Origin of the sequence: uncultured Fibrobacter sp. (genome assembly GCF_946062555.1) — a bacterium.
Taxonomy (GTDB): domain Bacteria; phylum Fibrobacterota; class Fibrobacteria; order Fibrobacterales; family Fibrobacteraceae; genus Fibrobacter.
In genome coordinates, this window is the sequence record NZ_CAMGVQ010000027.1 from 1 (window position 1) to 49282 (window position 49282).

A 49282-nucleotide genomic window follows, 5' to 3' on the forward strand; every position below is an offset into this window, starting at 1 on the left:
CTGAAAGTCGCTGCACTGAAAGTGCAGGGTTTTAACCATTTTTTGGACAATAAATACTCGAAGGCCCGCCGTTCAGTTTTCCGTCGCGATCCGTATCAATCATGTTGCCGCTCGCATAGATACTCTGGTTCTTGTCTACCTGGAACCACGGGTTACTTCCCTTCGGGCCATAGACAAAGTAATTGTTCACGATATCGTGATTGAAGTGCGTGCTCGTATGTGTCGTGTAGCCTGCCTCGAAGTTGTAGAGGATGTTGTTCACGAACACGTCATTAATCTTGTCGAGCGGGTTTCGGTTGTGCGTGTTCACGAAGGCATTGTAGTACCAAGCCCAAGTTCCGTCCACCGATTCGATATGCGCACCGAACTGTTGCCCGATGGGGTTTGCAATCAGCGAGTTCTGCACCGTTACGCCCGTCACGCGGTAGCTTGCATTGTCCGAAGAACCGCCGAAGTTATTCCATGGCGCAAGTTCCACCGAGCAGTGGTCCACGATTACGTTCTTCGCATCGTAAAGGTTCAGCGCGTCATCCTTCTCGGACGCGGTATTTTCGCCCGGACGGATTCGCAGGTAGCGGATAATGATATTACTCTGCTTGCCGGTACTGAGCTTGCCGCCGTGAATGGCGATTCCCTCGCCCGGAGCCGTCTGCCCCGCGATGGTAATGTTACTCTTGATGGAAACTGCCGTCTTGATATTGATGATGCCACCCACGTCAAAGACCACAATGCGGTTGCCCTGGCTTACCGCATCGCGGAAAGAACCCGCACCGTCATCGTTCAGGTTCGTCACGTGGTAAACGCTGCCGCCACGACCACCCGTGACCTGCGCGCCAAAACCCAGCGCCTCCGGAAAAGCCAGCGGCTCGGCACCTGCCCCGATAAAACCAAACACTGTTAGGCAAAGCGCCGAAACTGCCGTTTTTGTACCAAACATTCCCATAATCGACATCCTTTACGGGTCCGCACCACCGAACCCGACAAGTACAATATATTTTCTTTTTACGTCAAAAGAAAGATTCTTCCCTAATAACGGTTGTCTATGGACAACACACATTTATCTTGCCGTTTCATCAAGATTCTGCATCAATTTGTGGGTCTCAATAAGGATGGCGATGATCTTGCGGTAATGCGAGATATCGTCGAAGGTAAGTGTGCGGTTCTTGCGGTCCTTAAGCCACTTTTGAGCGGGTTGGTAGCCGCCGATGTAGAAATTCCAGGCTAGTTCAGGGACGTTGCCGAAATACTGTGTCTTGTTGATGTAGACTTTTTCCTTTTCAAAACGAATTTCACTTACAACATTGTCGCCTTCGATGTCAAAGGAGGTTGCCTGCGGAGGAATTTCTTCCATCAGGTGCAATTTGCGGAGTTTATTGCCGATGGAGACGATGCGTTCGAAATCTTCCTTGTTTTCGGGATACGGAATTCGCGGAAAATCAATTTTCAGGAATTCCTTGTATTTTTCACGATAGGACGGTGTATGGAGAACGCCGTAGATGTAATCAAAGATTTGTTCAGGAGTTGTAATATGCGAATTGTCATTCTGAGCGTAGTTCCCTGAGCTTGCCGAAGGGAACGGAGTCGAAGAATCTAGGCATGCGTCGATCTTGTGCCAAATTTTTTCGTCTAGGTTGGGCTTGCGAGTTTCACCGAGTTTTTCTTCACCTTCTGTTGGATAAAGGTAGAGAGGGAATAAATCTCCTGCACCAAGTTTCCCCGCACTTGCAATCAAGTTATGATCTCCGATTGTATTTGTGCAAAAAACATATTTCCAATCGCTAGAACATTGTCTCGGAACAACCAAAGCTACATTCGCTTTACGCAGGTGTTGCATTACATTAAATGCAGCTCGTGATACCAATTTTTCATCATAATAGATGTAATAGAAATCTAATACTCTATACTCTGCTTTTTGAATCTTAGAATTATCAAATTTACAGCATTTAATTTTGTCTGTAATTTTATAAGAGGAGGAATCAACAACATTATATAGCTCTATAAAATTCTTTTCTAATTGTTTTCCTGACAAAAGACTACTTATTCTTTCTATAAGACAGTCTTTATCACAATCATAAAACAACAAATCTCTATCAGTTTTTACACCAGAATTTCGGACTTTCATCAAATCGTCAACTTTGAATCCCTTTTCATATTCTTCCTGCACTGAAAAATCTTTAGGTACAAAGAAATACTGTGGTGCTTGCGGAGTGAGTTCATACCAAGGAATATCGCTAAACGATGTTTTAGCAAGAAATGCGTATTTTTCAAAACGTTTACCGAAGAGTTCATAATGGTAAACGCGAGCTAGAGATCCTTCGACTTCGCCCTTACGGGCTTCGCTCAGGATGACACTTTGTTTTTTCTTAACAAAGATGTTGATGCTTACGCCTTGCATGATGTCAAAAACATTTTCGTCTTTGCCACCATCAGGCGTGGTTTCTTTTTTTCTTGTATTTCCATGTAAATCAAGAATGTAAATTTCATCAAATGTTTCCATTAACGCTTTGCGCATTTGACGATGCGTTATTCCGTCAATAAAACTATTGTTTGAAATATATGCAAGAACTCCTTCGCCATTTTTTTCTACATAATAATGTCCGAGACGAATAAATTTGATATAATCATCATCTAGATTTAATTTTTTCTCATTCAGATTTCTCTTATAATCATCCAATAGCCCCTGAATCCAAGCGCTTTTATTGCTACTGCTTACGCTGTACGGTGGATTTCCAATCATCACCATTACGGGTGTATCGCGCTTGACAAGGTTTGCCTCGTTTGCTTCTTGCGCAAGCCATTGGGCAAACAATGTTCCCGTGTCGTGGTCACATTCTTCGAGGGAATTGGTAAGGAATATGCGGAGTCGCTTGTCCTGTTTTGCCTTGTAACCCGTCTGCGCCAGCACCATGTCCAATTTCAAGTGGGCAACGGCGTATGGAGCCATCATGAATTCAAAACCGTTCAGGCGCGGGAGCAGATGTTCTTCCACATAGTTTTGCCAAGCACCTTTCTGGTTCTCCATTCCAGAATATATCTTGCGGACCACTTCGGCAAGGAATGTTCCCGTTCCAGTTGCAGGGTCGAGGATTTGAACTTTATGGTATTCTCGCGTTTCGTATTTCTTGTGGTCTTTGGTGCGGTTGTCCGTGTATAGGTTCGACGTTTGACGAATCGTCACCTTGCTCGTGTCGGCAAGACCATCACTCAAATTGAAGCGGGTTTTCAGAATTTCGTCAACGGCATTGACGATAAAGTGAACAACAGGTTCGGGCGTGTAATAAACACCGCAGGCCTTTTTCTGCTTGGGGTCGTAATAGCGCAGAAAATCTTCGTAGAAGTGAATCATCGGATCGGCTTGACCCGTAGCCTTTCCAAAATTCTTCATGACCTTCGGCATGTCCGTCACTCGGAATGTTTCTGCCAGGTCATCTACAATCCATGCGATGCTTGTGTCGACATCGAATGCGGCGACATTCTGGAAAACCTTGCGCAAGAACGGATTAGTCTTGGGAATGAGCGCGGCTGCTTCTTCTCGACTGAATGTGTCGGGAGTATCGTCATGGAGCCTTGCCGCAAACATTCCGTAGCAGATTGTCTGCGCATAAATATCGGCAAATTGCCGTTCCGTCAAATCGTGGATCAACACCTTCTGGAAAGACTTCCATTGTCCCGCCAGTTCGCCCGTTTTTTCGCTATCGGTTTCAAGTGTTTTTTCGATCACTTCGGCAAGAAGGCGCGCCTTGGCGGCCATCATCTGCGCCAGTTTCGTAGAACTGGTAATCTTCTGCGGCATTGATTCCGCGAGATGAGCCACCATTTCCAAAAACATCGGAATGTTGGCGTCTAATACCGCAATCTTGTTTCCCCTGATTTCTGCGATGCGGATGCTATTGATAAATTCGCTGTTTTCATAAAGATGAAAATCAAGGTAATCCGTGAAAAGGATATGGTCCAGTGAGTTCTTGTAGCGGTTGAACTGTTCCTTGTGCTGGCGGTTTCCATCCAGGTCGCTATCGCCAATGTCCTTTGCCTCTACGAAGGCAACGGGAATCGATGTTGCGCCTTTCCCTTTCGCGATAATGTAGTCCGGAGCTCCGCACTGGATGCGACTGGGTTCGTTGGTGATGGTGAATTTGGGGAGCAAGTCGCCAAGGAGTTTCGCGAGTGCCGGGCGGTAGCTGTGCTCTGTCGCCTTGCCCGTAGAAAATTGCTTGGAAACCTCGTCGATGTATTGTGCGACGGCTTGAATCTTGCTCTTGTCCAAATCGGCCATGGTGGCTCCAGCGTTGCGAGAGCCGTTCCTTATTAAGCCACGATTTCCACAAATAAAAAAGGCGTGGAGTCGCAGTGCCTATCTAGTCTGCGGGCTACCACACCCTTCTACACAACAAGCACAAACGACCCACGCCCCAATAGGGACGTGAGCGTTCGTCTTATCCTCGTGTAGATTGAAAGTGGTAGTTTCAGACTAGAGAATAAGAGACGAATCTCAAAATTTCCGGTCGCTCCGAACCATTCGGTACGGGGCTATTTTCAACTGCAATATAGATTATTGGAATGGCAATTATTGCAAAAACCGACCCTAGGGGGCCGGTTAACGCAAATATAAGGCTTAGCCGAAACAGCCCTACGGGCTACAAGAGACTTTTTATTTCTTCGACAATCTGATTGGGCTCAGAATCGATGTTCACAAACCGGATATTCCGTCTTTGGATCTCGGCCGCATCGCATTTAGATTCCACACCGACACGGCAAATCGCTATATCCCTATAAGGAATGTAGATGGGAATAACTTCACCATTCGCAAACAGCGGCCTTGCTTCTAGGAACATCTTTAACTGAGGAAGATACCCCTTTAAGTACTCAAAAAGTCGTTCGTGACGCTCTATTTCCCATGAGTCACCGTTTGATTTCATTTCAATAGCCATCTTTTCGGCATCTTGGCAAACAGAAACTATTGTTTTACAGACAGGCTCCGCCGAAGCGTCAAACAGATTGTAAACTTTCGACTCGCATACGACACCAGGCAAGCCCAAATAGCACTGAACCGCATTTATATGTTCTGCCTTCGGAAGTTTCTTGAGCAGATTGTACCAGCCCTTCGCATTGTCATATTCAGAGAACTTTTGATAAAGGCAGAACTTGTATAGGGCATAGTTATCGCGAATGAACTTGGAATAATAACCGCCCGTAGCCATTATGATATCCATCGGATGAAGCGGAATATTTTCGCGCATGGCGACACCCACCCGCGATTCACTTTCTAATGAACAATGTCCATAGACACGTTGCATTTCTGACCAGTCCAAATAGCACTTGACATCACCACGTTCAAGGGCCAAATCCTCAATATAAGGCCCACACGATATGAAGAACGTTTCCTCCGTATAGTAGCGTTCACAAAGACGCATGAGAATCCCTTTTAAGGACTCGAATGCCGCCGATTGTCTTTTGGCAAGAAGTTCCTGAACATAAACCCACAGGTAGTTTACATTTTCTTCGATATCAATGTATTCTTCCTTATCCCAAATCGCCTTGGCCTGGTGGTAAAAAGCCTTTTCTTCGGGCAACATGGCACTTTCCGGCGTATGCGGCAAGGATATAGGGACTTTGTCTTTTACAAGACTTTTCCTTATCTTGTAAACCCGATCATCCATTATCGCGAGCAAATCACGATAGGCCTTATGGGCTTTCTTGAATTTTGGGGTTGCCTTTTTCCAAAAAGTATTTTCAAATTCGACTTGTTCTTCTGCGGAGAGTCTATCTGTATAAGGAATTCCGTGTAAATCTATAATTTCATATGTAAACCCTCTTACATTCCACAAATATTCGTATAGCGCATCTGTTTTAACCTTAAGTTCCGAGTCATTCTGAACAAGATCATTAACAACATCTCGGCCATCGTTAAAGTATCGTTCCATATTATTGATGCGTTCTTCCATTGCCAAATCGAACTGATACAAATCAATGACACAATCTGAAATCTGATAAAGAATGGCTGACCAAAGATTTTCAGGAACGCTAAGCAATTCCTTTTTTTCTCAAAGCAATATGCCAAAGAGCCCATGCACCAAACTAGGGATGCCCTATGGCGATAGAAATCTCCAAATCTATTAATGTATCGTTTGTCCATATTGACCAGCCTTGCTTAACCGTTATCGACGCTAGTATTTTTCCGTTCTTCTTTGCGTCTTTCTTTCCACATGAGCATAATGACCATAAACAATAAGCAGAAACAGTAGCAAAAGAAAAATAGCGTTCCAAAGTTTTTATCGAATCTACAGTCGAAAATCGAATTGATGGCGATAGATATTATTATAGCCTCTGCAAATGCACCTAGCGAAGCCGCCAACAGACCAGCAAACATGTCTGTAAAAATATCAGAGAAGAAACGGAGAACATAAGATATTCCGACAAACACAAAGATTGAAACTCCCATATACACACAATCGAAATCAAGGCAGAAATTTTCTACAAACAGCACAGCAATAAGCAGGACTGCCGCCACTATAGCTATAATTCTGCTCTTTTGACTTGCCCGCATCGGCAATTTAAGATTTATGATGTTCCGATCTGACATAAGGCGCCCTTACTGCAAAAATAGGAAAGAACGCAAATTCAGTAATATACTAATCCAAATACCAGACTGTTTCAACAGTATCTCCTGCTTCAATATCATCAGGGGTATAATCAACAGATTGCGAGCCGGAACTTTCTGCTAAATCAGCCACCATGTTATAATCTTCCCGACCAACATAAACGTCAATGCTACGTCTGGAGTAATCGACACTTACGATACCGCCTAGCTTATGTCCGAGCGTCATGGCGATCACCTCGGCTTTTTCGCGGGCATCCTTGACTGCCGATTCGAGAATTTGAAGCTTGACATCGTGAGAATCTTTCCTGATAAAAGATATGTTCACTTCAAGTTCAGGCCACGCGGCCCCCAAAGTCGACATAACCTTTGATGTAAGAACACTATCCAAAGGCAACTCAATAGAGAGACTTTGATTCAAATGATATTCGACAAGCCACCGGACTTCCTTGCTAATCCATTCCCGATGTTTACTTATCGAGAAATCTGATGTCTTAAGAGATTCCTTCGGAATATTCAGTTTTTCAAGAGCATCCCTCAAACCTTTGTTACCTAGGGAGGCCTCGTTATATGCCTTTTCATAGGAATCGTGCTTGGAATCTATCGAAAAAGTGAGTCTCGTGGTGTCCGGAGAGATTTTGACAAAGCCCGTCCCCATAACTCTAATAGTTTTCTGGTTCTGATTCATGATAGCCTCCATTTGGTTATACCACAAATATATATTCACAAACTGTCATAAAATGACAATTTATATTTTTTTCAAATCTCGTTTCAAAAAAAACGAAAATCTCTTGACATTCACCCCTTGTGGAGTTATATTTATTAGTGCACGAACGTTCTAGTGCCCAAAATTTCAAACACTACGGTTTTACGCTTGTCCGTAGCAAAAAAGGAGTAAAAGATGAAACGAATAAACGTCATGAACCGTGAAATCAAAACAATGCTCGTTAACGGCGTCGATTATGTCTGCATTACTGATATTGCTCGGCAAAAGAATCCTGTGGAGCCTAAGGATGTTGTGAAAAATTGGATGAGGTCAAAAAATACAATAGAATACTTAGGTTTATGGGAAATGTTGAACAATCCCGACTTCAAAGGGGTCGAATTCGACCCCTTTTTAAAAGAAGCTGGTAGCCATTCGTTCACTATGAGCCCTTCTCGATGGATTGAAGAAACTGGTGCAATTGGACTCATTTCTAAAAATGGTGTTAACGGCGGGACATTCGCACAATATGATATCGCCGTCAAATTTGCAAGTTGGGTTTCTGTCGAATTCGAATTGTACTTGGTTAAGGAGTTCCAACGCCTCAAGGCTGCGGAACAAGCTCAATTAGGATGGTCACTACGTCGTGAACTCTCAAAAATCAACTACCATATCCATACGGACGCCATCAAGCAGAATTTGATTCCGGCAACACTTACAAAGCAACAGATGAGCATGGTTTACGCAAACGAAGCCGATGTTCTAAATGTTGCTTTATTCGGATTTACGGCTAAGGAATGGCGCGATGCACACGCCGATTTGCAGGGCAATGTCCGCGACTATGCGACGGTAAACCAGCTCATATGCCTTTCGAACATGGAATCGTTGAATTCCGTACTGATTAAGGAAGGCTTGCCGCAGCCAGAACGATTGCAAAAGCTGAACCAGATTGCGATTTCGCAGATGACAGTACTGGAATCTATCGGAGAGAACAAGCTTTTGAAATAAGAAAGAGGGTTGTCGGCTGCTATCCGCAGATTTGTGCGACAGTGTCGCACAAATTCAAAGCACCTCCAGCATCGCTTATCGCCTTGTTTTTTGGCGAAATTGTGTATATTTTTATCATAATTCTGTAAAAATACACATTTTACAGAATTTAGGAAAGAAGCCGGGCTACAAGCCTTTACTTTGTCTCCCCAAAAATGGATTTCAGCTGTTGAAATAAAAAAGCCTAGACTCGTTTGAGCCTAGGCTTTGAGGGGATACGGTATTTCTTTTGTAGTTTACTTGCGCATGACCTTGATGGTTTTGTTCAGCCGAGAGCCGTCGCGGGCCATTCCGCGGACGTTCACTATATAGACGCCCCTACCGAAGGGCTGCAGATCCACCGAAGCGGAACCGTCTGCGGTCAGCACATTCTTGCTGAGCATCGGATTTCTGCCGCTCAAGTCCGTTACACGAATTTGTGCTTTTGCGGGAATGCCGTAGAGGCGCACGATGTTATCCGCAACGGTGTAGTGGAAAATTTTCACAGGAGAGAACGTCGCAATCGAAGTCGTCGAAGAATCCGTTGCAGTCGTATCGCCCGCGACAACAGATGTCGTGTCGTTTTCGTCTTGTCCGCCCTGCGAAGCGTTCACGGCAAGTCCCTGCGTCACGCCGATGTAGCGGCTAAAGGTATCGCCCGCATTGTCCTTGAGCGTAAACTGCACATAGTCCGCACCCGCAAAGCTGTCGGCGAGTTTCACCGTCAACTTGGAACCGTTCACGGTCGCCGTCACGCCGCTCGGGGCAGACACGGTGTAGGTTCCGCCGTCGTAACCGCGGGTAAACTGCGAAAGGTCTATCACCTGGGTTTCGCCCTTCGCGAAGGTGTAGTGCGCGCGGGCCATCCATTCCAAGTAGCGTTCCAGTTCCGTCCAGCCATCGCCCAGGCGATCACTGTTCGCTTCGCTAAAGTCACCGCTCTTCGACTTCGGATTGTACCCGTACATATTTTCCCACCAGTCAGGGAGCCCGTCCAAATCGCTGTCGTAATCATCAGCCCAACTCACGCTCGGGTAAGGCTCCCAGCCCTTGATGTTCGCCGTATCCTTCACGTCGGTTTCGCGGTCGGGAATGCCCGCCATGCCACCCACGGAGCCCTTCATGCTGTAGGTTCCGTTCTTGGTCTCGTTTATCACGCGGGTATCGTGATTGTCAAGTACCGGCATGCGCTGGCCCACATCGCTCAGCACATCCTTGTAGGCGGCCTTCGCGCTCTGGACAGTCGCATACGAGGCAAAGAAGGGCTTGCTGTTCCAGGGTTCCCAATCCAGCACCTGCCCGCCGGAAAGCGAATACTCGCGACCGCAATTATCGTTGGTGCCGTCGCAGGTGAACTTGCCGCCCGCAGCCTCGAGAATATTGTTGTGGTAGTAATATGCCTGCGAGCCCTTGCCCGTACCTTCGAACTGTGCACGCAATGTATAGCCGTGCAAGGTGGTGGCGGCGCCCTCCTTGTAGTAATTGCCCACGAAGTTTACCTCGTGCGCACCGCCATCGGTCACGCGGCTCACCCAGTTATAGACAACGTTGTTAAATATGTCAAGACGACCCGCATAATAGCCGTTCCCGTCGAGGCCACCGCCCAGGCTCCAGTTGCGGCCCGCATTGTGTGCAAGCAGGTTGTGGTGGAAGCTGCCGATATCGCCGCCGATGGTCGCCGCGTACCCGTGCCCCGTTCCCGCTGCATAGTTCTGGTGATCCGCAATGTTCAGCGCTTCCGAAATCAGCGTGCGCTGCAGCGTAAGGTTCTTGCCGCCTCGGCTGCTGAAGGCTTCGTCAATCGTCCAGCTGATGCTCGCATGGTCCAGTATGCTGTGGTCGCCGCCGGTGAGCCCCATGCCGTCGTAAGTGGCACCATAACCCAGGCGCACGCGCATGAAGCGGATGACCATGTCCTTGCCCGTGAACCCGATGGGGGCGCTCTTGATGGTAATACCCTTGCCGGGAGCTGTCTGCCCTGCAATCGTCACGTAATCCTGATTGCAGACTAGGCGCGATTTCAGCTGGATCATTCCCGACACCTTGAACATGATGGTACGCGGGCCAATTTCCGCCGTGCACGCCTCGCGCAGGGAGCCTGCACCGTCGTCGTTCAGGTTCTTCACGTACACTACCTTGCCGCCGCGCCCGCCGACCGCATTGCGACCGTAACCTTCGGCACCCTCGAACGCGACGCGGCCCGGCCTGAACGACCAGACATTCCCTGCCGTAACCGTTCCGTTCGCATCGACCTCATCTACGCGCCAGTAGTATGTCTGGAGCGGAGTCGTACCGCTCACCTTATACGAACTGCCGGATTGTTCACCCTTGTAAACCGCAGTGTTCGAAGGCGTTGCCGCAAGCACAGCCGCCGAATCCGTCCCGAAATAGACGCGATGCTTTACGACCGACTTCGCCGCCGTCCACGAAAGCGTCAGCGCCCCGCTTTCGTGCGGAGCGTGATAATCCAAATCCGCAGGCGAAGGGCCAGTTGCCTGCGCCGCCGCATTGGGCACATTCAGTTCAAAACCGTTCAGGGTAACCGTGCCCGTATTCAGCTTTATCGCGGTCGAGACACCCGTACCGCCTACATTAAAAGTCACGTAGGCAATCGCCGCCTCGCCTGTCGAGAGCGCACGATTCGTGGGCTTGACCGACGCCTGCTTCGAGTTGTTCACATAGACATCGATGCTGTTGCTTACCGCCGTCCCATCGACATTGTTCAGGTACAACAAGAGACTGTGCGTCCCTGCCGCAAGATTCGAGAAGGTGAGCGTAATCGCCCCACCGCCTTCGACCATCACGCCATCGCACACAAGGCGCGCATAGCTCGGGGACTGCACCCCGGCCTTGTACCAGTTGGCCTTGAGGTTCGCGCTTCCGGCGACATTCACCTTCACGCCCGAAAGCGTCGTGTCCTTCGAAGCGACACCCGAAACCACCCAGGGCACGTAATTCGGTTCCGTAACCTCGCTCGAATTGCGGCCGCTCATGTCAAAATCGACCTTGATGACGGGCGATGCGGCAAAGGCAAGCGCCGCCGAGATGCCCAATACGCGAATAGAGTTCAAACATCCCATACAAAACTCCTTTCTGCCCACAAAAATACCCTCGGATTTGCTCCGGGGGTAGGGTAAAAGAAATTTCCAGTTGTCCGCGGACTACGGTGCTGCTACTTCGTGAATGTGGGCTGCATTGCCTTGCGGTTACCTGCACGCAGAGCGTTTACCGCACGGCCGTTCACGTAGAACCGCTTGCCCGTGCGGGCCTTGGATACTTCTGCAGGGGCAACCTTGTGCAGCACGGTCGTACCGGAGTCTGCCCGTATGAACTCAATCTTGTCGATATTCGGGGCACCGTCTTCCGTGAGCGACGCAATTTCCAAGGTGTTTACGCCGGCAGGAATCTTGAGCGTCAATTCCGCATCGTTCCACGTGGTCCATCCGCCAGTCGGCTCCAGGTCCAGCTTTTCCACCAGAACCTTGCCGTTTACCGAAATGCTTACGGGGCGGTTCGCACTCCCGCCATTCGCGAAAGTCAGCTTGACCTTGCGTTCAACGCCTTCGGGCAGGCAAAGCGCAAACGTAATCGAGGAACCCACCGCATTGTCCAGGTTCGCGTAGCCCTTGCCCGAAAAGCCTTCGTGCTTGTCCTCGAAAAGCGCCTGCTTGAACATGGTATTTTCCGCCTCATACTTAAGCGAATCCTTGCCCACGAACTTGAACGCGGCACCAAGATTCACGTCCTTGCCGAGACTTGCCACAACGTATTCCTTGTCGAGCCCGCTAGCATCTCCGCTCCAGCCTGCAAATTCCCAGCCTTCCAGAGGTGTCGCGGTAAACGTGACGTTCGAGCCCTCAGGAATTTCCGTGCCGGCAATATTCTGGGCTATCGTCCCGCCAATTCCGGCATCGAGCGCCACCTTGTAGCTTTTGCCCGACTTGATAAGTTCGATATCGTCGACAGCAATCCACTGGCTAGAAGAACCCGTGGTGCTAAACCCGATGGTTATCTTCCCGTTCGTCACGGTGATGTTTTCCACCACCTTCTTCGTCCAGTTGCCTGCTGCCGCGGCAATAGACACGTTCTGCTCGCTGCTGCCGAAATCCTTCGCGAACATCTTCGCGGAACTCTGCCCGCCACTACTCTGCACGTAGGCGCTCAGGGTGTACTTCCCGTTCGGCACCGTCAATGTCTGCGTGAGCGACTTGCTGTCCGTCAGGTAGAGCCCCCAGCGGCCCGTGCGTTTCTTGGATGTGGAATTGATGTTGTTGGCATCGGCCTTGTCCAGTTTCCAGCCCGTCAAGGTCGTCTGGCTCACGCGATCCGCCTCGAATGTCGGATTCAGGCAATAGTTGTTACCCGCGCCCACGCTCCACGTGCCTTCCTTCACGTCGATGTTCCACTCGCTCAAGGAATGGAACACGGGTTTGCCCGTCTCGAAAGAAATAGGCAGCCACTGGTTGTAACCGAGGCCATTCCCCGCGAAATCGCTCCAGCGATCACCCGCGTTCACCACGAACGAACCCTTCGAGCCCTTCACCATGACAAAAAAACCGGTCTGAGTCACGTGACTAAAGTCGTGTTGCGTTCCTTCAAGTACGAACTCTTCGCTGTAGGGGCCCAGGATGTTTGTCGCCGACATGCAATATGTCTGCGAGGTATTCCAGCCATGCAAATCAGAAGAGCAGAAGTAGTAAACGCCATTCTGCTTGAACATGGCATTCCCTTCGCGGCCACCCACACGGCTCTTGTGGATATTCACCGTTCTGGAACCGTCAATAGCCAAGAAATCCGATTCACGGAGCGGCGCTACGTACAAGTTAGTACGGCCTTTCACGTTAGAAGCAATTACGTACGCCTTGCCGTCGTCATCCTGGAAAAGCGTCTGATCGCCGGTATTGTTGTTCACGAAGAACGTCATCTCGCTTTCGGGCTGCACGCGCGCAAACTTGAACGGCCCCGTAGGGGAATCGCTGGTGGCAAAATACTCGCCGAATTCCCAGCTCGGGCTTGCCCCCTGGCCCGCGAGCACATACTTCTTGCTCTTCGCGTTGTACACGACGCCAATGCGCCCGAACCATCCACCGCCCGCTTCGCTCGGTTTCAGCACGATTCCCTCGAATTTCCAGTTGACCAAATCCTTCGAGGAATAGCAGGTGACGCCCGCAAATCCGGTATCGTCGTTTTTCTTGGTAGGGTTCGCCGCGTATGTAACGGCGCCGTTGTACTTGACTCCGTACCAATAGAACGTATCGCCCACCTGAAGCACGCCACCGCCCTGCGAATAGATAAAGTTGCCGTCCGTATCTTTCCAGAAACGGTCATTTACGATAGTCTGCGCCGTAGCCGTAGCGGCAAGGGATGCGATAAGCAATCCCCCGGCCAGCACCGTCTTGAATAAATTCATCTTTTTCACAAGCCACCCCGTTATTTTGAATAAGTCCTGATTCTCGATGCCTTGCGGTCACCTGCACGCAGCGCATTCACCGAGCGACCGTTCACATAGAACAGGCGTCCCGGCTGCTGCATGTTCGGCCTGCGTTGCGGAAGCGGGCGCACAAACGTCGTCGAATCACCCGCAGAAACTTCCGTAGAATCCGCAATCGAATCGACCGGCGCAACCGACGTATCGACCGGAACGACAATCGGCGTTACAGCGGTATCCTTCGGCGTGGTATCGACCGGCACTATAACAGGCGACACATAGCCATATTCGTACGCACCCAAATCCGGAGCCTTGCCCTCGTACTTGAGCCCCACATTCACGCCCTTGTCAATCATCTGGCTATTTTTCGCGAGCTTCAGGAAGTCGATATCCGGAAGGCTACCGTCGGCCTGACGCGGGCCGAATGCACCACCGAGAGGCCCGAGTTCCTTGCCCGTCACAGTCATGCTCGGGTCCGACACACTCACGAAATCCGATTCCTTCGGGGTAATGTTCAGGTTCCAAGTATTGTATTCGCCCGCCGCATATTCACCGCCGATGTAGGCCGTCTTGTTCGGGAAGGCGATGTTATTCTTCATCACGTGAGCCTTGCTGCCCTTGAGCACGACGCCGTCGGTGCGGTTGTCGTTTGCATCCCAGGTACTCGCCCACATGTTGAACGCAGTACCGTTCATGTAGGCCGTATTGTTGAACCAGTCGTTACCGCCGCTGCTGTGGTTTGCGTAAAAGCCCGACGCCTTGTTTTTCCAGGCGACGCAGTTGCGGATGGTGTGACGCACACCCGTCTTGCTGCTCCCCGCCTTGAAACCGTTGCCGTTGCCGTCCTTCGGCTTGCCAGTACCGTAATTGCTGTAGCCGTGACCCATCGCCCAGCTGTTCTCGATGACTACCGGGAATTCCTGACTAATAAAGTCCCAGCCGTCGTCGCTGTTCCACCAGGCACGGCAACCGATGAACCTTGTCGTATCGCCACCAGTTTGGTAATGCACGCCAAAGCCGTCGGCATTCTGGCCGTCTCCCTGGCGCCCGTTCGGGTCGTAGTTGTCGTGACTGTCGCAGTTCAAGAACAAATGTCCGCCGCCGCTTCCCGAGCCCCTCTCGTTTACGAAGAAACCCGAACCGCCGTTGTGGTGACTATCAATCAGTTCCAAGAAGATATGCTTGCTGCGGGACACGTACACGCCCACATTCGATTCGCCCTTCATGGGAACGTTCTTGACTTCGAGCCCCTTCAAGTGCAAGTACTGCGCCTGAATGAGGATACCCGAAGTGTACCTTACGTTGTTCGAACCGTTGGCAATCGGCATTTTGCTGAAGTCAATGACTGGCTTTTCGCCTGGGTACGCGAGGTAATGAATGCGCTTGTTGTCACTTGAACCGCTCTTGGTCAGGTGAATGCCCGCGAACATGTTGTCATTTTTTACATAGTTCGTGTCCGTATGCAGGTAGGTTCCGCCGCGAATCCAGACGGTATCGCCCGCGTTCACCACGGAATTCGCCTTGTTGAGGGTTGCAAACGGACTATCCTTCGTTCCCTTGTTCGTATTCTTGCCAGCGGGGGCCACGTAGTAGGTTGCCCCGAAAGTTTCCGCAGCAGCCAAGGCAATCACGGCCGCACACAACACGCGCTTCATTTTCATAAACACCTCATCCCGTTACTTTGAATATATCTTGATTTTCGATGCACGGTTCTTCAATGCACCCGCAGAACGCCCGTTCACCAGGAAGTTCCGGCCACTGTTACGGAGCGTATTGCTACGCACGGGAATCCTCTGGAGTACCGTCGTGCCGCTGTCGCCCACCACCGAGTCGCCGGGATTGACAGGGACCACCGCGTTTTTATCCACGAACTCGATGCGGTCGATATTCGGGCCGCCATCCTTCGTGAGTGAGGCGATGGTGATGGCGCTTGCCCCCGCAGGCAACCTGAGCGTCACCGTACTCGAATCCCACGATTCCCAGGCACCCGTCGATTCGAAGTCCACCGATTCCACCTGCACCTTGCCGTTCACCGCGACACTTACCGGGCGGTTTGCCGTAGAGCCGTTCGCAAAGACTATCTTCACGTCCTTATCGCCCTCGCTTGCAGTAACCACGGAAAGCGTCACCGAAGACCCCACCTCGTTATCGAGATTCGCGTAGCCCTTGCCCGAAAAGCCCTCGTGCGTCGATTCGAGAACCGCCTTGTTGAACACGCCGTTTTCTGCTTCGTACTTGAGCGAATCCTTGCCCACGAACTTGAAGGTCGCGCCCAGGTTCACATCCTTGCCGAGACTTGCCACCGTGTATTCCTTGCCGTTACCCGTGTTGTCGCCGGTCCACGCCACGAATTCCCAGCCCTCCTGCGGAACGGCCGTAAAGGTCACCTTGCTCCCTTCAGCAATTTCACTACCCTCGATGCTCTGCGCAATCGAGCCGCCGTAAGCGACCGTCGTCTTCACGTTGTACTTCTTTACGGCCTTGCCGTTCTGCACCCAGCTTGGGAGCGTCGCGTTATATTTTTTCGCGATATCGCGAAGTTCCCTAAGGCGCGCGTTCGCCGTGTATTTCTGGCCATCGCGATCGAACATCGGTTTTTTGCTGTAACGGGTCGGCTCCCACACGAAGGTTCCCCAGCCCAAGTCGCCAAATTCATAGAACACCGAGTTCACGAGGGCCGTGCGTTCGCCCGTATATTCGCAGCTCAGCACCGCCTTCTTGTTCTTGACCACGAGCCCGAACATATCGCGCCAATCCTGCCCGTTGTTCGTGGTGCCGTAAGTGGAACCGCAAATGGCATCGTAGTCAATGTTCGCGTGAATCTTGTTGTACCAATCCGCAAAGCCCTTCTCGGGGCGCGGCTGGCCATGCTGCATCACAATCTTGATGGAAGGATCCGTCTCGCGCACCGCACGCACGCCCGAATTGATGATGTTCGCGAAGTCCGCCGTCTTGCTCAGCGAAACGCCTGCCACCTTCGAGTTGATTTCGTTGCCCACCTGCACCATGTCGGGTCGCAGTCCCGCCTTCATGAGCGCATCCATGGTCGTCTTCACGTGGTTATAGGCGAGCTTGCCCATCTCGGCATTGCTCTTGCCCGCCCAGGAAGCCGGAACATTCTGGTGGCCGATGGATGCCCACGTGTCGCTCATGTGGAAATCCAGGAAGAATCCCATGTTGTGCGCCTTGATGCGCTTGGCGAGCGCGATGGTATGTTCCAGGTCGCACCAGCACACGTTGGAATTTGCACCGGAGTAACTCTCCTTGGCGTAGCCGATGCACGAATTTACGAAGGTGCGCACGCGGATAAAGTTGATTCCGTGATTCTGCAGGATATCAAAGAGATCCTGCTGCTTGCCGTTATCGTAGTATTTTGCCCCCAAGGACTCGTCTTCGAGCACCCACGAGACATCGACACCCACGATATACGGGCGCGCAAGCGCCGCAACCGCCACGGCACCCAGAACCAGCGCCGTTTTCCTGATGATTTTTCCCAATCCAAACATCCGTCACTCCTTTGATTTTAGTTAATATTTTGTTGTACTATAAATTGTACTACAATTTTCCATAAATATAACTCTTTTTACTATAAAACGTACTATATTTTTTGAAAAAATTTAAAATCGCCGTTTTCGAGCGAAAAACGAGGGTTTTACAACCATTCAGTTATAAAATTGCAATAATAGACGTTTTTTTGTTGAAACATTACTTTTCTACAGAATCGTTTGCTATATTCTACACGACCAGTAAATAGCTGGCCAAGCTCACAAAAGAGCCGTTTTCTATATCGTATTATTTTATATGACGTAGGAACGGCTCTTTTTTTTGTTTTAACCGCGTGGCACAAGCCCACGTAAAGGAGCACAATGGATCCAAACCACGTTCCGTTCGAGGAACTGCCCATCACGAACCGCTTCATGTTCGCGCTGGTATTCAGCCGCAAGCACATCGCTAAGCCTTTCCTGGAAGCCATCCTCGGAATCAAGATTTTTGACCTGCAGGAACCGGAGCCGGAGAAATCCACCGAAACAAGCCCCTTCAACAAGGGCGTCCGCTACGACGTGTTCGTAAAGGAACAGGGACCCGATGGAGAAATAACCCGCGTTTTTGATATCGAAATGCAAATGGAGGACACTCACGATCTTCCGAAACGAACCCGATACTACCAGGCATTGTGCGATTCCGAAGCGCTGAACAAGGGCGAATCTTACCGCAACCTCAAGGAACAGTACATCATCTTCATCTGCCCCGACGATATTTTCAAGCAGGGTCGTGCCGTCTACACGTTCAAGAATCTGGAAAAAGGGCATCCCGAACACGAACTGGGTGACCTCTGTTACAAAAATTTTTATATATTCAATAAGTACAGGGATGTCGCCGAGCAGTCGGTCAAGGAGTATCTTGAATACTTTGCGACCAACAAGGCAACATCCAAGGGAACAAAGAACATCGAACTTCAGCGGCAATGGTATCTGTCGGACAACGAAACGAGGAAGCGCTATATGACTTGGCAACAGGAATTGGATGACTTGGTGTACGATGAGCGCCAGCGCACTAAAGCAGCCGAAAAGCGCGCCAGCGAGGCTGAATCCCGTGCTGACGAGGCGGAAACTCGTGCTGACGAAGAAAAGTCTCGTGCCGACAAGTACGAGAAGATTCTCAAGGAACACGGGCTTCTTTAAGTAAGCCCTTTTCAAGAAAATAAGCCCAAAGCCGGTCCGCAGGGGCCGGTTTTCACGGTTTTAGGTCGCTTTTTTGGAACAAAAACGGCAAGTGTCATCTTTTGCCATTCCAAAAATCTATATTTCAAGGCAAATAGAGTTTTCTCTTGTTCTCTATCTGAAACTTCGACACTTTCATACACAGGGAATAAGACGGACGCTCACGTCTGCGACCGGCGCAAGCCTGCCGCATCGTTTTGGTACATGCATATTTGATAAATCTGCCTGTAGGCAAACGGCCATTTTGGGGCGTGAGTTGTTTGCGTTTATTTGTGTAGGGCAGTCGAAGGCCTCAGGTAGGTAAATGCATTCAACTCCACGCCTTTTTTATTTTCGAAAAAGACTGGACAGGTGCGGAACGGGGGTGGACTCGCTGAGTTTTGCTCTTGTCCTCTAACTGAAACTTCGACACTTTCATACACAAGGAATAAGGCAATGACTCGCCATCGCCCGTGGATTGCATGGGCGTAGTGTACCTTGGGCGTATTGTATCCGCTCGGGATTTTGCGGGTGTATTGTATTCTTTTGAAAATGTCGCGCTTTTAGGCGAGGAGTGAGTCGGCTCCCCGCCGTTCTTTTTTGTCCGCACCCCGGCCAAGCGAATCGGCCAGAACCGCTCCCGCGAGAGTGAACTCGTTCACTTTCAACACGGAGCGAAAAGTGCCGAAGAATAACAATAAAGCAAGACGATTTACATCAATCGAATTGTTTGCTGGTGCTGGCGGACTTGCGATTGGTCTAGACAAGGCTGGTTTTGATCATATCGGTTTAGTCGAATTTAATAAAGCAGCCGCCGAAACGCTCAAAATCAATCGACCCGATTGGAATGTTTTATGTGAAGATGTTGCCAAAGTTGCACAGCGCAATTTAACTAAAGAATTTAAAATAAAGTCCGGCGAACTTGATTTGCTCTCTGGCGGAGCTCCATGCCAAAGTTTTAGTTATGCAGGAAAAAGACTTGGGCTTGAAGATGTTCGTGGAACAATGTTCTATCACTATGCAACTTTTTTGCACAAACTCCAACCAAAGATGTTCCTTTTTGAAAATGTAAAAGGATTGCTTTCTCACGATGGAGGCAAAACATATCAGACCATCTTGAACATTTTTGAAGATGAAGGATATGAAACATATCATCAAGTATTGAATGCATGGGATTATAACAATCCACAGAAGAGAGAACGACTGATAACCATTGGCGTTCGCAAAGATTTAGTTTCCAAAGTAAAATTCGAATTTCCGAAACCGCATAAGTATAAACCAGTTCTAAAAGATGTGAAACTGGATGTCAATCCTGACAAGGATCACTGCGCTCGATATTCCGAAGCGAAAGAAAAAGTTTTCGCTCTTGTCCCTCCAGGCGGATATTGGAGAGATATAGATCCAGAAATTGCCAAAACATATATGAAAACATGTTGGGATATGGAAGGCGGTCGTACGGGCATTCTGAGAAGAATAAGCCTTGATGAACCATCACTAGCTGTTTTAACCAATCCGGGAATGAAACAGACCGATAGATGCCATCCCTTGGAGGTTCGTCCATTTAGTGTTCGCGAAAATGCACGATTTCAGTCTTTTCCAGAGAAATGGAAATTTGCAGGAAAATTGGCTGAACAATATAAGCAGGTCGGCAATGCAGTTCCAGTCAACTTGGCAAAAGATATTGGTGAGCAAATTGCAAAAGTGTTAAAAGAGGTCTAACCATGTGGGATTTGGAATTTATATCAGAAGAAGATTTTGAAAACCACGTTAGGAAAACTATCGAAAATTACAGAGAATCCTTAAAGTCTATGACTTTAAAGGATTTCAACAAGAACATAATTGACCCGGTAAAATTTGCTTTTGATAAAGCTTTGTATGGAATATCTTGGCAGGAATTAATCAATAACGAAATAACTCGTCAAAGAGACAAGACGAATAATAATTATATAGGTTATTTCCACCAACACATATTTAAGTATATTGATAAATGCATCGTTCCTCCGAATGGCAAGGATGGGGGCTGGGATGTTATCTATAAAAATCCTGATGGATTATATTTTGCCCCCAATGATGAATGTGACGAATTAGTACATACGATTTACGTGGAAATGAAAAACAAGCACAATACAATGAACAGTTCAAGTGCCGAAAGAACCTATAAAAAGATGCAACAACAGTTATGTAATGATGATGATTGTGCTTGCTACCTCGTGGAGGCTATTGCAAATGATTCTCAAAATATCGTTTGGGAAACAACTGTTGACAAGAAAAAAGTGCATCACAAAAGAATCCGTCGTGTGAGCATAGATCAATTCTACAACATTGTCACGGGGCAATCTGATGCATTCTATAAGGTTTGTATGAAACTACCCGAAATAATTGCAAAAGTCGCGCCTCAAATGACAAATGATAAAAATGTTGATGACACCGTGTATTCTGAATTAAAAAAAGAGGCAAAACATTACAAGGCTGGTGATGAGGATGTAAATTTAACCTTAGCGATGTATATGCTTGGCTTTAGTTCTTATCTTGGATTTAATGGAACTAACTAATCTTTGCACTCAAGAGAAAGAAATTCCATCTTGGCACAAAAACAGTCATGCAGAACTACGCAAATAATCCTTCCGCGCAAAGAGAACTCACGAGGTTGACAGCATTGTGATTCTGAAATCCAATGCACGCGTCTCGTTATGTAAGATTTTCTCTGTGTTTTCAATTTGACAATCAGTGATTGTCAAATCTCCAATCCCCCAAATTTCACGCTAAGTTGAAGTCATTATCAGGCTCTCATGCGCATCAGGAATGCCGGCGAGCGGCGCTTTTACGAAATTGAGGCAACATCCGAGAGCAGACCTCACCCGTAAACAAGCCCTAGCGCGATGGCAAGCAGGCTGAGTACCGCAATCTGCTTGACGATGGCGAAATTTTCACGACTGAACATGCTTTACCTCAGCTCGATTTTCTGGATGCGGCCGCCGAGCCATACCACGTATGCGCCGGGAGCAAAATCCCTCACCGAAACTTGCGCGGCGTGCCCGCGGGCAACCACCATGCCGTGCAGGTTCATCAGGGCGTAATCCGCAGCCTGCGAGAACCGCAAACCATCCGCGCGAGAAGCCCCGACAATCCGTGCTCCGAAATTCACGGGCGTTATGGCCAGTGACGTAGTTTCTGCGGAACTGCTCGACACGTCCTCGAAGCTGGAACTTTCGGGCGCGACCTCTACGCTGGAAGAACTATATGCAGATTCATCGCCCATGTATTCGAACTTGAACGACTGATTCTGCGTCCCGGTCTGTTTCCACACGACAAGCGGCATTCCCGCCTCCGTAGAGATGTTCAGGACATCGCCCAGATATTCACTTGCGGTATCCGCATACAGGCGGTAACCATCATCCACGTTAAAGTTCTCGATGACGATGCGGTTTTCGGTTTCGACGGTCCTTGCGGTATCAAGCAGGTTTCCCTTTCCGAACGAAAGGAACTTTCCCGTTTCGATGTTCCTGAGCGTGTAGGCGTAACCGTCGATTCTTCTGAGCGCCCACAGCTGCGATTCGCTTTCTTCGGAATCCATCTGGATTACAATGCTACGGCTATCTTCGAGACTCAGGCCGCTGTGCCGCGCCTTGATGCGGTATACACCATCCCTGATCGGCGCGTGGTCAACCTTCTTTACGCCCGCGTCGGTCATGGTGATGTTCGCGATGGTCGAATCGTTTTCGTAGTAGGCGTAGTCCACACACAATGCACGGCGAAAACTGCCGCCAATCGCGCCCGTATGGTATATGTAATACCATTGGTTATGGAATTCGACGAACGCCTGGTGGCTCGTATTGGAATTCTTGTTGTAGCCGACAATGACCTTGGAATTGGACACGGGCCCGGTCGGGCTTTTCATGGTCGCCTGGCCAATGCGTTCTTCCCAGCCGTAGGCATACGTCAAGAAGTAGTAGCCGTTCCTTTTATGAACGTATGGCGCCTCGGTAAAGCTGGGCGGCGTCACGTTGAACATGCTGCCCTGCAGTTCGACCATATTTTCCTTGAGCCTGTAGCCCATCACGGCACCGTTGCCCCAATAAATATAGGCCTGTCCGTCGTCATCGATAAAGACGGTCGGGTCGATATCGTAATTCACGCCGCTATTCGCCGGAGTCGTGTCGCTGGTAATGAGCGCCTTGCCGATGGCATCCTTGTACGGGCCAGCCGGATGGTCCGCGACGGCGACGCCAACCGCAAAGTCCCTGCCGTCGTGCACGGTCACGTACCAGTAAAACTTGCCGTTCCGTTCGATAGTCTGGCTCGCCCAGGCACTGCCGCGTGCCCACTTGAACGACTTGATAGAAAGCACGGCCCCGCGATCCACCCAGGTATCCATATCCCCAGAAGAGAATATGTGCCAGTCGTTCATTATGTAACCTTCGTGACTGGCGGGCGCTTCGTCATGCCCCGTGAAGATATACATGGTATCGTTGTAAACGAGCCCTGCGGGGTCTGCCGTGAACATGTTCGTGACAACGGGATTGCTTGCCGCAAATGCGCCAACGGCAAGCGACAAGCCGACACCCATAAAGCCGCCCCGAAGGGCGTTTCCCAATCCGTACATCCAAACACTCCTGCTTTTAAGACAAATTACTTCCGCTAGAACATCACCCGATAAGGAATCGGCCTGTCAAAACTGCGGCCCTTGAGGTCACGGTAACCCTTGCGAGCAGGCACCTGCATTCCCTGGCGAGCGGCACGCGGAGCAATCGCGGTAGTTCCGCTGCTAGAACTTTCGGCCGCGAGTTCGCTGCTCGAAGAATTTTCGGCAACAACGGAGCTGGAAGATTCCTCGATGCTAGAAGACGATTCCGGTTCAACCGCCGGCGGGGTCGCCTTCGCGAGTTTCACCTTTTGGTTGTCGGCACCGGTGCGCACCCAGGTAATCACGGGCATGCCCGAATCCTTCGAGACATTCAGCACGTCGCCCACAAAGTCGCTGTCGTAATCGCCATACAGGTAGTAGCCCTTTGCGGCAGAGGCGTTCTCGATGCGGATTTCGCAGGCAGTCGCCGATGTCTTGACGGTATCGAGCAGCGTCTTGGGCGGGCAATAGTAGCGGCCGGTACCGTAATTCTTGAGCGTGTAATGGCGGGCATTTTTCGTGCTGCGTTCCACGGTCCAGAACTGGTTTGCATCCTTTTCGCTTTCGGGGCGCTGCACCACGATTCCGTTTTCTTCGACAAATGACAGGTTACTGTGCGAAACAGTCAAGCGGTACGTGCCGTTTTCCACAAGTGAGTTATTTACTTTGTCTACACCCGTGGTGGTACGCTTGATTTTCTGGATATTCGCATTCTCGTCATAGTACAGGTAGTCGATATTCACGGAGCGGCGGTAGGTCCAACCGCCCGGAGCGTTCGCGCCGTGATACATGAAATACCAGTGCCCGAGATACTTGAAAATCGCCTGGTGGTTCGTCTCGGAATTGTCGAGCTTGTCGTTCAGCACGCCCTTCTGCGTCCACGGGCCATTCAGGCTCGTAGCCATGGAGTAGTTTGTCGTAGAAGAGTAACCCGAGGCGTAACTGAAGTAATAGTTGCCGCGGTACTTGTGCATCCAGGGAGCCTCGAAAAAGTCCTTGACCTTGATGTCTTCGGGCGTACTTGCAAGTTCAATCATGTTTTCCTTGAGCTTCACGCGGCGGCCCGCGTTCCACGAGCCCCAATACATCCATATATCGTTCCCGTCGTAGAAAATTGCGGGGTCGATATTCAACGCGACATCGTTCTGGGTATCATCGGTCACGAGCGCCTTGCCAATAGCATCTTTCCACGGGCCCGAGGGGTGATCGGCCACCGCAACGCCAATCGCGAAGCCTTCGTCACGCACGACAGTCGCATGATGCACCGCCACGTACCAGTAGAACTTGCCATTACGGTATTCGCAATGGCCCGCGAAGGCGTTGCCGCTTGCCCACTTGAAGGTCCGCCACGAAAGTACCGCACCGTAGTCATGGTAGTTTTCCATGTCGTCGGTCACCAGCACGTGCCAGTCGTTCATCAAGAAAAACTTGTTGTTGTTCCCCCGAGCGCCCTGCTCGTCGTGGCCCGCAAAAATGAACAGGCTATCGTTGTGCACGAGCGCCGCGGCATCGGCAGAGTAGAATTTTGTAGTGAGCGGGTTTGCAGCCATCGCAACAGCCGCTACCCCCATCAGCATAGATAAAGCACGTTTAAACATACCCAAACATCCCTTTTTCTGTTAGCGATTCATCACCTTGAAGATGTACTTTCCTTTAGGCAGGCCCTGCAGCGACACTTCAGATTCCATGCGCACCGTCTTTCGAGCCATCAGCTGACCCAGCGGGTTCATCACGATGATTTCGTAATTACCGGGACGATCAAAATGGAAGGTATAGCCCAAAGCATTTGCAGTCAATTTATAGCCGGTTTTCAAAGACTTTGCTTGAGCGAGAGCCGTCGAAATTTCGCTGGAACTGGAAACTTCAGCGATGCTGGAGCTAGATTCCACCGGAGCCACGCTAGAGCTCGATGCAGGCGGATTCACGCTAGAACTAGATACCGGCGGTTCGATAGAGGCCGCCTTTCCGAAGCGGATGTTGCCCACCAGCACTTCGCCGCTCATGTCGCTACCCGTGAGGTAGAAGTCCTTGACGCCCGAAAGCTTCTTGGTGGCAGAGCAGTTCACTTCGGTCCAGGCGCCGTTTGCGCAGCTCGAAGGAACAGTGCACTTGGAAAGTTCCGTACCCGAGGCAGAACCCTCGCGGATACTGAGCGTCCCGCCGCTGCACTGTTGCAACTCGACCTTGACTTCGGTGCTCTTGATAGAATCCGTCACCACGTTTTCGAAGATGGCGTAGCCACCGTTCTTGACGGCAAGCTTGTCGTCGTTCGTGAGGCGCACCTTGATGCCGTTATCGAATCCGTTGCCCGGAATGGTATCGCGAATCACGCGCAAGAAGTCGATGCGGTCCAGTTCCGCAAAATTCTGGTCGGGTTCCACCTCGATAAAGTTGCCGCCGCGCTTGAACTTTGCAGGCACCATCACCACAGACTTTTCGGGGAAACTGCCCCAGGCGCCCGTCTTCGGTAGCTTTACCGTCTGCGCCTTTCCATTCACCGTTACTTTATGCGTAGCATCATTATCGCCGCCGTTCGCGTAGCGGTAACGCATAATGTAGTCGCCCGCCTGCATAATGTTCATCGGCAAGCGAATCTTGGAGCCCTTCGTATTGATATAGCCCACGTATTCGCCGTTCGAAGCTTCCTTCGTGTAATTGAAGGTCAGGTCATCCGTCGCACCGCGTGTCATAATGCCGTGTTCCGCCTCGGCACTCAGGTAGCGCCCGAGGAAGGGCTGCCCCATTTCGGGCCAGTTGTCGTCGGTAAACACCAGGTCGCGAATGTGGATGTGGTTGTACTTGTCGCCAGTCAGATCGTAGTAATGATGCACAAAGCGGATGCGGTTCAAGTCCTTGAAGGCTTCGCCGCCGCCCGGGCCCACGTAACGGCTGTAACGCTGCATCAGGATGGTTCCGCCGCCCTTGTTGAGTTCCTTGCCATTGCGGTCCTTGTAGGTTCCGTTCACCTTGTCGGCGCGGCCCATGGCCGTCTTGTAGGTGGTCTGTTCGATTTCGTTACCTTGTTTGCAACATACGTCCCAGGCCGTGAACAAGAAATACTGCCCGCCGTGCTCGATGAGGCTCGGGCCTTCGATACCCGTACCGCCGCGCGTCGCAATCATGTAGTTCGTCTTGTCGTCGCTCGCCTGCTTGCCCGTCTTGGGGTCCAGCTTGATCAAGCGGATACCGCCCGCATTCCAAGAGCCGTAAGTCATCCAGTACTGGCCTTCGGGAGTCACCACCACGTCGGCATCAATCGCGTTGTAGTTGTTGCTGTTCGTGGTGCGCGTTACCTCACCCTGGTCCGTCCAACCCTTTGCCGGATCCGAGAAGTTCAGGTTCGCGTTCGTCGCGACACCGATTGCAGAGGTGCGCTGGCCAAAAACAGAGCCGCAGTAGAACACGCCGTACTGGTTATTGAAATGGAACAGGTCCGGAGCCCAGATGCCGTCAGTCCTTCCGCCCACGGCATTCTTGAGCCACTGCGGGCTATCCCTGAAAATCTGGCCCTTCGAGCTCCACTTGACCATGTCCGTCGAGGTCCACATGGCGAGGTTGTTATTCGTGGACATAAGGATGTAGCCATTCTCGTCCCTGTACATGGAAGGGTCATGGCCCCCTTGGCGCACGTCAGTTGCATACCACGGCTGAGCGAACGCACCTTGGCCCGCAAAAGCGAGCGTGAAAATTGCCGCGGACACCACTCCGCGAGAATTCAATCCCATCACACCAAACATATTTATCTCCCTTTTTACTATAAGGTTTACTACTTCAAATATACGCTAATTTTTATTAAAAGTCAATAGTTTTTACGCAATTTCAAACTAAATGATATAATTTTTACAACACTTTACTTAAAAAAAGTCCACATTTCACAAAACACGCCTCGAAAGGCGCCTTAAACACCGTTTATTCCTTTATAACCGCATATTGCAGGGCGTAGAAGAGCCGCATCCAGTTGTTGGACTGCGTACCGTCAAAGAAGAACACCTCGTCAATACCGCCGCGAAGCCCGCCGTAGCCGATCGAGGGGTTGAATGCAGCCGCAAAGCCCTCGCCCGCTTCGAACTGCCTGGACTCCAGCAGCGTTCCGTCGATAAAGGTGGTCACGCTATCGCCGTGAATCTTGAACGAATAGTTATGCCACGTGCCGTCGAGCACCCCGTTCGCGCGGCCCACGACCGTGTTGTAGACACCCGTGCGCGTATCGAGCCTGAGGTTCACCGCACCCGATGTTCCGCGCTTTTGCAGGGTGAAGCCCACGCTATCCTTCTTGGCCGAAATAATTTGTGCGTACTCGCCCACCTGCATGGAATCGATATTGAACCAGATGGAGAGCCCCATGTAGTAGCCGTCTTCGGAGAAGGGCTTGAAATCGGGAATGTAGAACCAGTTGTCGGTAGAATCCACCCAGCGGGAACGGCCCAGAAGATCCTTCTTATCTTTGAACCTAGCGTAAGCGGAATCGGAAATTTCCGCATCGGAGAAATGGTTTCTGTAGGTACCCAACTGTAATTGCAGATTGTTATCTTCAACACACTTATCTATAATTCTGAATTTGAGTTTTCCCGTTCCAGAAAATTTCACCGCAGGAGCCTTGCCCCAATACAACACGCTATCGGCATAGTAATCACGTTCGCTCGCTTCCAGATTGATAAGGTTATCTTCCGCATCAAGCAAGCAAGGATTGTCAAGCGATGCCGGCAAGAATATCGGGAACGGGATATCGATAAAAATTTCGTCCGTCTTGGTCAAGTCTTCAAATCCTTCGGGCAAGGCTACGTCCACGCTGTCAAGGTTGCCTACATAAGAACTCGATATGAATATCGGCGTTTCAGATAAATTCCACTGTCTAAAATCTTCCTTAAAGCCGTTGGATAACCCACGTTCATTTGACACCCTTCTAATACTCAGCTGGTTGTAGAATCCTCCCGGAACGCCCTCAATCCTCGTCACACCTTTTAAAACATCCTCAGCCGACACCACCTTCGTTGCAAAATAATTGGTTTCGTGAAGCGTATCGCCATTCAGTTCCCTTTCGGAGCGCATCATCGAAAGGGTATCACCTTCGGCCATTTCGAAAGATTCTATAAAGAAGTAAAATTGGGCATCGCCCTCTCGCACAGGAGTAATGTCAATGGCAATGGGCTTCGCACCGTCAGAATCGATATAGTAGGATTTTGCCTCTTCGATATAGAACGAAAGTTTATGTTTCTTGGTTTCGCCGTTCGGCGACGTCACCAGCAAGGAATCATAGTGGCCGTAAGGTATAAACGCAAGCAAGGCGCTCCCGGAAGCCACGGTTACCGAATCCATCACCAAATTAGTCCAGTCATAATACTCAAAATGCGACACCACCAGCGTATCTTCAAACACGCCCCAATTTTCTGTCCCATACAGTTTCAGGGAATCACCCGTCTTTATATTGAAATCAGAAATAGACATATATACAAAGTCGGACAAGCCCGTCCAAGCCGACATTTCAACTACCGAAATTTCCTTCACGCCATCCACGTCGACCATATAGGTTTCGCCGTCCTCGACATCAACGTCCACAACATACGAGCGCTCACCATCCAGTCCGTAAATAGTCACGGAATCGTATTTCCCTACGGGAACGCTATCCATGTCAAACATTCCCGAAAGTACCGCAGAAGAATCCACCACCTTACGGTAGTCACTTTCATACACGAAGACCGTATCGCCCACGGTATCGCGATCAGCAAAAGCAAGCGAAACAGTATCTCCAGCAGAGAGGTCCCACAGTTCCGGAGCAACATATATGCGTGCAAGCCCCTTGTTGCCCGTATTCGTCTCGATCAAAATTCCCGCGGAATCCGTAGAAGACGTATTGCTGCAGCCCGCAAAGAAGGCGAGCGCACACACCGCGGCAAAAGCGAACGCGAGTCGCCCCGAACCAAAGATATTCCTAAAGCATCCCATAAACGCCTTCCTCCCTACGCCTCGCCCGTTCCGGACGGTTTATTGTTTTCGCGAATGTTGCTGAACACGTGCAGGTTCACATGCTCCACGACGGTCGGCATCTCGTTGTCGGCCATCACGATCTGGCGCACCTGCGCCTTGAATTTTTCGGCAGCCTTCTCGACCTTCGCCTGCGCGGATTTCGAAACCGCGAACGTGAACGTGGTCATGTCGCGGGATTCACTCCCTTCGGATTCCAGCGCCTGCTTCGAGAGTTCCAGGCACTGCTTCTGGAACTGGAGTACCATCTGGCTCTTGCTCTGCTGCACTGTGGCAAGGCTATCCTTCGTCGGCTTCCAGAACCCGCGCTCGTCCTTGCGCACGAGCGACATTTTCTGCATAAGTTCAAGGCTTGCCTTCAGGCGTTTCTCGGATACGGGCGGGAAAATCTTCGCCGCAAGTTCCGACACGTCGTCGCCCACATCCATCACCTCGAGAATCGCATAGACCGTGCTGTTGTACCAGTTGCCAAAGAACTCGTAGCTGTCCGGGTCCACAATCGCCTGCGGGTTCTTGTTCAGGCGCATCATGGCATCGAACGCCGCCTCGCGCACCTGGGCAGTCTTCCCCTGGTCGAAATCGACCATCGCCTCGAAATACTTTGCCTCGTTCCCCTTGAGCCCGATAACGTTGATAAAGCGTTCGCGCATGTTGTCGGTCACGCGCTTGCCCTGCACCACGTCGTTGAAATAGCTGCGGGTATTGGGAAGCCCCAGCAAGTTGCAGAACTCGGTACGCGAAAACGAAGGCTCCGCCGCCTGACGGCGCTCCTGGTATTCTGCCAGGAACTTGCGGAACTTAGTAAACTCGAAAATGTTTACGAAGGTATTCATGATATTAAATATACATAAAAATGTAGTACACGGTATAGTAAAAAAAATAAAAATTTAATTCATAATCGAACACTTCATAGCAAAAAAAAACATTTTTTCCATTTTTTTCTTGCTTTTTTTAAAATTTTATAGTACATTTTATAGTACAAGTACAAACGCGTGTAAAAGGGATGGTATTATGGAACAGGAAAAACAATTAGCAGGAATCGACATTGCGGTCAAGGTCACAACGATTCTCTTGGCGATAGCACTCCTCGGTGCATTCACATTAGTTGACGCCGCCGAAAACTACAAGTTCGACTTTGGCGAGGGCCCGGTTGCCGCGGGCTACACGCAGGTCAAGGCCAACACCAAGTACAGCGACTCGCAGGGCTACGGCTTCGAAAGCGGGACCGTTTCTTCGGTAGATCGCTTGTGGGACGACGACCTCACCACGGATTTCCTGACGGCGAAAGGCGACATGGTTTTCTCGGTGGCGCTCCCGCAAGGCAATTACAAAGTGACGTTCATTCTCGGTGACGGCGAGAACGAAAGCGAAACCACCGTATGGGCCGAAAACCGCAAGCTCATGCTCGACCGCATCACCCTCGCCGGTGGCGTGTTCAGCAGGCAGACCGTTTCGCTCAGGCGCATGGAAACAAAAAGCATGGATGGCTCGGTAACCATGAACATCAAGGACCGCGAAAAGAATTACCGCACCTGGGACAAGAAACTCACCTTCGTCATCAGCGGCAAGGCGCCCGCCGTCGCAGGAATCGAAATCAAGCGAAACGACAACGTGACCACACTCTGGCTCTGCGGGAATTCCACCGTGGTCGACCAAATAACGGCTCCTTGGGCGGGTTGGGGCCAAATGGCCCCGGGATTTTTCAAATCCAGCCTTGCCATCGCGAACTACGCCGAATCGGGCCTTACTGCCAGCGGGTTCTACAGCATGAAGCGCCTCGCAAAGATTCTCGCCGAAGTCAAGAAGGGCGACTTTGTGACCGTACAGTTCGCGCATAACGACCAGAAAAATCAAAATGACGTGAACAACTACGAAACGACTCTCACCAAGTACGCAAACGAAATCAAGGCGAAGGGGGCCACTCCGCTATTCGTGACATCCACCGCACGACAGAACGAGACTGACCCGAAAACAGCCGTGGGCGGGCTCCCCGAACGCATGCGCGCCCTCGGCAAAAAGCTCGGCGTCACCGTGCTCGACCTGAACCAGCACAGCATCACGCTCGGCAAGGCGCTCGGAGGCAACAAGGAAAAAATGTACATGTACACCGCGAGCGACAAGACGCACTTCTGCGAATACGGCGCCTACGAACTCGCCCGCGCGAACATCGAAGAAATCAAGGCGAAAGTGCCCGAACTTGCCAAGCACCTGCGCGACGACCACGAGGCATTCGATTCCAGCAAGCCCGATCCGCTCGACGTCCTTACACGGGCAAAAACGCCCATCACCGATGGAGGCTTGATTCAGGTGGAGCCGGAGTCCAGCAGTTCCGAAAAATCGGAATCCTCCTCAAGCGCAGAAATCGCCGGTCCGGAATCGTCCAGCGCAACAGAAGGCCCATCTTCCGGCACAGAAGATACCGAGGGAGTCACCATCGTTGAATCCATAATGCTGCGCAACGCAATTAGCGGCCATATCGACGGTAACACGCTCCTTCTTGAGGGCATCGACGGCGGCGCGCACAACATCAGCTTCTTCGACATGCAAGGCCACCGCATCGCGGAATTCCGCGCAGTGCAGGGAAGCGAACTCCACGTAACCCTACGGCAAGGCGCCTATCTCGTCAAGGTCGCGCAAGGCAACCGGACTCTCGGGATATTCAAGGCCGTAAGGCGTTAACACTCTCAAAACAACACACCTCCAACAAAAGCTCCCAAGCCGAGAGTCACGGGCAAATAAATTTGCCCGTGACCGAGGCGCAGAGCTTTGCATTGACCTCGTCAATGCAAAAGCACCCCGGCATTCGCCGGGGTGCCTTTGTTTGGTATCATCGATTTATCGGAAAATGTTTATCGATTTCGCTTCGCGATAGCTACCGGTCGTCACCTTCACGATATAGGTCGCCATAGGCAAGCCCCTCATATCAAACGCAAACGTATGCGCACCGGCATTCTGCACGCCAACCATTTCTTGGGCTACTAGAGCGCCAAAGCCCGTAAACAGGCTGATTTTTACATTGTCACGCAGCGGAAGCGTGTAACGTACCTCGATCTGTCCGCGACGAAGCGCAAGGTCAACATGAGTCGAAAGCCCCTCGAGTCCACACATCAACGCCGTTGTCGCCTCGCCACTCCCCTTTTCGTTGGTGATAGTCACATTTACCTTGAACAGCACCGACTTTCCGTTGTACGAAAGCCCCTGCGTAAAGCTGTATTTTTCGCCGTCCTTCACGCTGTTAGGATAATGTCCGACGGCAAGCGTACCCTTCGACAAGTCGGCTTCGCTGAAGACGTAGGCGGACTCGCCCCATTCCACCACCTTACCGTCTTTACCGAACCAGTGTCCCGGAGCGGTAGCGGTACTGTTGGTCACCACGTTGCCGTCGCTTTCCTGGGCAAAGAAGGTCGCCTGTGAAAGCGTCGCTGCTGTAAGTCCAAGCTTTTTCGCGATTTCATTTACATCAAATTTTGCCGCAACCGTCGCATAATTGTCGTCAATCGGCAGCGTCACCGTGATGGTGTACGTCGTGGCACCGTCCAAGACAACCTTTTCGGAACTGCTGGATGCCGGCACGCTGCTAGAACTTGCTGGCGCGACAGAGCTGCTCGAAGCTACAGAGCTACTGGACGCAACCGGGGTTTCGCCGATTTCTGGCCACTCGTAATCCAATTTGAAATCGTTGTAGTACTTGACGTTTGCAGCCCCTGCGCCACTCACGCCCGTTTCCAGTTTCAACTTATAATCGTAATGCAGCTTGCGAATTCCCGTATTGCCAGTGTACTGGTAATCGGTATTCACGATGACCGCGAAAACCATCGACGTGCCATTCGTCGAAGAAGGCGTCTTGTCCAAGCGAAGCGTCGCGGAGCCTTCACCCGTAATGGGTTCGCTGTACACAGGCGTACCGTCGGTCGCGCGGTAGCACAGCAAGAAGTTCATGTTCTTGTTATTGGAGTTGGCACCGTTCGGGTAGAAACTCACGGTTACTTCCTTTGCTCCGTTTTGCACCTTCAGCGGAACCACGTTCGAGCCAGACCAACCCGGAGTTGTTTCCTGATTCGGCACAAGGTAACCGTTGCTTTCCGTTACCGTCTGGTAGGGCGTCATGGTCCAGGTGTAGCTTTTCCTGTTGTTGTCCCACATGTCCTGTTCCCAGTAGGTGTCGCTTCCGAAATGCTGATTCAGCAGGTTCCTGATTTCGCCGGACCATTTTTTCATGTCAAGCATCGCAAGCCTTGCGCGGAATTCGGTAATGAGCCTGCGCACGCCCGCATCGCCAAGGCCCTTGTCGAGGCCGTAGGTTTCGAGCAGGTATTTGGTCTTGCCGTAAGCGTTTCCGTAAATCCAGCGCACCGCACCCGTTCCAATCCATGTGCCGATAAACGTCGGGAAGATGTTGCTGTACTGCGAGCCCCCCAGCAGGTAACGCTGATTCTTGCCGGTCACGCCACCGTCATCGGCACCGCCGCCGGGGCCACCGAAGGTACCGTCGACGAGCCAGCCCGAATAGCATTCGATCGGCATGAACGGCGCAATGACCGTCGCCGCATTCAAAAATCCCATACCGCTGTATACACCATCGCGATGACTGAACATATCCTGCTGAATCCAGGTGTTACCTGCTTCCTGAAACCAGTGCGCATCCTTTGCGCCGGGGTAACCGTTCGTCATCGAGTGGATTCCCTCGTGAATCATCGCATCCATCTGCGCCACACGATCGTGGTAAGGGCAACTCGTATTGAAACTGTACAGCGGATAAAACGAGGCCGCCACGGCCGTGTAGCCCGCGACCCACGTTTGCCAACCGCCCGTAGTATCTTCCTTCGCACCACCGGCACATGTCCCCGAGCCGTAGTAATAAACGGCGCTGTACTGGCCGTCCTGCGCCTGGGCATCCGGCGCCCAGCCCATCTCATTGTACAAATACTCAAAGTCAGTATCGTACTTCTTGAGAATCGAATCAATCGTCACGTCGGTAATGCGGCTGTCGCGATCCTTGCCCCAATAGAAGGCCCACCACTTACCAGCCTTCTTTCCGGTAACGCCCGAACAATTGTTATTGAACTTGGTCGGTGGCTGAATGTCGCCCAGATTCGATTTCGTATCGTAATCCAAGTCGCTGCGGTAGCCGGGCCACGTGTAGGCATCACCCGACGCCGCGTATGCGTGAACACCTAGGGCTGCCGACAAAACGGCGCCCGGAATCAATCCCAAACAACTTTTTTGCATAACACACTCCAACTTTTATGCTGACATAAAAATACTCCCTAGCAAGCTAAGGAGTATCGAAAACTTTATTTACGTGTTGTCTAGGGACAACGGGCTTCGCCGCAATTATGTTTTGCCTCTATTCAGCCGTAACGATCGGCCAATAATTTTCGGGACGCTGGTTCAGGTAGGTAAGGCGTGTCCAGTCGTCATCGCGGTAACAGCTACCGAGCATGAGTTCGTCAATCGTACCGGTAAAGCCGCCGACTTCAAAGTCTGCGACATCACGAGTGCCCGTCCAGGCGATTTGTTCCGGCTCCGTTTCAATCTTGCGGTCGTTCACGTAGAAATTGGACTGCGATATCGTATGGCGGCTAAAGGCGACATACACCCACTCGCCCGCCTTGATATCTGACATTCCCGACGACCAAGCATATTTCACAGAATCGGAACTTGAATCGGGAACCCAGAGATCCACGACAAAGCCAATCTCTGGAACATAGCGCAATGCATATTCCTTGGACTTTTTGAAAATGATCTGCTCCGCTTCAAGACTTTCGAGCTTTACCCACACCGAGAAACAGAAATATTCGCTACCGTCGTAATTCAGGTTTACCTTGCGCGAGGAATCAGCCGCACTCGAATTCTCGGCAACAATAACATCGCCTTCTTCAAGCTTTGCACCCTTGCCCACAACACCGTCGGCAGCCACGGCCCCTGTCGGCAGCCCCTCGAAGTAGCCCTTTTCCGCACCATCGTCTACAGGTTCCAGGCCACTATCGTAATGCCACACCAGAGAATAGCTGCGGTTCGTGGGGAACACATCCTTTGCGTACGCAGGGTCCATGGTGTTGTCCAAATGAATTTCCAACGAATCAAAAACATTCAGCGAATCGACGCTCACCCAGAACACGGCTTCCTTGGCAGAAGCGTCAAAGTAGGTTTGCGCAATAGGAAGCTTCTTGCTACGGTTTCCATCCTGCGAAATGCGCACGGCCTCCCAACGGCCGTTCATCACCTCCGCAGAATCAAAAGGAATTTCTGTCAAGCGGATGGCCAGCGGGAAATCGCTCACGACGACACCGAGAGAATCGATTCCTTCGGGGAGTGCGAGCGGAGCTTTCAATGTGTACGTCACCGAATCGCCCCAAACAGTCGTTTCTTCAGGCTTTACAGAAACATCCCTAAATTCAATCGGATCCATGCCATCCATGTAAACAACAATTTCAAAAGTATCCGCAGGGAGGCTATCGACCACGATTTTCCCGCTCTGCACAGAAACCTTTCTGCGAATCGTCGTCCCGATGACAATGGCCTCACCGCTTTGGTTTTCGCGGAATTCACCCGATACGAGAAGTTTGACCGTACCCGGACCTTGCAACGTGTCGTTTACGGTAAGCGGTTCATCTTGTTCGGCACTCAGGTTCTGCACAAGAAGCATCTGGCCCGATTCCTGATGGAAAGCCTCGAGAGTGAAGCTTCCCGACGGGATGGAATCAAACTCGTAGTTGCCGTTTTCATCCGTTTCGGTTTCGAACGCAGAGGGTAGAACCTGTTCAGCCTCGCTTGCAGCAATGATGTTGTAGTCGCCCGGCACGCACTGCACCCGCGCATGCACAGCCGGCTTGCCGCCATCCAAAACCAAGATGCCCGCGAGTTCCGGGGAACCCGTCTCGGCGCTATTGCCTGCGGTAGTGTCATGAGAAGAACACGCTGTCAAACAAAATGCTGAAATAACACCCGCCAAGCCAACGGCGGATACACAAAGCCAAACAGGCCGCGCAACACGGCATTTCCATACACTCATCACCACTAATATAAATATAGATTTGCAAAAACGAATCCAAAATAGTGCAAAAAATTACCCGTTGTTTCCGGACAACGCCCCAAAAAGCAAAAAAACGGCATTTTTTGTGTTCCCTCCCGCCACTTTTTATATACATTCAGGGTATGGCACCGCAAGCACTGAGACTTTCCGAGATAACGATTTCGAATCTGCGCTCTATCCAGAGGCAGACGTTTCCGCTCAGTAGCTTCACTGCCCTTATCGGTTACAACAATGCGGGCAAGACGAATATCCTGATGGGCATTCGCTGGCTCCTGTCCAATTTTTCGTTCGACATCTCGTACTTTGACGACCCGAATCGCCCCGTAGAAGTCATCGGCGTATTTGACGGTATTTCGGAACAGGTGCTCGGCCGCTTGGGCGAAGAGCGCGCCGCCGCGGTGCGCCCCTACTTGCAGAATACACCACAAGGGCCATGCCGACTGCGCGTCAAGAAGGTGCAGCGCATTCCCGGCGAAAATCCGGAAGGAATCGAAGTACTGGTCTTTGTGCCGAGCAACCACCGCAAAGGCGACAAGCGCGAATGGGTCAGGCCCAGCGAAGAATTCAAGAAAGCCTACCACCGCATGTTCCCCGAATCCATCGCCATTTGGGACTTTGAAGGGAACCAGGTCTTCACCAAGCTTCTGCATGAAATTTTCAAGCCGCTCGAGCGCCGCTTCGGAAGCGAAATCAACACGCTCCTGAACAAGTTCTGCGACCTGCTCTCGCCCGACAGCGAAAACCGCGCCGCCGAAATCGGCGCATTCGACCGAGAAGTCAACGAAAAGCTTTCGCCGCTGTTCCCGAGCGTGAAAGTCGAGTTAGACATTCCCATGCCGACCCTCGAGACGTTCCTCAAGAAGGCAAGCCTCAAGGTCATCGACGAAGACGACGGTTTCGAACGCGACATCAGCCGCATGGGCGAAGGTAGCAAGCGCGCCATCCAGATGGCCCTGGTGCGTTACCTCGCCGACGTGAAAAAGCACCACAACAACCATTACCTGAGTCGAACGCTGCTGCTCATCGATTCACCGGAGCTCTACCTGCACCCGCAGGCGGTGGAACTTGTGCGCGTCGCCCTCAAGAACCTTTCGAACGAAGGCTACCAGGTGGTTTTCGCAACGCACAGCGCCCAGATGGTCACCAGCGAAGACGTCAGCACCTCGCTGCTTATTCGCAAGAACAAGGCCCGCGGAACCTTTATGCGCAAGCGAATGGAAGACGCCGTGCACCAGGTGGTGCAGGACGCCCCGAGCCAGCTGCAGATGCTATTCAGCCTTAGCAACAGTAACGAGCTTCTGTTCGCCGATTACGTGCTGCTCACCGAAGGCAAGACCGAATGGCGCGTGCTCCCCGCGCTTTTTGAACGCATTACTGGGCAATCCTTCGCCCTCATTAAATGTGCACTGGTTCGCCAGGGCGGTGTCAGCAACACCCGCAAGAGCATGCAAGTACTCGACGCCATGGACATGCCCGTGCGTGCGATTGTTGACCTAGATTACGCGTTCACCACCGCCACCCGCGACGGATTTTTGGAAGCAAACGACCCCGACATCAGGTACTGCCGCGACCTGTTCCGCGAGCTCGCCTTCCACAATCACCTGCGCCTGGTAAATGGGCTCCCCGTCAACAAGCACAGCAATATCAGTGCCTCGACGGCATACGCCATGATGGCCTCGATGGAAGAAGCGCAACAACCCATCCGCAGCATTCACGCGAAGCTCCGCAGTCAGGGAATCTGGGTATGGACAAAAGGCGCCATCGAAGAACATCTAGGTCTCGAAGCCAAGAACGAAAATGCCTGGAGCAAGTTCATCGAGCGCAGCAAATCGCCGAACTTTATAAAAACACTCCCCGACTACGCAAGTATCGAGGAGCTGTGTAATTGGATTATTGAAGGCAGCCACGGGAACTAGTGAGCCATAAGCGACTCGTATTAACGAGTCGTGATGGTGAGAGCGAGGGCTTCGGGGTACGAACCTCGCGGCATTAGACCGAGCGGTCGTATTAGTGAACCGGGCGGTCCCTCTTATTAGTACGTACCAAGAAGGCTACGGACTTTTTCCATCATCGCCTTAGATTTTACTCTAGCTTTTTCTTTACCGTAGGCAAGGATCTTGTCGATTTCTTCGGTGTGGTTCAGCAAGTAGAAATACTTTTCGCGGGCTGCACCCAGATGTTCTTCGAGAACGTTCTGGAGCTCCTGCTTGGCGTGGCCCCAGCCCATGCCACCGGCGCGGTAGCGGGCCGCGAGCGCTTCGGTCTGTTCCGGAGTGGCAAACAGCTTATACAACTTGAACACGTTGCAAGAGTCCGGATCCTTGGGTTCTTCGATGCCCTGGGAGTTCGTCACGATTTTGCCGATTTTCTTCTTCAAGGCCTTGCTTTCGAGGAAGATGTCGATAACGTTGTCGTAAGACTTGCTCATCTTGCGGCCGTCGAGGCCCGGGATAATTCCTGTGGTTTCCTGAAACACGGGTTCCGGAATCGTGAACACATCTTCGCCAAAATGCTTGTTGAACTTGATGGCGATATCGCGGGCAAATTCAACGTGCTGCTTCTGGTCCTTGCCCACGGGCACGATGTCAGCGCTGAACATCAAAATGTCAGCATCCATGAGGCACGGGTAGCAATAAAGACCCATGTTCACGTTGGCATCCGGATCTTCGCCAGCGGCTTCGTTCTTCGCGACCTTGTCCTTATAGGCGTGGGCGCGGTTCATGAAGCCCTTCGGCGTAAAGCAGCTGAGAGCCCAGCTGAGTTCGAAAATTTCAGGAATGTCGCTCTGCTTGTAGAACAGGCCTTCTTCGGGGTTCAGGCCAAGAGCGAGCCAGGTCGCCGCAATCTTGTAGATATTGGCCCGCATTTCGGCGCCGTTCTGCACGGTAGTAAGCGCATGATAGTCGGCAATGAAGTAGACCGTATCGTAGGTCTTCGAAAGTTCAAGTGCCGGGCGGATAGCTCCCAGGTAGTTGCCCAGGTGAGGAGTGCCGGTGGGCTTGATGCCCGTGAGAGAAATTTTTTTCGTGGCCATAGAATTGAAGGGTTAATGATTAGAATCTTTTAACAGTTTGTCGAAATACACAATCGTCTTTTCGAGGCCCTGACGCAAGGGAATCGTCGGTTCCCAACCGAGGGCGGACTTTGCAAGATCGATGTTGGGGCGGCGCATTTTCGGGTCGTCACCGGGAAGCGGCTTGTACACAATCTTGCTCTTGGAGCTCGTGAGTTCAAGCACTTCCTTCGCGAGTTCAAGCATCGTGAATTCGCCGGGGTTTCCAATGTTCACCGGTCCAATAATCTTGTCTTGGTTCATCATGCGGACAAAGCCTTCGATAAGGTCATCCACATAGCAGAAGCTGCGCGTCTGGCTACCATCACCGTAAATCGTGATGTCTTCGCCCTTGAGCGCTTGCACGATAAAGTTGCTGACCACGCGGCCATCGTTCATGAGCATGCGCGGACCATAGGTGTTAAAGATGCGCACGATACGAATGTCCACATTGTTCTGGCGATGATAATCCATGAACAGGGTTTCCGCGACGCGCTTGCCTTCGTCGTAGCAGCTACGGATACCGATGGGATTCACGTTTCCCCAGTAGTCTTCAGTCTGCGGATGCACGGCCGGATCGCCGTAGACTTCGCTGGTGCTCGCCTGCAAGATGCGGGCCTTTACACGCTTTGCCATGCCGAGCATATTGATGGCTCCCATCACACTAGTCTTGATAGTCTTTACCGGATTGAACTGGTAATGGATGGGGCTTGCCGGACACGCAAGGTTAAAGATGCGGTCCACTTCCAAAAGGATAGGCTCCGTCACATCGTGGCGGATGAGTTCGAAGCGGCGGTTGTCGCGCAAGTGGTCGACATTCACCAGGCGCCCTGTAAAGTAGTTGTCGAGGCAAATCACCTCATGTCCGTCGTTCAACAGACGCTCGCACAAGTGACTTCCCAGAAAACCTGCACCACCAGTAACTAGACAACGCATATTAAGCTCCAATTATTCGAGCATAATATAGCTATTATGGCCATAAGTGACATTAATTTTCCCCTTCTTACTTGAGAAATATTATTCTTCCTCGGTGTCCCGCGTCTCTTCGCCGTAAGCAGCCGCAGTGGTTCCGTTCAAGGCGACCAGACGAATCCCTCGTAGCGTCAAGAACGGATCATACTTGTCAATCAAGGACGTCCTGCGAGCAATCGTTTTTCCCCAACCGCCGGTCGCATACACAGGCATATCGTCGCAGGCCATTTCCTTCTTGATTTTGCCAATAAGAAATTCCAACTGGGCCAGGAAACCATACAGAAGACCTGCGCGGATAGCGTCATCGGTATTGTCTGCCACCACGGCCTCTGGCCATTCAATCGTCACGGGCAAAAGGCGCGCGGCCTTTTCCGTCAAGGCATCCAGGCTCGCGTTGATGCCGGGAATAATCACGCCACCTGCAAAGGCGCCATCCTTCATGACGTCGAAAGTGGTAGCGGTCCCCATATCCACGACAATCGCATTATTGAAGCCTGCATCACGCATGGCAATCACATTGCACAAGCGATCGGCACCGGCCATCGACGGGTTCTGGTAATTAATCTGCAAACCCATGCAGTTCTTGGAATTCACCACCTGCACCCGCTTTTTCAGCAAGGAATCCAGAGCCTTGATCCAGGGGCGTTCCAAAGCGGGCACCACGGTAGAAAGTCCCACATGGGTAATCTCTTCGGACTTGATCTTGGAAAACCTCAAGAGACCACCCACCTTGTTCATCACTTCGTCAGAGGTGGTTTCTTTGCGGGTGGTCAGGCGCCAATAATCAACCACCTTGGTATCCTTGAAAATACCAATCACCGTGTGGGAATTGCCCACGTCGACCACAAAAGAAATCGTATTCACCGTATCAACCGTCTTTTTCAAGTCCTTTTTCACATCAACAATAATAGAAAAAGATGTTTTTTTTCAAGTTTCCTTGATTTGCAATGTTCAATATTTTTTCAAAAAAGGGATTTTTCCATTTCCATTTTCTATATATTGTCGACATGGCAAGTTTCGGCTACAGTCTCTTATTGGTATTGACGGCGTTCATTTGGGGGTCGGGTTTTGTTGCCCAGATTGAAGGGAACACCTTCGGGCCGTTTGCCTTTTCGTGCATCCGTTGCTTTATCGCAGCCGGGTTCCTTGCCTTAGTTTTCAAAATTCTTGATGCATTCGGCAAAAGTCCGCGCAGGCCGCGCTCCCCCGCCGAAACCAAGCTTCTTTGGAAAGCGGGATTCTTTTACGGGCTCGCCCTTTGCACCGCCATGAACCTGCAACAGCTCGGAATGTTCCTCGGCACTCCTGCCGGAAAGGCGGGTTTCCTAACGGCGTGCTACATCGTGCTCGTGCCGGTCGTAAGGCTCATTCTTGGACACCGCATTTCGCCTAAGACATGGATTTGCGTCGCGATTACCACCGTCGGGCTTTACCTGCTCTGCATCAAGGACGGTTTCTCTTTGGAACTTTCGGATGGCGTTTCGTTACTTTGCGCATTAGCCTTTTCGTTCCATATTCTAGTCATCGACAAATTCGTGAACCAAGTCGACCCGATACGCGTCTCGGCAATTCAATTCCTGACCATCGGCGTGCTGACCGCTCCACTGATGGTTCTTTTCGACTTGAAGTTCCCTGCATTGGACTTTAGCGCTGTTGCCGCAGCAGCAGTCAACCCACGGGCAGTTGCAGGCCTCTGCTTTGCCGCATTCTGTTCCAGCGGCATCGCCTACACGCTGCAAATCGTTGCACAGGACAAGGTGAACCCCACCATCGCTTCCCTCACGATGAGCCTCGAATCGGTATTCGCAGTACTTGCAGGCTGGGCCATTCTAGGAGAACAGCTTTCGGCCCGTGAAATTTGCGGTTGCACCATTATGATGGTCGCTATTGTCGCCGCGCAGATTAAGCGCTAGTCAAGCCGATTTCGCAGAAGAAAGTCAACATTACAATCGGGTATAGCCGCAACGCGGCCAAATCCTGCGTTGTAAAGGCGAACAACGGAAAAAGCCCCGTTTGGGATTCATTTTGCATTTTCGGATTTATTTTATTTGTACTTGCAGATGTAAAATTCATTGCATCTAGAAAGGATTGGGTAATGAAAAAGTGGAGAATCATCTTGCCGGTGGCAATAGCCGCCGGGTTTTGGGCCTGTGGAGACGAAAATAGCACCGCCTCAGAATGTGTAACTGAACAGTGCCTTATTGAAAAATATGGCCAATACAACGCCGATTCGGCCAATGCGGCAAATCAGCAGAACCCCAACGGGGACTCGATTCCGAGCCTCCTGGATCCGAACAGCCCGCTTGGTCCAAATACCCTCGTCGATCCCAATAACCCGCAGATTCCAAACGAACCGGCTTCTTCAAGCGACACCGGTATACCGCAGCCTGAATCCTCGGACGCCGCTCCGATCGTAGGATCTTCGAGCAGCCACCATCATTGGGGCAGCAGTTCCTCGGAGGCGACCTTGACAGAGTCCAGCTCCAGCGAAGCTGCCGTCGTTAACCCTGGTGACACCTTCAAGGAAGACTTCCGCGACGAATGTCCCGTCACCAACATCCCGAACATTGGAGCAAACGCCAAGCTCCCCGATCCGTTCACCATGTTCGACGGATCCGCTGTCACCACCAAGGACCGGTGGAAATGCCGCCGCGAAGAAATCGCTGCACTCCTTGAAAAGGTGGAGCTCGGTGAAAAGCCGCGTAATCCCGAAAAAGTCGAAGGAAGCTACTCCGGCGGTTCGCTCAAGGTCACCGTTACAGACAAGGGGAAAACCCTCAGCTTCAGCGTCAAGATTTCCGGTGCAGGCACCAAGGACACCCCGAAGCCCGCCATTATCGGGTTCAGCGGAGGAAGCCTGGATTACTCGGGATTGAATGTCGCCACCATTTCGTTCAACCAGGACAACGTCACTCCCGAAAAGCCGCGTGGATCGGGCGAATTCTATAATATGTATGGCAGCAACCACAGCGCAGGTTCGCTGATTGCCTGGGCCTGGGGCATCAGCCGCCTCATCGACGCCCTCGAAAAAACGCCCGAAGCGGGCATCGATGTTCACCACCTGGGTGTTACCGGATGTTCTCGCCTTGGCAAGGGTGCCGCCGTGGCAGGTGCCTTCGATGCACGAATCGCGCTCGTCATTCCGCAGGAATCCGGCTCCGGCGGAGCTTCCAACTGGCGTAGCGCCGCCAAGGACAGCGAAGCACAGCCGCTCAGCCACGCCTGTCAGGAAGCCGCCTGGTTCCGTTCCTCGCTCTGTAACTACGGCAACAGAATCAATGACCTGCCCACAGACCACCATTACCTGACCGGCATGGTCGCCCCGCGCGCGCTCCTGGTTCTCGACAATACCGGCTGGGTATGGCTCGGTGAAGGCTCCAGCTACGCAAACGCCATGTCCACCGTCGAAATCTTCAAGGCCCTCGGTGCCGAGAAGGATTTTACCTACAGCAAGGCAGCAAACCACATGCACTGCAGTTTCCCTGTCGAAAACAAGGACGAGCTCACCGCCTTCGTGAAAAAATACCTGTTCGACGACAAAACTCAAAATACGGGTAAGATCGAGGCGAAGGGCGTAAGCTACAACGCGGCGGACTGGCAAGACTGGACCACGCCCACCCTAAACTAGGATTTTTGCATATTTTTATCTGTTTTGGAGGCATTTTGCCCTTGACAAAGCCCCTAAAAATTTCTCTATTTGCGCATACAATTTTTAGTTTAACCCTTAACGGAGAAACAACATGCCTTGCGGAAAGAAAAGAAAGCGCAGGAAGATCGCGACTCACAAGCGTAAGAAGCGCCGTCGTCGTGACCGTCACAAAAAGAAACTTCGCTAATATCCGTTAGCATTCTATTGTGATTTCCTGTTAAAGACGGAGTGTAAAAGCTCCGTTTTTTACTTTTTTTGTTTTTATAGGGCTTGCCCAAAGGATAGAAGATGATTGATCGCAACAAGCATTTCCTCCGCCTCATGGACTGGAGCGAAGAAAAAATCCTGGAAACTATCGAAATTGCTTCTCGCCTCAAGGCGGAAGTTCACGCTGGTAAGGTATCCGACCGTCTTCACGGCCAGAACATTGCCATGTTCTTCGAAAAGCCCTCGCTGCGAACCATCACTACTTTCCAGGTCGGCATGAACCAGCTCGGCGGCCACGCCGTGTTGCTCGCCCCCGATTCCATCGGTCTTGGCAAGCGTGAAAGCGTCAAGGACGTCGCCCGTTGCCTTAGCCGCTGGGTGAACGCCATCGTAGTCCGTTGCTTCAAGCAGGATCTCGTCGAACAGCTCGCCGAATACGGCAGCGTGCCGGTCGTGAACGCCCTGACCGATGACTACCATCCGTGCCAGGCAATCGCCTTTGCCCAGATGATTTGCGAAAACCTGGGCGGTTTCAAGAACGCCGATGGCAAGCCGAAGACTGTCGCCTTTATCGGTGACGGTAACAATGTCGCCAACTCCTTCCTCGCCCTCGCCTCCAAGGTGGGCATGAACTTCACGCTGGCCTGCCCCAAGGGTTTCGAACAGCCCGCCAAGGTGGTAGAAGAAGCCGAGGCCGGCCTGAAGAAGCACGGTTGCCAGTACCGTGTATTCCACGACCCCAAGGAAGCCGTCAAGGACGCCGACATCCTCTACAGCGACGTGTGGGTATCCATGGGCCAGGAAGGCGAAAAGGCCTCCAAGCAGAGTCACTTCCTGCCGTTCCAGATCAACGACGAACTCCTGAAACTCGCTCCGGCTCACTGCAAGGTCAGTCACTGCTTGCCGGCTCACCGCGGCGAAGAAATCACGGACTCCGTCATGGACAACCTGGACGTGAACATGAGTTTCGAAGAAGCGGAAAACCGTCTGCACGCTCACAAGGCAGTGCTCTGGCAGGTGATGACGCCGTTTTCCCGATAAGCTTCGCTATACTGCGTTGTTCGGCCTCTCACGTACCTTTTAGTACGCTACGAGGCCTCGCGCCTTGTCTAGCTCGCTTCCCAGAAAAAATGAATTTAATTAAAAAAAGTCCGACTGGGTCGGACTTTCTTTTTATATACGCAAACGAGACGATTACGAATTTTTCAGAGCCGCCAGGAGCGCCGTGTATTTTTCCACGAACGCCGCGTGATTCTGCCTTACGAATCCAAGGTTACTTTCCTTGCAGGCCATTTCCAGCGCCTTTGCCGCCTCGGAGACTTTGGTCGCCCCGATGGTAAGCGAAGAACTTTTCAGGGCATGGACCACGATGCGGTAGTTTTCGAAATCTTCCTTTTCAAAGAATTCCGCCAGCTCCTTCGTCTTGTCGCCCTTGACATATTCTTCCTGCATTTCGCGATAAAACTTTTCATCGTTCATGCAGTAGGCTAGCCCCGTCGCCGTATCCAGAAAATCGGATAGAGACGGTTGCGCGTTGCTCTTTTCGGCAACCGGAGCCGCAGCAACTGGGGTCGGGTCAACCGAAGCAAGCTCATCGTCCGTTTTTTTCTTGACAACATGAATCAGTTTCTTCGGCAAGAACTTCTTCAAAGTCGCAAGCAAAACTTCCTCGCGCATTGGCTTCGTGATGTAATCCGAGAAGCCTTCGTCCATATAGAGATTCTTGGCATCCACCACCGCATTTGCGGTAAGCATCACCACAGGAGTTATGGAATTCGGATTTTCTTCCAGTTTCTTCATCTTACGGAAGGCTTCGATACCATCCATCACCGGCATCATGTGATCCAGGAAAATCACATCATAATGCTTTTTCTGTATATACCGCAGCGCTTCCGCTCCGTTGACAGCCATATCGATCTGGATTTTCGTTTCCTTGAGGAGTCCTGCAAATACCTTCAGGTTCATTTGCATATCGTCGGCAACAAGGACGCACGCATCGGGCGCCTCGAAGCACTCATGGGCCTCGCCCACCGTCTTCTGGTGCTGCTTGTACAGCTTCGCAAAATCACCGATAGGCGTCTCGTCGCTGACCTGCTGCAAAAGTCGAACGGTAAAGGTGGAACCCTGTCCATAGACACTATCCACATGGATGGTGCCGCCCATCATGTCCAGCAGCTGTCGGGTCAAATTCAACCCGAGGCCAGTTCCTTCGATATTGCGGTTCCGCTTTTCGTCAAGGCGGACAAAGTTCTGGAACAGTTTCCCGCGGTCGCATTCGCGAATTCCGATGCCCGTATCCTTCACCTGGATGCAGAGCACGACCTCGTTGGCGAACTTTTCGGACATCGGACTCAAATTGTTCTTCTCGGCACGCACCGACAGCATCACGGAACCTTCGTTCGTGTACTTAACCGCATTCGACAGCAAGTTGTTGATAATCTGCTTAATACGTACTTCGTCACCAAATAGGCTCGACGGAATATCAGGCGAAATGTCCATGACAAGATCCAGATGCTTGTCACGGGCACGGGTCGAGACAATATTGTAGCAGTCGCTCAGCACCGAGAAAACACTGTACTTCACCGACAAAATTTCCATCTTGCCCGATTCGATCTTGGAAATATCCAGGATGTCGTTAATCAACGAAAGAAGCGTCTGCCCAGCATTCTGAATGTTCAAGGCATAATCACGCAGGTTTTCATCACTGCATTCCTTGAGGAGCATGGAATCCATTCCCAGAATTCCGTTGATCGGCGTTCTGATTTCGTGGCTCATATTGGCAAGGAAGAGGCTCTTGGCCCTGCTTGCACTTTCCTTTTCCCGGAGCAGTTCCTTGTTTTCGCGAGCCTTTCTTTCGGAGAACACCACATAGATCATCGCAATGATGAACATGAAAATCAGCAATCCGAAAACCCAGAGGATCAAGAACGAGATGCTATCCTTTTCCGAAGCGACCACATCGGCGGGAACAAGCCCCGTCAACGTGAATCCCGGCAACTTAAGTTCCGCGACAAAGTAATAGTACTCGAAACCATCTACGTCCCATTTGGCAGCGGAAGCAATCGAGATATTCAATCCGCTTTTTAGCTTTTCACGAACAGCTCCGTAACCGTTTTCACCCCAAAGCAAATCACTTGCGAGCGAATCGTTCGCGGACCTGACGATGATGCTATCCCTGGAATCCCTGATGGCAGCATATCCCTTGCCACTATAGCATATGATGCCAAAATTCTTGACAACCTTTTCGTCCTTATAAAGCCTATAGAGTACATACTTGACGTTCTTTCCGCTATACACAGGAACAGAAAACATCAGTCCCTTTCCCTTAAAGTAACTGATATATCTCGATCCGTGAAACGATTCGGAAATTCCCTTGAACTCCGAAGCATGAACATCTTGAGGGCCGTCGGAAAAAATGTGTTTCCCGTTCAAGGCAACGACGCCATAATTATATTCATCGTTGCCGTCCTTCAGAGTCGAAAGCATATGTTCGAGATGTTGCGGTTCGGCAGAAAGTCCTGCAGAAATTCCCGCCAAGGATTTCAACTCAAGCACAAACCTTTCTCCTATGGCTGACGCATAATTTTCAGCCTGGAAAGCGACCTGTTTTTCAACATAGTTCTGGAAAAGGCTCGAGAACTTGACACGCAGCAGGACTCCCACCAAAAGGAGAACCAGGACAAAGAACAGGAGCCCGATCAGGGGACGCGCCCCGAATTTTTTGATCATGGTTCAACCGCGCCCTTTACAAGCCATTCCATATCGCTACGCAAGACTTCGTCGCTAATGGTTTCTCCCTCTTCGGAACGGACCTTGCCCTTGCTATCGACAATCCGACCCGAGAACATATTGTACCCTGCCTTGATTTTTTCGATAGCACCATTTACGAGCGTCTTTACAGAATCAGGTACTTCGCTTGAATAAAAAGACAATCCCACGGCATCTTTTTCAAGACCTAGCCAGTAATCCATATTCTCGTTATCCTTTTTCTGGATATAATCCTGGATAAAGTCCTTATAGATAATCACCCAGTCGAGTGCAATGGAGCTCAACATCTTGGACGAGAACCGGTTTTTCTCTACATGGTTTCCGATGCAATACACACCACGTTTTTCGGCCACCTCGATAATATAAGCCCTATCCTGATGGAACGCAATAACATCAATGCCGGAACTGTCGATTAACTTATTCGCATTTTCGGTTTCCACTTCGCCTTCGTTCCAGGAATTCGTCCATCGCACATAAACCTTCGCCTTGGGATTGACACTCTGAACGCCAAGGATAAAGGCGTTCAAGCCACGGTACACCTGAATATTTTTCATGGCAGCGACATAACCGACATGGTTCGTCTTGGTCATCGCCCCCGCAAGGATACCGGCCAGATACCTAGCCTGATAGATACGCGCAAAGTATGCCTTGTAATTGGGAGCCTCAAATTCCCAGTTAATTCCGTAGAACATCACGTCCGGATGGCTTTCGATGATATCCTTTATGATAATGGGATAGCTATAACTGGTGAGAACGATGATTTTAAGACTATCGGCAATCATATCGTTCACGGCCTTTTCCAGCGGTACCCTTTCTTCGGGAATTTCCGTAATCAGGGACATCTGGACGCCGAGACTGTCGCAGGCGGACCTGATTCCCCTGTAATGCGTTTCGTTCCAGCCATTATCCACCGTATCACTCAGCAAGACAAATCCGATGCGGAGTTTCTGGACTTCCGCTATTTTCTTTACTTCTTCATTACCGACCTTCGAGAAAGAAAGATACAGCAAAACGAAGAACGCGACAACCGCAAGCAATGCTATTATCGTGATTTTACTTTTCATCAAAGTTCACCCCCTTGACAAACCAGTTGAAATGATTCAACATATCATTATCCGACATGCTTTCACCATCATTAACGCGAACCATCCCCGTATTATCTTCGATCGGACCGTAAAACACATCAAAAGACCCATTCAAGATCTTCTCACGTTCAGCCTCAACCAACTTTACAGCTTCCGGATGCACATGCGCAGTAAACGGCGCCAAATCGACAATCCCCGATTCGATACCGTTCCAATAGCTTCTTCCCTCAAATTTGTGCTTGAGTACATTGAAAATATTCGGTGTATAGAACTTTTCCCAGCGCCATATCGGAGCCGTCAAGAAATGTTCCGGATAAAATTCCGCATTGTCTAGGTTATAGCCCACAATCCAGATTCCGAGGGAATCCGCAATTCGCATAGGCTCGCGGCTATCGGTATGCATCGCAAGGACGTCGATGGAATCTCCTGCCAGCAGCGAGCGCGTCGCCTTCGCG

Annotated in this window: 30 protein-coding genes and 1 pseudogene; 9 read left to right on the forward strand and 22 right to left on the reverse strand. The window is 51.0% G+C overall.

Annotated elements, in window-relative coordinates; all coding sequences use genetic code 11:
• Positions 1-31: 31 nt before the first annotated feature.
• The 5 genes from Q0P86_RS09415 to Q0P86_RS09435 all read right to left on the reverse strand — a co-directional run bounded on the left by Q0P86_RS09415 (position 32) and on the right by Q0P86_RS09435 (position 7283).
• Positions 32-943, reverse strand: coding sequence for a hypothetical protein (locus tag Q0P86_RS09415; RefSeq protein ID WP_295039001.1), 912 nt, complete (start codon positions 941-943; stop codon positions 32-34).
• A gap of 114 nt (positions 944-1057) precedes the next feature.
• A complete protein-coding gene (locus Q0P86_RS09420) occupies positions 1058-4273 on the reverse strand; it encodes a type ISP restriction/modification enzyme (RefSeq protein WP_295039003.1) in 3216 nt (1071 codons plus the stop codon).
• A gap of 361 nt (positions 4274-4634) precedes the next feature.
• Positions 4635-6029, reverse strand: coding sequence for a hypothetical protein (locus Q0P86_RS09425; protein WP_295039005.1), 1395 nt, complete (start codon positions 6027-6029; stop codon positions 4635-4637).
• Positions 6030-6148: 119 nt separating this feature from the next.
• Positions 6149-6580, reverse strand: a complete 432-nt coding sequence (locus Q0P86_RS09430) for a hypothetical protein (RefSeq protein ID WP_290993849.1) — start codon at positions 6578-6580, stop codon at positions 6149-6151.
• Positions 6581-6629: 49 nt separating this feature from the next.
• On the reverse strand, positions 6630-7283 hold the full coding sequence (locus tag Q0P86_RS09435; protein WP_290993847.1) for an SIMPL domain-containing protein: 654 nt from the start codon (positions 7281-7283) through the stop codon (positions 6630-6632).
• Between the two features lie 213 nt (positions 7284-7496).
• Between Q0P86_RS09435 and Q0P86_RS09440 the strand changes: the two genes are divergently transcribed.
• Positions 7497-8306 carry a KilA-N domain-containing protein gene (locus Q0P86_RS09440; RefSeq protein ID WP_072798892.1) on the forward strand — a complete coding sequence of 270 codons (810 nt, stop codon included), beginning with the start codon at positions 7497-7499 and terminating at the stop codon, positions 8304-8306.
• 275 nt (positions 8307-8581) lie between these two features.
• Here Q0P86_RS09440 and Q0P86_RS09445 read toward each other — a convergent pair whose 3' ends face one another.
• From Q0P86_RS09445 to Q0P86_RS09460, 4 genes are all read right to left on the reverse strand, one after another.
• Positions 8582-11404 (reverse strand): T9SS type A sorting domain-containing protein, encoded by a 2823-nt coding sequence (locus tag Q0P86_RS09445; RefSeq protein WP_295039009.1) that lies wholly within the window; start codon positions 11402-11404, stop codon positions 8582-8584.
• A gap of 92 nt (positions 11405-11496) precedes the next feature.
• Positions 11497-13734, reverse strand: coding sequence for a family 43 glycosylhydrolase (locus Q0P86_RS09450; protein WP_295039043.1), 2238 nt, complete (start codon positions 13732-13734; stop codon positions 11497-11499).
• A 20-nt stretch (positions 13735-13754) separates the two neighbouring features.
• Positions 13755-15413: a right-handed parallel beta-helix repeat-containing protein gene (locus Q0P86_RS09455; RefSeq protein WP_295039011.1), complete on the reverse strand. Its 1659-nt coding sequence runs from the start codon at positions 15411-15413 to the stop codon at positions 13755-13757.
• Positions 15414-15428: 15 nt separating this feature from the next.
• Positions 15429-17258, reverse strand: coding sequence for a glycosyl hydrolase 53 family protein (locus Q0P86_RS09460; RefSeq protein ID WP_294112199.1), 1830 nt, complete (start codon positions 17256-17258; stop codon positions 15429-15431).
• Positions 17259-17618: 360 nt separating this feature from the next.
• On the opposite strand from Q0P86_RS09460, the gene Q0P86_RS09465 reads away from it, so the two are divergent.
• The 3 genes from Q0P86_RS09465 to Q0P86_RS09475 all read left to right on the forward strand — a co-directional run bounded on the left by Q0P86_RS09465 (position 17619) and on the right by Q0P86_RS09475 (position 21004).
• Positions 17619-18434 carry an Rpn family recombination-promoting nuclease/putative transposase gene (locus Q0P86_RS09465; RefSeq protein ID WP_295039013.1) on the forward strand — a complete coding sequence of 272 codons (816 nt, stop codon included), beginning with the start codon at positions 17619-17621 and terminating at the stop codon, positions 18432-18434.
• A 699-nt stretch (positions 18435-19133) separates the two neighbouring features.
• On the forward strand, positions 19134-20171 hold the full coding sequence (locus tag Q0P86_RS09470; RefSeq protein WP_073057648.1) for a DNA cytosine methyltransferase: 1038 nt from the start codon (positions 19134-19136) through the stop codon (positions 20169-20171).
• A gap of 2 nt (positions 20172-20173) precedes the next feature.
• Positions 20174-21004, forward strand: coding sequence for an Eco47II family restriction endonuclease (locus tag Q0P86_RS09475; RefSeq protein WP_295039014.1), 831 nt, complete (start codon positions 20174-20176; stop codon positions 21002-21004).
• A 392-nt stretch (positions 21005-21396) separates the two neighbouring features.
• On the opposite strand, the gene Q0P86_RS09480 is transcribed toward Q0P86_RS09475, so the two are convergent.
• The 5 genes from Q0P86_RS09480 to Q0P86_RS09500 all read right to left on the reverse strand — a co-directional run bounded on the left by Q0P86_RS09480 (position 21397) and on the right by Q0P86_RS09500 (position 29891).
• Positions 21397-23055: a family 43 glycosylhydrolase gene (locus Q0P86_RS09480; protein WP_295039016.1), complete on the reverse strand. Its 1659-nt coding sequence runs from the start codon at positions 23053-23055 to the stop codon at positions 21397-21399.
• Between the two features lie 35 nt (positions 23056-23090).
• A complete protein-coding gene (locus Q0P86_RS09485; RefSeq protein WP_295039018.1) occupies positions 23091-24674 on the reverse strand; it encodes a glycoside hydrolase family 43 protein in 1584 nt (527 codons plus the stop codon).
• A 21-nt stretch (positions 24675-24695) separates the two neighbouring features.
• Positions 24696-26813 (reverse strand): family 43 glycosylhydrolase, encoded by a 2118-nt coding sequence (locus tag Q0P86_RS09490; RefSeq protein ID WP_295039020.1) that lies wholly within the window; start codon positions 26811-26813, stop codon positions 24696-24698.
• 172 nt (positions 26814-26985) lie between these two features.
• Positions 26986-29019 carry a LamG-like jellyroll fold domain-containing protein gene (locus Q0P86_RS09495; RefSeq protein ID WP_294112178.1) on the reverse strand — a complete coding sequence of 678 codons (2034 nt, stop codon included), beginning with the start codon at positions 29017-29019 and terminating at the stop codon, positions 26986-26988.
• Positions 29020-29033: 14 nt separating this feature from the next.
• On the reverse strand, positions 29034-29891 hold the full coding sequence (locus tag Q0P86_RS09500) for a TIGR02147 family protein (protein ID WP_294112176.1): 858 nt from the start codon (positions 29889-29891) through the stop codon (positions 29034-29036).
• Between the two features lie 178 nt (positions 29892-30069).
• On the opposite strand from Q0P86_RS09500, the gene Q0P86_RS09505 reads away from it, so the two are divergent.
• Complete coding sequence (locus tag Q0P86_RS09505) at positions 30070-31737, forward strand: GDSL-type esterase/lipase family protein (protein WP_295039023.1); 1668 nt, start codon at positions 30070-30072, stop codon at positions 31735-31737.
• A gap of 156 nt (positions 31738-31893) precedes the next feature.
• On the opposite strand, the gene Q0P86_RS09510 is transcribed toward Q0P86_RS09505, so the two are convergent.
• Complete coding sequence (locus Q0P86_RS09510; RefSeq protein ID WP_295039025.1) at positions 31894-34287, reverse strand: DUF4859 domain-containing protein; 2394 nt, start codon at positions 34285-34287, stop codon at positions 31894-31896.
• Between the two features lie 118 nt (positions 34288-34405).
• Positions 34406-35986, reverse strand: a complete 1581-nt coding sequence (locus Q0P86_RS09515; protein ID WP_290994106.1) for a LamG-like jellyroll fold domain-containing protein — start codon at positions 35984-35986, stop codon at positions 34406-34408.
• 230 nt (positions 35987-36216) lie between these two features.
• Between Q0P86_RS09515 and Q0P86_RS09520 the strand changes: the two genes are divergently transcribed.
• Positions 36217-38010: an AAA family ATPase gene (locus Q0P86_RS09520; protein WP_295039029.1), complete on the forward strand. Its 1794-nt coding sequence runs from the start codon at positions 36217-36219 to the stop codon at positions 38008-38010.
• Positions 38011-38126: 116 nt separating this feature from the next.
• Here the strand turns inward: Q0P86_RS09520 and trpS are convergent, their stop codons facing one another.
• From trpS to Q0P86_RS09535, 3 genes are all read right to left on the reverse strand, one after another.
• Positions 38127-39128, reverse strand: coding sequence for a tryptophan--tRNA ligase (trpS, locus tag Q0P86_RS09525; RefSeq protein ID WP_290994110.1), 1002 nt, complete (start codon positions 39126-39128; stop codon positions 38127-38129).
• Between the two features lie 12 nt (positions 39129-39140).
• The gene (locus tag Q0P86_RS09530) at positions 39141-40082 is read right to left on the reverse strand and encodes a UDP-glucuronic acid decarboxylase family protein (protein ID WP_290994112.1); all 942 of its coding nucleotides are present in this window, start codon (positions 40080-40082) and stop codon (positions 39141-39143) included.
• Positions 40083-40163: 81 nt separating this feature from the next.
• Positions 40164-41015, reverse strand: coding sequence for a type III pantothenate kinase (locus Q0P86_RS09535; RefSeq protein ID WP_295039032.1), 852 nt, complete (start codon positions 41013-41015; stop codon positions 40164-40166).
• Between the two features lie 110 nt (positions 41016-41125).
• On the opposite strand from Q0P86_RS09535, the gene Q0P86_RS09540 reads away from it, so the two are divergent.
• The 3 genes from Q0P86_RS09540 (at position 41126) to argF (ending at position 45015) form a co-directional block, all read left to right on the forward strand.
• The gene (locus Q0P86_RS09540) at positions 41126-42031 is read left to right on the forward strand and encodes a DMT family transporter (RefSeq protein WP_291024061.1); all 906 of its coding nucleotides are present in this window, start codon (positions 41126-41128) and stop codon (positions 42029-42031) included.
• A gap of 182 nt (positions 42032-42213) precedes the next feature.
• Entirely contained in the window at positions 42214-43746 is a 1533-nt protein-coding gene (locus tag Q0P86_RS09545; RefSeq protein ID WP_295039035.1) for a hypothetical protein, read from the forward strand.
• 309 nt (positions 43747-44055) lie between these two features.
• Positions 44056-45015: an ornithine carbamoyltransferase gene (gene argF / locus Q0P86_RS09550; RefSeq protein ID WP_290995448.1), complete on the forward strand. Its 960-nt coding sequence runs from the start codon at positions 44056-44058 to the stop codon at positions 45013-45015.
• A 153-nt stretch (positions 45016-45168) separates the two neighbouring features.
• Here argF and Q0P86_RS09555 read toward each other — a convergent pair whose 3' ends face one another.
• From Q0P86_RS09555 to Q0P86_RS09565, 3 genes and pseudogenes are all read right to left on the reverse strand, one after another.
• Positions 45169-47703: an ATP-binding protein gene (locus Q0P86_RS09555; protein WP_295039037.1), complete on the reverse strand. Its 2535-nt coding sequence runs from the start codon at positions 47701-47703 to the stop codon at positions 45169-45171.
• On the reverse strand, positions 47700-48806 hold the full coding sequence (locus Q0P86_RS09560; protein ID WP_295039039.1) for a BMP family ABC transporter substrate-binding protein: 1107 nt from the start codon (positions 48804-48806) through the stop codon (positions 47700-47702). Before Q0P86_RS09560 ends, Q0P86_RS09555 begins: the two co-directional genes overlap by 4 nt.
• Positions 48796-49282: pseudogene (locus tag Q0P86_RS09565) on the reverse strand (BMP family ABC transporter substrate-binding protein); the annotation flags it as partial. The pseudogene Q0P86_RS09565 and the gene Q0P86_RS09560, both read right to left, overlap by 11 nt.

Coding starts and splice junctions, on each gene's coding strand:
- Q0P86_RS09540 (WP_291024061.1), top strand. CDS start 41,126: ATGGCAAGTTTCGGCTACAGTCTCTTATTGGTATTGACGGCGTTCATT.
- Q0P86_RS09505 (WP_295039023.1), top strand. CDS start 30,070: ATGGAACAGGAAAAACAATTAGCAGGAATCGACATTGCGGTCAAGGTC.
- Q0P86_RS09545 (WP_295039035.1), top strand. CDS start 42,214: ATGAAAAAGTGGAGAATCATCTTGCCGGTGGCAATAGCCGCCGGGTTT.
- Q0P86_RS09495 (WP_294112178.1), bottom strand. CDS start 29,019: ATGGGATGCTTTAGGAATATCTTTGGTTCGGGGCGACTCGCGTTCGCT.
- Q0P86_RS09480 (WP_295039016.1), bottom strand. CDS start 23,055: ATGTACGGATTGGGAAACGCCCTTCGGGGCGGCTTTATGGGTGTCGGC.
- Q0P86_RS09510 (WP_295039025.1), bottom strand. CDS start 34,287: ATGCAAAAAAGTTGTTTGGGATTGATTCCGGGCGCCGTTTTGTCGGCA.
- Q0P86_RS09520 (WP_295039029.1), top strand. CDS start 36,217: ATGGCACCGCAAGCACTGAGACTTTCCGAGATAACGATTTCGAATCTG.
- Q0P86_RS09445 (WP_295039009.1), bottom strand. CDS start 11,404: ATGGGATGTTTGAACTCTATTCGCGTATTGGGCATCTCGGCGGCGCTT.
- Q0P86_RS09555 (WP_295039037.1), bottom strand. CDS start 47,703: ATGATCAAAAAATTCGGGGCGCGTCCCCTGATCGGGCTCCTGTTCTTT.
- Q0P86_RS09420 (WP_295039003.1), bottom strand. CDS start 4,273: ATGGCCGATTTGGACAAGAGCAAGATTCAAGCCGTCGCACAATACATC.
- Q0P86_RS09450 (WP_295039043.1), bottom strand. CDS start 13,734: ATGAATTTATTCAAGACGGTGCTGGCCGGGGGATTGCTTATCGCATCC.
- argF (WP_290995448.1), top strand. CDS start 44,056: ATGATTGATCGCAACAAGCATTTCCTCCGCCTCATGGACTGGAGCGAA.
- Q0P86_RS09500 (WP_294112176.1), bottom strand. CDS start 29,891: ATGAATACCTTCGTAAACATTTTCGAGTTTACTAAGTTCCGCAAGTTC.
- Q0P86_RS09475 (WP_295039014.1), top strand. CDS start 20,174: ATGTGGGATTTGGAATTTATATCAGAAGAAGATTTTGAAAACCACGTT.
- Q0P86_RS09430 (WP_290993849.1), bottom strand. CDS start 6,580: ATGTCAGATCGGAACATCATAAATCTTAAATTGCCGATGCGGGCAAGT.
- Q0P86_RS09490 (WP_295039020.1), bottom strand. CDS start 26,813: ATGTTTGGTGTGATGGGATTGAATTCTCGCGGAGTGGTGTCCGCGGCA.
- Q0P86_RS09530 (WP_290994112.1), bottom strand. CDS start 40,082: ATGCGTTGTCTAGTTACTGGTGGTGCAGGTTTTCTGGGAAGTCACTTG.
- Q0P86_RS09440 (WP_072798892.1), top strand. CDS start 7,497: ATGAAACGAATAAACGTCATGAACCGTGAAATCAAAACAATGCTCGTT.
- Q0P86_RS09435 (WP_290993847.1), bottom strand. CDS start 7,283: ATGAATCAGAACCAGAAAACTATTAGAGTTATGGGGACGGGCTTTGTC.
- Q0P86_RS09460 (WP_294112199.1), bottom strand. CDS start 17,258: ATGTTTGGATTGGGAAAAATCATCAGGAAAACGGCGCTGGTTCTGGGT.
- Q0P86_RS09465 (WP_295039013.1), top strand. CDS start 17,619: ATGGATCCAAACCACGTTCCGTTCGAGGAACTGCCCATCACGAACCGC.
- Q0P86_RS09485 (WP_295039018.1), bottom strand. CDS start 24,674: ATGTTTAAACGTGCTTTATCTATGCTGATGGGGGTAGCGGCTGTTGCG.
- trpS (WP_290994110.1), bottom strand. CDS start 39,128: ATGGCCACGAAAAAAATTTCTCTCACGGGCATCAAGCCCACCGGCACT.
- Q0P86_RS09560 (WP_295039039.1), bottom strand. CDS start 48,806: ATGAAAAGTAAAATCACGATAATAGCATTGCTTGCGGTTGTCGCGTTC.
- Q0P86_RS09455 (WP_295039011.1), bottom strand. CDS start 15,413: ATGAAAATGAAGCGCGTGTTGTGTGCGGCCGTGATTGCCTTGGCTGCT.
- Q0P86_RS09415 (WP_295039001.1), bottom strand. CDS start 943: ATGGGAATGTTTGGTACAAAAACGGCAGTTTCGGCGCTTTGCCTAACA.